Consider the following 57,671-nt stretch of genomic DNA (forward strand, 5'->3'; position numbering starts at 1 on the left):
GGTGAGAATGTGACCATTACTGTAGAGCTGATTGCTCCGATTGCGATGGAAGAAGGTTTGCGTTTTGCGATTCGTGAAGGCGGCCGTACAGTTGGTGCAGGCGTAGTGTCTTCTATCATTGCTTAATAGTTTTAGAGGCCAGTAGCTCAATTGGTAGAGTATCGGTCTCCAAAACCGAGGGTTGGGGGTTCGAGACCCTCCTGGCCTGCCAAATAAAAATTAACCGGCCCAAGTGCCGGTTAATTTTTTATCATTTACAGCTACAGCTCCCATATTCCGGCCGTATATTTGGAAATTTAATACGGAGTTTATAAGTCAAAAAGCTTTCAAGAACAGTTCATGCTTATGTTTAATATTGGATAAATGATGGCGGAAGATACAAAAAAACGCACTGGTCAAGCAGAAGATAGTTTACCTGAGCGTAAAAATAACCCTGCTTTAAAAAGTGCAGATTGGTTCAAGCTGCTCATTGCAATATCGTTGGTTGTTTGTGGAATGTGGCTTTTTTATAATATGCCACAACTCTCTGTTTATATAAGATTGTTATTTCCATTTGCCGGTGTAGTCTTGGCATTATTGATAGTGTTTTATTGGTGTGATTTTGGTAAGCGACTTGTTATTTATATTCGTGAGTCTGTAACAGAGTTTAAGAAAGTTGTTTGGCCGCCAAGAAAAGATGCTACCAAAATGACTATTTTTGTTATTATCTTTGTGGCTGTGTTGTCTCTATTTATTTATGCGGTAGATAGTTTGATTTCATGGTTGTTTTTTGATTTATTATTGAAGAGGGGATAAAAATGTCAAAACGTTGGTATGTGGTGCAGGCTTATTCCGGCTTTGAAAAAAATGTGCAAAAAACCTTGAAAGAACGGATTTCTCGAGAGGGGATGGATGGTCATTTTGGAAAAATCCTGGTGCCTGTTGAAGAGGTTGTTGATATTAAAAACGGGCGTAAAACAATCAGTGAACGTAAATTTTTTCCTGGATATGTGTTGATTGAAATGGAAATGACCGATGATTCTTGGCATTTGGTAAAAAGCACGCCGAGAGTCTCAGGTTTTATTGGTGGTACCGCTAATAAACCTATGCCTATTTCACAAAAAGAAGTTGATGCTATTTTGCAACAAGTTCAGTCCGGGGTGGAAAAACCTAAGCCGAAAGTTGAATTTGAAGTTGGTCAACAGGTGCGAGTGAATGAAGGCCCATTTGCAGACTTCAATGGAGTTGTTGAAGAAGTTAATTATGAGAGAAATAAGTTAAGAGTAACTGTACAGATTTTTGGTCGTGAAACTCCGGTTGAGCTTGAATTTAACCAAGTAGAGAAGCTCTTATAAATTGATTTAATTCCAACTTAAGTAACTTAGATATAAAGATTTAGTTGAAGTTTTGTATCGGTTAAATTATAATAATCGCTCTCTTTTTTGGGGAGCGATTATTTATTTTCGCGTTATACCCGTTTTGTTAGGAGTAATTATAAGTGGCAAAAAAAATTGTAGGCTACATTAAGCTGCAGATTCCTGCAGGTAAAGCCAACCCTTCTCCTCCTGTTGGTCCTGCGTTGGGTCAGCGTGGTTTGAATATTATGGAGTTTTGTAAAGCATTTAATGCTGCGACGCAATCTATGGAGCCTGGTCTGCCGATTCCTGTTGTGATTACAGCGTTTGCTGATAAATCATTCACTTTTGTGATGAAAACTCCTCCTGCTTCTATCCTTTTGAAAAAAGCTGCTGGTTTGCAGAAGGGTAGTTCGAATCCGTTAACCAATAAAGTGGGTAAAATTACTCGAGCTCAATTGGAAGAGATCGCAAAAACAAAAGAACCTGATTTGACTGCAGCTGATTTAGATGCGGCTGTGCGCACTATTGCTGGTTCTGCCCGTTCTATGGGCTTGGATGTGGAGGGTGCGTAAAATGGCTAAAATTTCTAAGCGTTTAAAAGAGCTGCGTTCTTCTGTAGAAGCGAACAAGCTGTACTCTATTGATGATGCTATTGCGTTAGTAAAGAAAGCAGCTACTGCTAAATTTGATGAGTCAGTAGATGTTTCATTTAACCTTGGTGTAGATCCTCGTAAATCGGATCAGGTGATTCGCGGTTCAGTTGTATTGCCTAAAGGTACAGGTAAAACAACCCGCGTTGCTGTATTTACGCAAGGTGCGAATGCTGAAGCCGCTAAAGCTGCAGGTGCAGATGTTGTTGGCTTTGAAGATTTGGCAGATGAAGTGAAAAAAGGCAACTTGAATTTTGATGTTGTAATCGCTTCTCCTGATGCAATGCGAATCGTTGGCCAGTTGGGTACTATTTTGGGTCCCCGCGGTTTAATGCCTAACCCAAAAGTAGGTACAGTTACTCCAAATGTTGCTGAAGCTGTTAAGAATGCCAAGGCAGGCCAAGTTCAATACCGTACAGATAAAGCTGGTATTGTGCATGCCACTATTGGTAGAGCTTCATTTGCAGAGGCTGATTTACGTGAAAACTTCAATGCGCTGTTGGATGCAATTGTTAAAGCTAAACCTGCTGCAGCTAAGGGTCAATACCTTAAAAAAGTAGCTGTATCAAGCACTATGGGTTTAGGCGTGCGTGTTGATACTTCAAGCGTGAATTAATATTTAAGCAAAATTTTTGGATGACCATACGTACTTTATTTTCATAGATAAGTATGGCCATCTGAATTTGGGCTACTTAATTTTAAGTAGATGTCCAAGACCGTAGGGATCGCAAGATTTAATCGTAACTGCCCTACGCAGACGGTAGTCCTGAATCGAATAATCATAACCAACTTGTCTATTGATTAATATCTTTTTAGGTTGCCGAACTGGTGAAATACATATGTATTTCTTTGTTTAACAGTGGGAGGTAGACCTTGAGTCTCAATATTGAAACCAAGAAAGCAACAGTAGAAGAAATTAGTAATGCCATTGCTAATGCTCAGACTATGGTAGTTGCTGAATATCGCGGAATCAGTGTTGCCAGCATGACTGAACTTCGTGCCAATGCTCGTAAAGAAGGCGTTTATCTGCGTGTTCTAAAAAACACATTAGCTCGTCGGGCTGTAGAAGGAACTTCATTTGCTGCACTGGCCGATCAAATGGTTGGTCCGTTGGTATATGCTGCATCTGAAGATCCTGTTGCTGCTGCAAAAGTACTGCATCAATTCGCGAAAAAAGATGACAAAATTGTTGTTAAAGCAGGTTCTTACAATGGTAATGTTTTAGATGTGGCTCAAGTAGGCGAGCTTGCTTCTATTCCGAGCCGTGAAGAATTGCTGTCTAAATTGCTCTTTATCATGCAAGCGCCTGTTTCTGGCTTTGCCCGAGCATTGGCAGCATTGGCTGAAAAAAATGCAACTGAAGAAGCTGCGTAATAATTTTGTTTCTATTAATTTTTTAATACAATATTTGGAGTTTAAATAGCATGGCTATTACTAAAGAAGATATCTTAGAAGCAGTTGGTTCTTTAACCGTTATGGAATTGAATGACTTGGTTAAAGCATTTGAAGAAAAATTCGGCGTTTCTGCTGCTGCTGTTGCAGTTGCAGGTCCTGCTGCAGGTGGTGCCGCAGCTGCTGAAGAGAAAACTGAATTTGATGTGATCTTGGCTTCTGCCGGTGATCAAAAAGTAGGCGTGATTAAAGTTGTTCGCGCTATTACTGGTTTGGGCTTGAAAGAAGCTAAAGATATGGTTGATGGTGCGCCTAAAACTGTTAAAGAAGGTGTTTCTAAAGCTGAAGCCGAAGATATCCAAAAACAATTGGAAGAAGCCGGCGCTAAAGTCGAAATCAAATAATTCTCTCTTTAAAAGAAGGCTGGCAGATATCTGCCAGCCTTGTTTTGCTTGAATGGCAGCAAATTTCGAATATTTACCTATATTTTCAATTTATTTATAGCTTATTGTTAATAAATGTAAATATTCTAATTTATTTTCGTAGTGTTCTTAAGCGTATTTTATTTTTTAATGCATTTTTTATTTAATGCATCAATTTCAAAATTTTTGTTTCACATAATCTCCCTACTTTGGAGTTTCTTTTTATGAGTTATTCTTTTACCGAGAAAAAACGTATCCGTAAGAGTTTTGCTAAGCGGGCAAATGTATTAGATGTGCCTTTTTTGCTGGCAACTCAGCTGGATTCTTATTCGAAATTTTTACAGTTGGGTAAGCCTTTTGATCAGCGTAGTGATGATGGTTTGCAAGCTGCTTTTAACTCTATTTTTCCAATCGTTAGCCATAATGGTTATGCGCGTTTAGAGTTTGTGCATTATGTTTTGGGTGAGCCTTTGTTTGATATTCCCGAGTGTCAATTAAGGGGTATTACTTATGCATCTCCCCTTCGTGCGCGTATTCGTTTGGTTATTTTGGATAAAGAATCTTCTAAGCCGACTATAAAAGAAGTGCGTGAAAATGAAGTCTATATGGGTGAGATTCCTCTGATGACGCCCAGCGGTTCTTTTGTCATTAACGGCACAGAACGTGTGATTGTGTCTCAGCTGCATCGTTCTCCGGGTGTGTTTTTTGAGCATGACCGCGGAAAAACACATTCATCAGGTAAGTTGTTATTTTCTGCCCGTATTATCCCTTATCGCGGTTCTTGGTTGGATTTTGAGTTCGATCCTAAAGACTTGTTGTATTTCCGTATCGACCGCCGTCGCAAAATGCCGGTATCCATCTTGTTGAAAGCTTTGGGTTACAACAACGAACAAATTTTAGATACCTTTTATGACAAAGAAACGTTTTACTTGTCGAAAGACGGTGTTCAAACGGATTTGATCGCAAGCCGTCTGAAAGGTGAAACTGCAAAGCTTGATATAGTGGATAAAGAAGGCAATGTATTGGTTGCCAAGGGCAAACGTATTACTGCCAAGAATATCCGCGATATCAGTAATGCAGGCTTGAAACGTTTGGATGTTGATCCCGAAAGTTTGTTGGCCAAAGTGTTGGCAACAGATTTGATCGTGCCCGATACCGGTGAAGTTTTGGCTACGGCAAACGAGGAAATTACAGAAGAATTGCTGGCTAAGCTGGATATCCACGGCGTTGAAAAAGTGGAAACGCTATACATCAATGAACTGGATCAAGGCGGTTATATTTCCAATACGCTGCGTACCGATGAAACTGCAGATCAGCAAGCTGCTCGTGTAGCGATTTATCGCATGATGCGCCCCGGCGAACCACCTACCGAAGAAGCGGTAGAGTTGTTATTTAACCGCCTGTTTTTCAATGAAGACAGCTATGATTTATCTCGTGTGGGTCGTATGAAATTCAATACCCGCACTTATGAACAGAAGCTTAGCGATGCTCAGGCAGATTCATGGTATGGCCGGTTGTTGAACCAAACTTTTGCCGGTGCAGCTGAAAAAGGTGGTTTTGTATTAAGCGTGGAAGACATCGTTGCTTCTATTGCCACTTTGGTTGAGTTGCGTAACGGTCATGGAGAAGTGGACGATATTGACCACTTGGGTAACCGTCGTGTGCGTTCTGTAGGCGAGTTGGTAGAAAACCAGTTCCGCAGCGGCTTGGCTCGTGTTGAGCGGGCGGTGAAAGAGCGTTTGAATCAGGCTGAATCTGAAAACCTGATGCCGCATGATTTGATTAATGCCAAACCGGTTTCCGCTGCGATCAAAGAATTTTTCGGTTCCAGCCAGCTGAGCCAATTTATGGATCAAACCAACCCGCTGTCGGAAATTACCCACAAACGCCGTGTGTCTGCGCTTGGTCCGGGTGGTTTGACGCGCGAACGTGCGGGCTTTGAGGTGCGCGACGTGCATCCGACTCACTATGGCCGTGTCTGCCCGATTGAAACGCCTGAGGGTCCGAACATCGGTTTGATTAACTCATTGTCTGTTTACGCACGAACCAACGAATACGGTTTCTTGGAAACCCCATACCGTCGCGTAGTAGATGGAAAAGTAACCGATGAAATCGATTATTTGTCTGCCATCGAAGAAGGCCGTTATGTGATTGCACAGGCTAATGCCGAATTGGATTCAGACGGCCGCTTGACCGGTGATTTAATTACTTGTCGTGAAAAAGGTGAAACCATTATGGCTACTGCCGACCGCGTTCAGTATATGGACGTGGCGACCGGTCAAGTGGTTTCTGTGGCTGCTTCTTTGATTCCTTTCTTAGAGCATGACGATGCGAACCGTGCCTTGATGGGTGCCAACATGCAACGTCAGGCCGTACCATGCTTGCGCCCGGAAAAACCGATGGTAGGTACCGGCATTGAGCGCTCGGTAGCTGTAGACTCCGCTACTGCAATTGTTGCCCGTCGTGGTGGTGTTGTGGAATATGTCGATGCCAACCGTATCGTTGTTCGCGTGCACGATGATGAAGCGACTGCGGGTGAAGTGGGTGTGGATATTTATAACTTGGTGAAATTTACCCGCTCAAACCAATCGACCAACATTAACCAACGTCCCGTCGTGAAAGCCGGTGATGTACTGCAACGCGGCGACGTGGTCGCCGATGGCGCTTCTACCGATTTAGGCGAATTGGCATTGGGTCAAAACATGACCATCGCTTTCATGCCGTGGAACGGTTACAACTACGAAGACTCAATTCTGATTTCTGAAAAAGTGGCAGCTGATGACCGCTACACTTCTATCCATATCGAAGAATTAAACGTTGTGGCACGTGATACCAAGCTGGGTGCAGAAGACATTACCCGCGATATTCCGAACTTATCCGAGCGCATGCAAAACCGTTTGGACGAATCAGGTATCGTTTATATCGGTGCGGAAGTTGAAGCAGGCGATGTACTGGTAGGTAAAGTAACGCCTAAAGGCGAAACCCAGCTGACGCCAGAAGAAAAACTGCTGCGTGCCATTTTCGGTGAAAAAGCATCAGACGTAAAAGATACGTCATTGCGTATGCCTACCGGTATGAGCGGCACGGTTATCGACGTGCAGGTATTTACCCGCGAAGGCATCCAACGCGACAAACGTGCCCAGTCGATTATTGATTCGGAACTGAAACGTTACCGCCAAGATTTGAGCGACCAACTGCGTATTTTCGATAACGATGCCTTCAGCCGTATCGAGCGCATGATTGTCGGCCAGAAAGCCAACGGAGGCCCGCTGAAACTGGCCAAAGGCAGCGACATCACTTCAGAATATCTGGCATCGTTGCCGAGCAAGCACGATTGGTTCGATATCCGTTTGGCCGACGAATCTTTGGCTAAGCAGCTGGAGTTGATCAAAGTCAGCCTGCAACAAAAACGCGAAGAAGCCGATGCCTTGTATGAAGTGAAAAAGAAAAAGCTGACACAGGGCGACGAATTGCAACCCGGCGTACAAAAAATGGTAAAAGTATTCATCGCCATCAAACGCCGCCTGCAAGCCGGTGACAAAATGGCCGGCCGCCACGGTAACAAAGGTGTGGTATCGCGCATTCTGCCGGTGGAAGACATGCCTTATATGGCAGACGGCCGCCCCGTCGATATCGTTCTGAACCCGCTGGGTGTACCGTCCCGTATGAATATCGGACAGATTCTTGAGGTTCACTTGGGCTGGGCAGCAAAAGGTATTGGTGAGCGCATAGACCGCATGTTGGCCGAGCAGCGTAAAGTAGGCGAAATCCGCGAGTTCCTGAATAAACTCTATAACAACAGCGGTAAGCAGGAAAATCTGGACGAGCTGAGCGATGAAGAAATTTTAGCTTTGGCTGAGAATCTGAAACGCGGAGCCACATTTGCCTCGCCGGTATTCGACGGTGCTAAAGAAAACGAAATCTACGAGATGCTCGACTTGGCTTATCCGAGCGACGATCCTGAAGTAGAAAAACTCGGCTTCAACAACAGCAAAACCCAAATCACCCTTTACGACGGCCGTTCAGGTGAACCGTTTGACCGCAAAGTAACCGTCGGCGTAATGCATTACTTGAAACTGCACCACTTGGTTGACGAGAAAATGCACGCCCGTTCTACCGGTCCGTACAGCCTTGTTACCCAACAGCCGCTGGGCGGTAAAGCCCAATTCGGTGGCCAGCGTTTCGGTGAGATGGAGGTGTGGGCACTGGAAGCTTACGGTGCCGCCTACACGCTGCAAGAGATGTTGACCGTGAAATCGGATGACGTTGCTGGCCGTACCAAAATGTATGAAAACATTGTTAAAGGCGAGCACAAAATCGATGCCGGTATGCCCGAATCCTTCAACGTATTGGTTAAAGAGATTCGCTCGTTGGGCTTGGATATCGATCTGGAACGTTACTAATATCGGAACCGGTTTTCAGACGGCCTCCAAAACATTGGGGCCGTCTGAAAAAAGATTTTCAAATGAACAGGCTTTCTTAATGAGGCCGTCTGAAAACTACCGTTCCACAAGGAGCAAAAATGAATTTGTTAAACTTATTTAATCCGTTGCAGTCTGCCGGCATAGAAGAAGAATTTGATGCGATCAAAATCGGCATTGCTTCACCTGAAACCATCCGTTCATGGTCTTACGGCGAAGTGAAAAAACCCGAAACCATCAACTACCGTACCTTCAAACCCGAGCGCGACGGTTTGTTCTGCGCCAAAATTTTCGGCCCGGTAAAAGACTACGAATGTTTGTGCGGTAAATACAAACGCCTGAAATTCAAAGGCGTAACCTGTGAAAAATGCGGTGTGGAAGTTACTTTGTCTAAAGTGCGCCGCGAGCGCATGGGTCATATCGAGTTGGCCGCACCCGTCGCCCATATCTGGTTCTTAAAATCATTGCCTTCACGTTTGGGTATGGTTTTAGACATGACCCTGCGCGATATTGAACGCGTGTTGTATTTCGAAGCTTATGTGGTTACCGACCCGGGCATGACACCCCTGCAACGCCGCCAATTGCTGACTGAAGACGATTACTACACCAAGCTGGAAGAATACGGCGACGACTTCGATGCCAAAATGGGTGCCGAAGGTATCCGCGAATTATTGCGCAGCTTAGACATTGCTTCAGAAGTAGAAGTATTGCGTCAAGAGCTCGAATCCACCGGCTCGGACACCAAAATCAAAAAAATCGCCAAGCGTTTGAAAGTATTGGAAGCCTTCCAGCGTTCGGGTATGAAACTCGAATGGATGATTATGGATGTGCTGCCGGTGTTGCCGCCTGATTTACGTCCGTTGGTACCGCTGGACGGCGGCCGTTTCGCTACTTCCGATCTGAATGATTTGTACCGCCGCGTGATCAACCGTAACAACCGTTTGAAACGCCTGCTGGAATTGCATGCTCCGGATATTATCGTACGCAACGAAAAACGTATGCTGCAAGAAGCGGTAGATTCGCTGCTGGATAACGGCCGTCGCGGTAAAGCCATGACCGGTGCCAACAAACGTCCGCTGAAATCATTGGCGGATATGATTAAAGGTAAAGGCGGCCGCTTCCGTCAAAATCTGTTGGGTAAACGTGTGGACTATTCAGGCCGTTCCGTGATTACCGTGGGTCCTTACCTGCGTCTGCATCAGTGCGGTTTGCCGAAGAAAATGGCTTTGGAATTGTTCAAACCGTTTATTTTCCACAAATTGGAAAAACAAGGTTTGGCTTCAACCGTAAAAGCAGCTAAAAAGCTGGTAGAGCAGGAAGTGCCGGAAGTTTGGGATATCTTGGAAGAAGTGATCCGCGAACACCCGATCATGCTGAACCGTGCGCCGACGCTGCACCGTTTAGGTATTCAAGCGTTCGAGCCGATTCTGATTGAAGGTAAAGCCATTCAGCTGCATCCGCTGGTTTGTGCCGCGTTCAACGCCGACTTCGACGGTGACCAAATGGCCGTACACGTTCCGTTGAGCTTGGAAGCGCAAATGGAAGCACGCACTTTGATGCTGGCCTCCAACAACGTACTGTCTCCCGCCAACGGCGAACCGATTATCGTGCCGTCGCAAGATATCGTATTGGGCTTGTACTACATGACCCGCGACCGCATTAATGCCAAAGGCGAAGGCAGCTTGTTCTCCGATGTAAAAGAAGTGCATCGTGCCTACCACACCAAACAAGTGGAGTTGGGTACGAAAATTACCGTGCGTTTGCGCGAATGGGAGAAAAATGCCCAAGGCGAGTTGGAGCCGGTGGTAAAACGTTACGAAACCACAGTAGGCCGTGCTTTGCTCAGCGAGATTCTGCCTAAAGGCCTGCCGTTTGAATACATTAATAAAGCGCTGAAAAAGAAAGAAATTTCCAAGCTGATTAATGCATCATTCCGTTTGTGCGGCCTGCGCGATACCGTTATTTTTGCCGACCACTTGATGTATACCGGTTTCGCATTCGCAGCCAAAGGCGGTATCTCGATTTGTGTCGACGATATGGAAATCCCCAAAGAAAAAGCCGCCTTGTTGGCTGAAGCGCAAACAGAAGTTAAAGAAATCGAAGACCAATACCGCCAAGGTTTGGTAACGAACGGCGAGCGTTACAACAAAGTGGTGGATATTTGGGGTCGTGCCGGCGATAAAATCGCTAAAGCGATGATGGACAATCTTTCCAAACAGAAAGTCATTGACCGCGAAGGTAACGAAGTAGACCAAGAATCGTTCAACTCTATTTACATGATGGCCGATTCGGGTGCCCGTGGTTCGGCAGCGCAGATTAAACAGCTTTCCGGTATGCGTGGTTTGATGGCCAAGCCGGACGGCTCGATTATCGAAACGCCGATTACCTCAAACTTCCGCGAAGGTTTGACGGTATTGCAATACTTTATTGCGACACACGGTGCGCGTAAAGGTTTGGCGGATACCGCCTTGAAAACGGCAAACTCAGGTTACTTGACCCGCCGTTTGGTAGACGTTACCCAAGATTTGGTTGTGGTAGAAGACGATTGCGGCACAACTGACGGTTTTGTAATGAAAGCTGTGGTGCAGGGCGGTGATGTGATCGAACCGTTGCGCGATCGTATTTTAGGCCGCGTAACTGCCGGCGACGTGGTTGATCCTTCAAGCGGCGAAACACTTGTTGAAGCCGGTACGTTGCTGAATGAGCAACTGGTTGATCTGATTGACCAATCTGGTGTCGATGAGGTTAAAGTCCGCACCCCGATTACCTGTAAAACCCGCTACGGTTTGTGTGCCCACTGTTATGGCCGCGACTTGGCGCGAGGCAAGTTGGTTAATACCGGCGAAGCTGTCGGCGTGATTGCCGCCCAGTCTATCGGTGAGCCGGGTACACAGTTGACGATGCGTACCTTCCACATCGGTGGTGCCGCATCCCGTGCCGCCGCCGCCAGCCAAGTGGAAGCCAAATCAAACGGTACCGCACGTTTCAGCAGCCAAATGCGTTATGTTGCCAACAACAAAGGCGAGTTGGTCGTGATCGGCCGTTCGTGCGAGGTGGTGATTCACGATGAAATCGGCCGTGAGCGTGAGCGCCATAAAGTGCCTTACGGTGCGATTCTGTTGGTACAAGACGGTGCGGCGGTAAAAGCCGGTCAAACCTTGGCGACATGGGATCCGCATACCCGTCCGATGATTACCGAGCATGCCGGTCAGGTGCGTTTTGAAAACGTGGAAGAAGGCGTGACTGTTGCCAAACAAACCGACGATGTAACCGGCTTGTCTACCTTGGTAGTGATCGACGGCAAGCGCCGTTCGGCATCTACTTCCAAACTGTTGCGCCCGACCGTGAAACTGTTGGATGAAAACGGCGAAGAAGTATGCATGCCCGGCACGACCACTGCTGTGTCGATGGCGTTCCCGGTAGGTGCGGTAATTACCATCCGTGAAGGTCAGGAAGTCGGCAAGGGCGACGTATTGGCGCGTATTCCGCAAGCATCTTCCAAAACCCGCGATATTACCGGTGGTCTGCCGCGCGTGGCCGAGCTGTTTGAAGCACGCGTGCCCAAAGATGCCGGCATGTTGGCCGAAGTAACCGGTACCGTGTCTTTCGGTAAAGAAACCAAAGGCAAACAACGCCTGATTATTACCGATGTGGACGGTGTGGCTTATGAAACCCTGATTTCCAAAGAGAAACAGATTCTTGTCCACGACGGCCAAGTGGTGAACCGCGGTGAAACCATTGTCGACGGCGCGGTTGACCCGCACGATATTCTGCGTTTGCAAGGTATCGAAGCGTTGGCCCGCTACATCGTACAAGAGGTGCAAGAGGTTTACCGCTTGCAAGGTGTGAAGATTTCCGACAAACACATCGAGGTGATCATCCGCCAAATGCTGCGTCGAGTGAACATTGCCGACGCAGGCGAAACAGGTTTCATTACCGGCGAACAAGTGGAGCGCGGCGATGTTACATTGGCTAACGAGAAGGCTCTGGCCGAGGATAAAGAACCGGCACGTTACGAAAACGTATTGCTGGGTATTACCAAAGCTTCGTTGTCTACCGACAGCTTCATCTCAGCCGCATCGTTCCAAGAGACCACGCGCGTATTGACTGAAGCTGCAATTATGGGCAAACAAGACGAGTTGCGCGGTCTGAAAGAAAACGTGATTGTCGGCCGTCTGATTCCGGCAGGTACGGGTTTGACTTACCACCGTACCCGTCGTCAGGTATGGCAGGCACATCATGAAGCAGAAGTGGCCGAACAGGTTGACGAAGCCGAATAAAATGGAATGACGTAAATATTAAGCCAAACGCCGATTGTGTCAGCAATCGGCGTTTTTTTCAGACGGCCTGAGACGTAGGAAATATCATATCATATATAGTCAATCGACTTCATTTTTTAATATAAGGCAGCAACCCCGTAGTAGAAATTAAGTTGATTGACTTTAAAGCGGCAACAGAATCGGTTCCGTATGACTACCTGTACAGTTTGCAGCTTGCTGCCTTATATTAAAAATGTGTTGATTGATTTAGGTTGAGTGCTTTGTCCCCCCTAGATGTGAATACAGTTCAAGGCGCAGCAGCATGGTGAGTGCAGACATTATAGAATAGACGGGGCAGGCGAGCGAGCAGCGTATAACGCAGAAATGCGCTGCCGATGGGGAAAAGGTCTCAGGCTGATTTTGAAATATGGATACGGTTGAATGCCGTCTGACGTTTTGCCAAAAACAAGAAAGGCCGCAATTGCTTGCGGCCTTTCTTGTTGATTTATCTGGTGGGTCGTGAAGGATTCGAACCTTCGACCAACGGATTAAAAGTCCGCTGCTCTACCAGCTGAGCTAACGACCCGATAAGCTGTGAATTTTAAATATTGGAGGGGGTTCTGTCAATAGATGCATTTTATTTTTTCTGCATCTTTATGTTAAAGAAGAAAATTTATTTATTTTATCTGCACGGCGACTATGTTATGATTTTAAGCGTATCAATGAAAGTATTCATTGGTCATCGAATAAATATTGAAAAGGATAAACACAGATGAAAAAAATTCTGATGGCTCTTACTGCTGTTGCTGCTTTGGCAGCTTGTTCTCAAGAAACCAAACAAGAAACTAAAGAAGCTGCCCAAGCTATTGCTTCTGAAGTGAAAACCGATGTGCAAGATGCCAAAGAAAAAGCGGCTTCTGCGGTAAGCGGTGCGGTTGAAGCTGCAAAAGAAACCGGTGCTAAAGTGGAAAACGCGGCTTCTAATGCTGCTGTTGCCGGTAAGGAAGCGATGAGTGATGCCGCTCAAGCAACCAAAGAAGCTGCTGCTGATGCGAAGAATGCTGCTCAAGATGCGGTTGCCAAGGCTAAGGCTGCTACAAAAGAAGCTGCCGCCGATGTGAAGAATGCTGCTCAAGAAGCTGATGCCAAAGCGAAAGACGCTGCTAAATAATTTGTTTCTTCATCGAGATTTGCCGTTGAGTGTGTAAGTATTTTATGCGGTAAAAGTTCGATTTAGGATGGAAATGCTGTCAAGCGGGATATCTGCTTTGACAGCATTTTTGTTGAGCAGGTGCCGGAATGGGTAATCGGAAAAGATCTTTGACTATAAACCGAACCGAGACTTACCGCTTTCATAGCAAATCAACTTTAATTTCTGCTGCGGCTTGCGGCCTTGTGTCAAAAATAAGTTTATTTGTGATAACAGGGGCATAGTTCAAGTATGTTGTTTTTAATTCGTGTTTTGGTAAGCCGGATTTTGTTTTTCAGACGGCCTGTTCTGTTTCTTTCTCTAGAGAGAGTTTGAATCCTGTACAATTCATTATTTTATTGATTTTTCTGCCGCCTCTGTCTTATGCGCACTCCTGCCGTTAATCCTAAAGTTATTGCCACATTGCCGGTTTTTTTCAGCGTGTTAATTGTGACGGCGCTGATTTGGTATTTCAATGTGCCCCAGCTGACTACGCCTTTGGTGTTAGGGATTATTGCCGGCGGTTTGGTGGATTTGGATAACGGTTTGACAGGCCGTCTGAAAAATATTGTGATTACGCTGGTGTTGTTTTCGGTTTCTTCGCTTGCGGCTCAGTTTACGCACGGTTCGGGCTTGCCGTTTATTCTGGTGATGACGCTGATGACCTTCGTTTTTACGCTTTTGGGTGCGGTGGGGTTGCGTTATCGAACGCTGGCGTTCGGTACTTTGGCGGTGGCAACCTATACAACGCTTGCTTATACGCCGAGTATGCCGTGGTTTGTGAATCCTGTGCTGATTTTGTGCGGCACGCTGCTGTATAGCACACTTACGTTGTTGCTGCATATGATTTTTCCGCACCGTCCGGTTCAGGAGAGTATGGCTTCGGCTTATGCTGCTTTGGGCGGTTATTTGGATGCCAAAGCTGCTTTTTTTGATCCGGACGAAGCGGATTGGTTGGAGAACAGGCAGATTGATTTGGCGATGAAAAACACCGAAATCATCGGGGCGTTCAACCAATGCCGTAATGCTTTGTTTTATCGTATGCGCGGGCAGCACCGTCATCCGCGCACCATGCGCATGTTGCGTTATTACTTTACCGCGCAGGATATTCACGAGCGCATCAGTTCGGCACATGTTGATTACCGCGAGCTGGCAGACCGTTTAAAAAATACCGATTTGATTTTTCGGATTAACCGTTTGCTTGAACTTCAAGGGCAGGCTTGTCGGGATGTGGCGGAAAGTTTGCGCAGCGGCCGGCCTTATCAATACGGTAAGCGTTTGGAGCGTGCGATTCAGGGGTGCCGCCAGTCGCTGAAGCTCTATGCGGAAAGCCACAACGGCAGCGAAGTACATACTTTGCAGCGGCTGCTGGAAAACCTGTTCAGCGTCGATTACCAACTCAGCCATATCGAAAGCGGCGATCAGGCTGCCGATGAAGGTGCTTCAGACAAAACCCGTATTGCCGCGTCGGAAAACGGCGGTTTGCGTAATATATGGCCGTCGGTGCGCAGCCAGCTCAATCTTGAATCGGTGGTGTTCCGCCATGCCGTGCGCTTGTCGATTGTGGTGTTTGTTGCGTGCAGTGTGGTGGAAATTTTCCATGTGAATATGGGCTATTGGATATTGCTGACGGCTTTGTTTGTATGCCAGCCCAACTATTCGGCTACCAAAAAGCGCATTAACCAGCGTATTGCGGGAACATTGCTGGGGGTGGTGGTCGGCTCGCTCATGCCTTATTTCACACCCTCGATGGAAACCAAATTGTGGATTGTGTTGGCGGCAACCACGCTGTTTTTCTTTTTTCGCACCAATAAATACAGTTTTTCTACCTTTTTTATTACCGTTCAAGCACTTGCTGCTATGTCGTTGGCGGGGGAAGATGTGTTGTCTCTAACGTGGACGCGCGTAACCGATACTTTGGCGGGGGCGGCAATCGCATGGGCGGCAGTCAGCTATTTGTGGCCGGATTGGCGTTATCTCACCCTCAGCCGCACGGCAGGTAAGGCGGTTAACCGCAACGGATTGTATTTGCGCCACATTCTCGGCCAGTTGAGAACGGGCGGTTCCGACGATGTGGCTTATCGAGTTGTGCGCCGCCAAGCGCACGAAGCTGCTGCGGCATTAAGCAGCACGCTTTCCGATATGAGCGGAGAGCCTGAAAAATACGGTCGCAAACTGCAAGACGGTTTTAATCTGCTCAAACTCAGTTATGCCTTGATCGGTTATATTTCCGCACTCGGGGCATACCGCAGCCATATGGCCAACGGCTGCGAACCTGAATTTACAGAAGGTTTTTTCCGTACCGCCAACCGCATAGCGGATATATTGGAAAGCATTTCCTTTTCAAGCCCCGAAGCGTTTCAGACGGCCTTAAACGAAGTGAGGCAGGGTTTGCAGCAATTGCACGGTTTGATTGGCGAAGACCGCCAAAGCAGCATTTTATGGCAGCAGTTAAGCTTGATCGGCCGCCAGCTTGAGCCTTGTTATACAGCCCTTCACGGCAGCGGCGAAGAAATGCCCGCTGTTTCTGCCCCGGCCGCATAAGCCAATAAATTTGATTTTTGCTGTAGCTTTGCGGCCTTGTATCAAAAATAAGTTTATTTGCCGTAACGGTTACGCCTGATTCTGACAACCGTCAAAATAAACCGTGTTCGACATTGACCCTTGTTGAAAAAGGGTTTTAAATCAATGGGGAACGCTGTCGTTCATTTTTGAGGAGAGAAACATGCGTAATTCCAAAGTGGCTGTATGGTTATTCTCATTATTTTTGGCTTACCCCGCCGCATCTTCCGGGCTGACTAAAACCTTGCCGGGCGATATCACGCTGGGGCAGGCGCAGGCGGTGGTGCAGGCGGCATTGAAGAAAGCCGAAACCATGAAAGTGCCGATGAATATTGCCGTTGTAGATGCAGGCGGCAATCTGAAAGCGTTTGCGCGCATGGATGATGCGTTTCTAGGCAGCATCGACATCGCCGAACGCAAAGCGCGTACCGCACGTTATTTCAATATGTCCACCCGCGATTTGGGTAAAGCCGCGCAGCCGGGGCAGCCGTTGTTCGGTATCGAATCGACCAACGGCGGGTTGGTGATTTTCGGCGGCGGCGAACTGCTCACCGATAGAAAAGGCACGATTATCGGCAGTATCGGCGTGAGCGGGGGCACGGTGGAAGAAGATGAAAGCGTGGCCAAAGCCGGTGCCAAAGCGTTACTTGGCCGTTGGTAAATGGCGATAACGGTAGAGGCCGTCTGAAAAGTTTTTTTTCAGACGGCCTCTTGTTTGATGCTTACTGTAAGCGAAGATTAAGATTCGGCGGTTATGGCTGTGAAAATGAAGTTTTTATACAAGGCGGCGAGCCGCAGACAGTACAGATAGTACGGAATTGATTTTGTTGCCGCTTCAGCGGCTTACAAAATCGTTCTCTTTGAGCTAAGGCGAGCCAACGCAGTATAAAAGATTCAGTTTCACAGCTATACGATTTCTCCGCGCAGAGAGAAAGTGTAAGCCTCGGTAATCTTCAAATCCACCATTTCATTAATCAGGCGCGGATTGCCGGTGAAGTTGACCACACGGTTGTTGGCGGTGCGCGCTTGCAGTTGGTCGGGGTCTTTTTTGGAAATGCCTTCTACCAAACAGCGTTGCACCGTGCCGAGCATGCTTTGGTTGATGCGGGCGGTTTCGGCTTCGATTACTTCGTTCAAAGCCTCCAAACGGCGCACTTTTTCTTCATGCGGCGTGTCGTCGGGCAGGTTGGCGGCCGGTGTGCCGGGGCGCGGGCTGTAAATGAAGACAAAGCTCAAATCGAAGGCAACATCTTTTACCAGTTTCAGCGTTTGCTCGAATTCGCGTTCGGTCTCGCCGGGAAAGCCGACAATAAAGTCGGAGCTTAAGCACAAATCGAGGCGGATGGCGCGCAGTTTGCGGATGATGGATTTATATTCCAGTGCGGTATAGCCGCGTTTCATCGCGCTCAACACGCGGTCGGAACCGCTTTGCACCGGCAGGTGCAGATGCGATACCAGCTTGGGCAGGTCGCGGTAGCATTCGATAATCGCATCGGAAAACTCGCGCGGGTGGCTGGTGGTGAAACGCATACGCTCGATACCGGGGATTTCATGCACGATACGCAGCAGGGTGGCGAAGTCGCAAATACCGCCATCGTCCATCGCGCCGCGGTAGGCATTCACGTTTTGCCCCAGCAGGTTGATTTCTTTCACGCCTTGCTGGGCGAGGTTGGCGATTTCGGTGAGCACGTCGTTCAACGGGCGCGAAAACTCTTCGCCGCGGGTGTAGGGCACCACGCAGAAGCTGCAATATTTCGAGCAGCCTTCCATAATCGATACGAACGCGCTGCCGCCTTCCACGCGGGCAGGGGGCAGATGGTCGAATTTTTCGATTTCGGGGAAGGAAATATCCACTTGCGAGAGGCCGGTGGTTTCTTTATCCACAATCATCTGCGGCAGGCGGTGCAGGGTTTGCGGGCCGAACACCACGTCTACATAAGGCGCGCGTTTCACAATCGCTTCGCCTTCCTGAGAGGCAACGCAGCCGCCCACCCCTATGATTAAATTAGGGTTTTTGGCTTTTAAAGGTTTGATGCGGCCTAAGTCGGAAAACACTTTTTCCTGCGCTTTTTCGCGCACGGAGCAGGTGTTGAACAGAATAATGTCGGCTTCTTCGGCCTCGCTGACTTGCACCAGCTCGTCGCCTTCGGCAAGCACCGACAGCATTTTTTCGCTGTCGTACTCATTCATTTGGCAGCCGAAGGTGCGGATAAATACTTTTTTCATGTTTGTTGCGGATGAGAGAATGATTAGGGTTGGAGGGTGGCGGCGCGTTGCTCGAATGCTTTCTGCTCGGCATCGGTCAGCACCCAGATTTCGGTGATATTGCCCGCATCGTTACGGCGCACGGCTACGGTTTTTCCGAGATGCAACATCAGTTTGCCGCGAACGATAAAACGGTTGCGCTCGTCTTTGATGCGCAGGTCGTGGGTGGTATTGAAGGCAGAAACATTATTATCGAGCCAGCCCAGCGTGAGGATTTTCAACCACGGAAAACCGCCGTTGCTCAACACAACCTGAGGATAATTCACCTGCTTCAATACGGCCACGTCCATTTCGGTAGGAACGGTGCGTTGCGCCCAAGTAAGCGAGGAGCACAATAAAATCAAAACGGTAAAGACATTACGCATGTTCATTTTTGTTTTTTTCTTGAGTGAGTAAGACAGCCGCGCATTATAACACAGCACGCTTTTCAATATGGGCGGTTTATTGTTTTTAATAGGTTTTTTATATCTGCACATGTGGTTGAGGCCGCCTGAAAAGGCTTTTTCAGACGGCCTCTTTGCCGAAGAGGAGAATTTAGAAACTGTATTCCGTTTTGAATACAAATTCGTTGCGCTTATAGCGGTTTACCCAAGATGAGCTACGGTTATCGGTATGTTTGAAACTGAATATCGGTGTAAAACCGCGCAGAGAAGGGCGGTTGAATTTGACGTCCAGCTGGTAAATCCGCTCGCGGTCTTTGCGGCGTGTTTCCAACCAGGCATGGTAGTCCTGATAAGCCGTTCTGCGCCAAATGGTATGCAAAGTAGTGTCGATACCTGAGCCGAAATGTTTGTTGATGCCGAAACGCACACCGTGGCGGCGGTATGAATCGACGGCCTCACGGCTGTTTTTGCGCAGATAATCATAGTCGCCGAATATTGTCCAGTTATTCGGCAGGGCGTAAACGCCGTTGGCAAACAGCAAGGTTTGTGGGCCGTTGAAATGGCGCAAGTTTTGTCCGCGGTAGCGGTCGTATTTATGCTCTGCCTGTATGCCGAGAAAAGCATTGGGCGATACTTCGCGGTTGAAAGAAGTGCTGATGCCCATGTTACTGCTTTGCAAGTGGCCTCCTTCCCAATTGTGCTGCCACAAAGGGCCTATGGTGAATGTATTGTTTTTATTGGTAAAACTATATGTCGGATTTAGTCCTGTGTTGTGTTCGCTATATGCTGCGTGGTTCGGATAAAGACGGCCGAGAGCAAAGGCATTGAGTTGGATACCGTGATGGCCTTTTAGTGAAATCCGTTTGTTTGCCGCTGTTTCATATATCCAAACCTTACCATCGACCGCATCGGGAGAATAAGCGGGCAGCTTTTCGGTGCGGCAGGATAATTCGCCGTTGCTGTCTAAAATCGGCTGGCCGTCCGAACCGAAACCGCAGAGTGTCTGTTCTCTCCAAACAGTGCTTTCCGAAGAACGGTTGAGATTGGTTTCATAGCCCGCTCCAAGCGAAACCGAGCCGTGCCATGCCTCGCGGTTTGCCAACGCATCTTTGAAAACCGTAATTTTACGGTTGATTTCGGGAACTTCAGGCACGGAGATATCTGAAAACAAAGCCGCGGCTTCACGGTTTTGCTTATCTATAAACAGTAAACGCGCCAAATCAAGCTTGCCACGCACAAATCCGGGATTGCGCTCATAAACTTGCCGGTACAGTGCAACAGCCTCTTTCATATCATTGCGGAAAACGGCCTGATTGGCCTTAACGAATATCACCATATCGGGGTCATAGTCGGGCTGCTGTTGGTAAACCGCAAGCAACCTTGCCGTTTCCGCTTCATCTTGTGCGTTAACCGCTTGCATTAAGGACATAAAAATATCTTCGCCTTCACTACTTGCGCTTCCATAAGCAATATTTTCGCTACCTACGATATTGTGTTCCTGCTGCTGTTTGCGGGATTCTACGCTTTGATTGAGCTGTATGCGGCGGTCTTCACGGTCTGCAAAGGAATAAAAGGGCAGGGTAAAAAGGCAAATACCGAGGCAGGCTCGGCTTAAATAGAAAGAAAATCGGAACAAGGCGGAAGTGGGTTTCATAAATCGGTCGGCAAACAAAAAGGCGGTGTTGACTGCTTTTTTATAGGTTGGGTCGGTATCGGGTTCGTGCGCGGGCAGAGCTTACGGGCTGCTGCCCGCTGTTCGAGTCGTTCATTGTGTGTGACTATTTTTTCGTGCCGCCGAATGCGGTGTTAAATTTGTGGTTTTTACCGAAATCCGCTACGCCTGCCAATGCTGCAGCCTGATTGCCGAAGAAGTGGCCTTTGGTCTCGCCCACTACACTATTGTTGGCTTTAGCCGTACCTTTGCCGCCAAATGAAGCCTGTGCCGTATTGATGGTAGCGTTATTGATAGCTATGCTCAAATCTTTGCGGGCGATGGTGCCGTTAAGCTTTTTAGTACCGAAATCGGCTGTCAGGTTGCCGGTCAATACCGCAGTACCTTGTTTCACATGGTTATTGATGCCTTTAACCGCATAAGTGGCTTTACCGCTGGTAGGCATTTTGGCGGTTTTACCCGTGCCGCTATAGAACACAGTGTAGTTGGTTCCTGCGGTATCGGCTTTTGCACCGGAAGGCACATTGGCCCAATCGCCGAAATACACATCATGGTTGCCCGCTTTGGCGTAAGAGAGGCGGCCTAAGTGGGAATGGTCGGGCATTTTGGGGATAAGCTGCCACGCGCCCGTGTTTGATGCCGTCTGAAAAGCAGTTTCAGACAAACGGTATAAACAGATGCTTTAAAGGTATTTTGATTATACTTATCTAAATAATATTTGCAAATAAAAAGTAATATTATTTATATGATTTATAATGAATAATTGCCATACAGATATTTTTCTGCGCGATAACGCCGTTTCGGGCGGATTTCCTTGTATGTATTCGATGATGTTTTTTCAGACGGCCTGAGACCTTTGCAAAACCCCCATCTGCGGCGCATTTCTGCGTTGTGCGCTGCTCGCTCGTTTGCCTATCTATATGATATGTCTGCACTCGCTGTGCTGCTACGCCTTGAACTGCATCCACATCTGGGAGTTTTGCAAAGGTCTCGGCCTTTTCTCAATAGTGGAAAAAGGCGGGCAAAAATGCCCGCCCTGCGGTTTTCAGACGGCCTCAAAGGCAAAGGCGGTTAGAATTTGCCGCTGATGCCGATTCTGATGCCCCTGCCGGGTGCGGGCAGGTAGGATCGGCTGAGCGGGTCGAGATAATAGCGGTCGGTCAGGTTGGTACCTACCAACTCGGCAGTCAGGTTTTTGCCGATTTTATAGCGCAGGTAGGCATCCCATACCGCAACGGGCTGCCAGCGCATATCGTCGGCTGCGGGGCTGAGATTGGGGTTTTCATGCCCATCTTCTATCAGTAATCTATTACGCCCGTGGAAATACGGCCACCAAGCATCTTTCCGACTTTGGTAGATGCGGCTGTGGTAATGCAGGCGCAAGCCCGCTTCCAGCCTGTTTTGCAGGAAACGCCCGCCCAAATCGGCATCAATCGACCAGCGCGGCTGAAGCGCGCTTGCCAGATAGCCTGAATCGCTCAACCCGCCGTGATTGCAATTGGGTGCACCCAAAAATTTACCCGTTTTGATGTAGTTAGAGATGTAATCATTTTCTGAAATGATGCTGAAAGAGTTGTCGCACATTTCATTTTTAAGATTGCGCAACACCCCCAAGCCGCCGAAAAAACGCCCCGTATCGAAACGCGCCTGAAGCTCTATGCCGCTGCGGGTGAGTTTGTCGAACTGCTCGAATTCGAGGTTTTGGTCGCGGTCAATCACGTTTTCGGTTTTGTTGCGGAAATAGTTGATGCGGAAATCGGCATGGCGCATTTTGGGCAGCAGCCCGGTCAGGTCGTGGATATAGCCCACTTCCCAGTTTTTGGCGTGTTCGGGTTTCCAGCCGTAGCCCGCGCGGGCAAAGGTGCCGGCGGCGGTTGAAAAACCGTAGGTGCCTTCAAAGATGCTGGGATAGCGCAGGGCTTCGGTATAGCGCAGGTAGGCGCGGGCTTTGTCGGTAAAGTTTACGGTGGCGGAAAATGCGGGAACCCAGCCGCTACCGCCCTGTTTTTGCGCCCGCCGCCGTTCGGCATCGGTCATTTCGGTTTTATATTCGGAACCGCCGGCGGTATATTTCTGAACCAAACGCGGGCTGCTTGGGTCGGCGGGGTTGTAGGCGGCATTGGGAACCCATGCGTACAGGTCGGGAATGCTGCCGTTTAAGAGCGGGTTGTTTTTGATATTCAGGCGGCCGGAAGCATCTTTCAGCCAATAATATTGGTTTTCTTTCCATAAAGCTTCTGCTTCGCGGTTGCCGCCCTGTTTCTGGCGGCCGATTTCGTTGTAATCCAACAAGGCTACGCCGTTATCTACTTTAACCCTGTTGTATATATCTTGTGCTTTGAAATATTCATCTTCATTGGATAAGTCGTCTGCCAAACCCGCTTCAAGAATTTTTTCGGCATTCAGATGGTCTTGGTATTCTTTTGCAGTAGCTACACGATGAAAACTATATAACACCCCCCTGTTCATCAGCAGCGGATGCCCGTATTTATCCCGCCCTGTTTCAAGCTGTTTGCTGTGATCCTGTATCGAAAAGTTGGTATAGCGTGCACCTGCGGTCAGGCTCAGCCAGTGGAAGGGGTCGTATTTGAAGTTGAAGCCCAGATTGTATTCGCGGCGTTTGCCGTTGCGCGGTACGCCGAATTGGTTCAGCTCGTAATTCGGACGAAGGATATCGTTGTCGAGTTCATTCCGGTATTTTCTGCCGCCGTCGGCTAATTCTGCTGAAAAATTGTCGCGGGAATTGAGTTTTTCGTTTTGAAAATCGCCTAATACCGTGAGTGAAAGTTTGTTGTTCAATTTCATACGGTTGGAAAAATGAAAGCCGGTGCGCTTGTTGTTTGAATAATAAGCTTGGCCTTCTACGGTATTGAAGCGGCCGTTGATGTTGGGGGTGGTGATGGCCGGGGGTTTGGGTGGTTCGACTCCTGCATTGAGCAGCTCTTGCCGCTCGGCAGGTGTGTATGACTGCCAGCTGAGGTATTCATCGCGGGCGCGTTGGAAAACACGGTCTTCATAGAGAGTATCGCCCGGCGAGCCGCCGGCGGTGTTGGTTTTCGATTTGGTGCGCGTTGTCCATAGTGTGGCATCAAAATCTATCCAGCGGTTGCCTTCGGGCTTCCATGAATAATCGATGTTGTAGGATTTCTGTTTTACTTTGGCGTCGGGCCATTCGGCGATTTTGTTGAGCACTTTGGCATCCCAGGAAATCGGCCCGATAATGCGCGAGGGCATTACTTCGCCGAATACGGTATCGGTGTGGCGCAGGCCGAGTTTGAGGGTTTGGCGGTTAGGCAGGCGGAAAGTGGTTTTGCCCACCCATGATTTGGTTTGGAGCGAGGTATTGCTCACTTCTCCGCCGGGGTGGTAAAACAGGCCGATGTTGGCGATATCGGGTGCGCCCAGCATATTTTCACTACCCCAGAATTTTTCGCCCCGTTCCGCTGCTTCTTCTTGGCGGCGTTTGAGTTCGTCTAAAGTTTCTTGTGTCCACGGCCCGATGTAGCCGTAGCGTTGCGCGCCTTTTTTGCCGGAAAAATAATTGCCTTTATTGCGGTAGGCATAGGCGATCATGGCGTCGAAGTTTTCCTGCTTGGTGGCGGCGGCGATGCGGTAGGCTTTGTCTTCAAAGAATTTGTTGCGGCCGCCGAAACGCTGGTCAACGCGGTCGCTGTCGTCAAACATGACGCGCCAGATGCCGCCGGTGGCGACTTCGGGATAAGGCAGGGTGCGGTAATCTACCGATTTTTCGTAGGCGTTTTGGCGCGGTTTGATGGAGTTGGTGGAGGTTTCGGCTTTAAACTCAAAACCGTATTTTTGGCCTTCGGGCACAATGTCGTCGGCATCGATGGTTTTTAAGGCAACGGTACCGCCGATGCCGCTTTTGGCATCGCGGCTGAATGAAGGGCCTTTTTCAATATAAACGCTGCTGATGATATTGGGGTCGACATAATTGCGGTTGTTGGTACCGGCATAGCCGCGCCATACGGTAATGGCCTGCTCGGTGCCGTCTATGGTTACCGGCACCCGCCCCTGCCCCTGTACGCCGCGGATGTTGGGGTCGAGTGCGCCGCTGTTGCGGGCATCGCCGCTGTATACGCCGACCAAACCGCTGAATAGGTCGGATACGGTGTTGCCTTTGAAGGTTTCTACTTCTTGTTTGCCTTTGTAGAGGTTGACCACTTCGCGGGCATATACGCGGTTGCGCCCTTTTTCGTCTTTAGTAGTGCGCGATCCTTTTACTTCTACCGTGCCTAAAGTGGCTTCGTTTGCTGTTTGGGGGCTTTCTCCCGCCGCCCGCAAATAGGGGCTGCTCCATGCGATACTCAGGCAGACGACAATGGTTTTTAAGGGGTATGTTTTCATGATCACTCCTGTTGGTGCTTCCCATTTGCTTCGGTGCAGCTATCTGTAAAATCCCGATCCGGTTTGAAGGTAGGAAGAGGTTAAGCTATAAATAAAACTTATTTCTATTATCGTTTATAGAGTATTTTTTATCTTTTTTGTTTCCCGAACGGGGATTTTTTACAAACGAAAGGATAGGTTACGACCGCCAAGCCGATGTGGCAGAGATGTAGATAGGGAATCCGCTTCAATTGTGCTTGATGCTTGCCGCATTGCTTTGAGGCCGTCTGAATATGCCCGTTGTGATTGTTTGAGAATGAAGTTCGGCGTATGCTTCTGCAAACATCAAGATAAGGATAAAACCATGCCGCACACACTTCCTTTAAACCCGCCCGCATTTGCCCGATTGCCGGAAGCGTTTTACAGCCGCGTCCGCACCGAACCGTTGGGCGAACCGTATTGGGTGGCGCAAAATCATGTTTTGGCGGAAGAAATGGGTTTGAGGCCGTCTGAAATTTTTGATAACGCCGACAACCTGCTTTATCTGGCGGGCAGTGCCAAACAATACGACCCCGCGCCTATTGCCACGGTGTACAGCGGCCACCAGTTCGGCGTGTATGTGCGCCAGTTGGGAGACGGTCGCGCGGTGTTAATCGGCGGCTCGGCAGGTTCAGACGGCCTTTCGTGGGAATGGCAGCTTAAAGGCGCAGGCAAAACGCCTTATTCGCGTTTTGCCGACGGCCGCGCCGTGTTGCGCTCCAGCATCCGCGAATATCTGTGCTCGGAAGCCATGCACGGCTTGGGCATTCCTACTACGCGCGCGCTGGCGATTACGGGCAGCAACGATGCCGTTTACCGCGAAGAAGCCGAAACGGCGGCGGTGGTTACGCGCATTGCGCCGAGTTTTATCCGTTTCGGCCATTTTGAATACATGTATCACACCGGCCAACATCACAACCTGCCCGTGTTGGCCGATTTTCTGATTGACCGCCACTTCCCCGAATGCCGCGAAGCAGACCAGCCTTATTTGGCCTTGTTTGAAACCGTTTCCCGCCGCACCGCCGAGCTGGTGGCCGCATGGCAGAGCGTCGGCTTTTGCCACGGCGTGTTGAACACCGACAATATGTCGGCTTTGGGGCTGACCATCGACTACGGCCCGTTCGGTTTTCTCGATGCTTACGACCGCCGCCATGTGTGCAACCATTCCGACACCGGCGGCCGCTATGCCTACAACGAGCAGCCGTATGTGGTGCATTGGAACTTGTCGCGCTTTGCCTCGTGTCTGCTGCCGCTGGTGCCGCAAGACGATTTGGTGGCAGAGTTGGAACGCTTTCCCGATATGTTTCAGACGGCCTATCTGAACAAAATGCGAGCGAAACTCGGTTTGCAAACGGAAGAAAAAGGCGACGACGAGCTGGTGGCCGATATGTTTACCGCCCTGCAAAGCCGCAAAGTCGATTTCACACTGTTTTTCCGATACTTGAGCGAAGTGGGCAATGTCCACGGCGAACCGCTGCCCGAAAAACTATTGGCACTGTTCCACGGCCCCACCGAAGCGTTTACCGCGTGGATAGGCCGTTACCGCGGCAGGCTGCGGGCGGAAAACAGCAACCCCGCCGAACGCGCCGAACGGATGAATGCCGTCAACCCGCTGTATGTGTTGCGAAACTATCTGCTGGAGCAGGCGATACAGTTGGCAAAAAGCGGTGACTTCCGCGAAATCGAGCGCCTGCACCGCTGTATGCAGAATCCGTTTGTCGAGCGCAAAGAGTTTGCCGATTTTGCCGAACTGCCGCCGCAATGGGCGGAAAGCATTTGCGTGAGCTGTTCGAGTTAGAGGGCTTTTACACAAGCATCAGGCCGTCTGAAAACAGATTTTCAGACGGCCTGATGCTTTTTTGATATTTATTTGGGTCGGCGGAACACATCGTGGCAGGATTTGCAGTTGGCGCCCACTTCGCCGTAAGCCGCTTTGATTTCTTCCAAATTGCCGCCTTGGGCTTTGTCATTCAGATTGGCAACGGCCGCGAAAAATTTTTCTTCCGCCGCTTTGAATTCATCCGGTTTCTCCCACGTTACCGGCAAGGTGTCGCCGTCGCCCTGTTCGTCTTTTTGGAAATGTTCAAACGGCTTCTTGCTTTCTTCTACAAAAGTTGCCGCCGCCGCTTTGAATTTTTCCACTTCATAAGGCTCATCGCCCTTAACCATTTTGCCCATGCTGCTGAAGTTAGGCATCATGGATTTGAAAGCGGTGGTGCGTGCCTCGGAAATCGGCCCTTTGGCCACTTCCGGTTCGGGTGCGCCGCAGGCGGCAAGGCTCAATAGTGCTGCGGCCGCCAAAGCCGCATAAGTGATTCGGGTATTCATGATAATGTGTTCCTTTCGGTGTGGTAATATTGTTGGGATTATTCAGTATCATACCCGAATCAATAAAGAGTGATAAGCAAGGAGAATAACCATGGCCATTTTGATTACCGGCGCATCGGCCGGATTCGGCGAGGCAATGTGCCGTTCGTTTGTGGCGGCGGGCTACCATGTGGTGGGTGCCGCACGCCGCATAGAAAAACTGCAAGCCCTGCATGCGGAGTTCGGAGAGCGTTTTCTGCCGCTTGAAATGGATATGACGCGCCCCGATTCGATTGATTCGGCTTTGCAAAATCTGCCCGAACCGTTTGCGTCGGTCGACTGCCTGATCAACAATGCCGGCCTTGCTTTGGGTTTGGATGCGGCGCACAAGGCCGATTTTTCCGATTGGCAAACCATGATTCAAACCAATATCGTCGGCCTCTCTTATCTTACCCGCAAAGTGCTGCCGTTTATGGTGGAGCGCAAAAACGGCTATATCATCAACATCGGTTCGATTGCCGGCACTTATCCTTATCCCGGCGGCAATGTCTATGGCGCAACCAAAGCGTATGTGCGCCAATTCAGCCTGAATCTGCGTGCCGATTTGGCCGGCACCGGCGTGCGTGTGAGCAACATCGAACCGGGCTTGTGCGGCGATACCGAGTTTTCCAACATACGCTTCAAAGGCGATAACGAACGGGCGGCGCAACTGTATGAAAACGTGCAGTTTATCCGCCCGCAAGATATTGCCGACACCGCTTTGTGGCTTTACCAACGCCCCGCACACATGAATGTAAACAGTATCGAAATCATGCCTGTGGCGCAAAGTTTCGGTGCTTTGCCCGTACACCGCGAAGCGCCTCCGATTGCGGCAGCGGTGGAAAACGGCTTCGATAAGCAAAGCATGTCGTTGTTTCAAAAAATCAAATCTTGGTTTAAATAGAGGCTGATTTATGCAGGCCGTCTGAAAAGGTTTCAGCCCGTTTCAGACGGCCTGAATGTATGGCAGCTTTGTCTTCTTTGCCTGTTCTGGCTGCGGCGGGCTTGTATCAACAATCGGTTTATTTGCTATACAATAATCAGGTTTTTATCAATGATGCCGTCTGAACATATGGATAAACGTTATACAGCAAACAAACCGATTGTTGATGCAAGGCAACAAGCCGCAGGCAGTACCGACAGTACGCAAAGGCGCGGCAACGCCGTATCCCAATTTAAGTTTATTCGCGATACCCGCCGTGTCGTGTTGGTTGCGGCCGTGTCATTGGTGCTGGCTGCATGTGCAAGCGATAAAGCTCCGGGGCGGCCTGCCAAGCCGGTTGGCCAAGCCAAACCGAAAGCCGTGGTAGGGTTGGCTTTGGGCGGCGGAGCGTCAAAAGGCTTTGCGCACATCGGCGTGCTTAAAGTTTTGAGAGCCAACAATATTCCCGTTAAAGTGGTTACGGGCACCAGCGCAGGTTCGATTGTGGGCAGCCTGTACGCGAGCGGGATGTCGCCCGACAGATTGGAACTGGAGGCCGAGATTTTGGGTAAAACCGATTTGGTGGATTTAACGCTTTCCACCACCGGCTTTATCAAGGGCCAAAAGCTGCAAGACTACATCAACCGTAAGGTCGGCAACCGCCCGCTGCAAAACCTGCCGGTTAAGTTTGCGGCAGTGGCTACCGATTTGGAATCCGGCAAAATGGTTACGTTTAACCGCGGCAATACCGGGCAGGCGGTAAGGGCTTCGGTGAGCATTCCCAATGTATTCCAGCCTGCGGTTATCGGCGGCCGCCATTATGTAGACGGCGGTTTATCGGCTCCCGTACCGGTAACGGCGGCGAAAAATATGGGGGCAAACTTTGTGATAGCGGTGGATATTTCGGCCAAACCGGCCAAGCTTTCGGATGCCGGCTTTTTCGCTTATCTTGATCAGAGCCTGAACATCATGAGCGCGGCCGCTTTGCAGAACGAATTGGGTAAAGCCGATGTGGTGATTAAGCCCAACGTGCAACATCTCGGTTCGGTGGGCGGTTTCGATCAAAAAACACAGGCCATCAAGTTGGGCGAACAGGCTGCCTTGGCCGCTTTGCCCGAAATCAAACGCAAGCTGGCTGTTTACGGCCGTTAACGGCAGAAGAATCGGTTGCGTACCATTTTTAAACGGATTCACGATAACAATCCGCCCCTATATCCGATATAGGGGCGGATTGTTTGTTTTGCCGGTTTCAGACGGCATTGTTGGTTGCTTCTTTGGTTGCTTAAGTAGTTTGGCTACATATTCAAGCTTCTTCGATTTTTTCGCACAGAAAATCCAGCGCGAATTGTACGGCTTGGGCGCGGATGCTGTCTCTGTCGCCGTCGAACAAGGCGGTTTTCGCCCAAATGCGCTGTTTGGCTGCCAATCCGAACCAAACCGTGCCGACGGGTTTTTCTTCGCTGCCGCCGGTAGGGCCGGCGATGCCGGAAATGCTGAGGGCAAAATCGGCTTTGGCGGCAATCAATGCGCCCAAGGCCATTTCGCGCACGGTTTCTTCGCTCACCGCACCGTAAAAAGCCAAGGTATTGTCTTTCACGCCTAAAAGCTGTTGTTTGGCTTCGTTGCTGTATGTAACGAAGCCGGCATGAAACCATGCGGAGCTGCCCGGCAGTTTGGTGAGTTCGGCAGAAAGTAAGCCGCCTGTGCACGATTCGGCGCAGGTAACGGTTTGCCCGCATTCGTTGAGACGGGCGGTAACTTTGGCAAGGGTGTTATTCATATGATTGCCTTTATACCTTTATATATATATATGTATGGATTGACGTTTGTGTGGCTGAGACCTGTGCAAAACACCCTGCGGCGGTTGTGTTGCAATATTATTCCGTTTGGGTATTTTAGGCTGCGCATTATACTCCTGTTTAAATTATCTTGTTTGTGATGATTTTCAAAGGTTATTATTTGTGAACAAACGGTTGGTTGTATCTGTAACCGGATTAATAGAAAACCGCCGCAAGATATACCCGTTTGGCGGGGTTTTCAACCGCTGGTGTCTAAGTTTTATACCGTTAAGGGTTGTGTTTGGTAAGCTTGCGCCATCATACGGCTTGTTTGGGCGATTTTTACACACATTTTTGTTTGTTGCCTTTTTTGCACACCGCTTTGCGGTAAAGTGTTACGCAAATAATAACCATGCCGTATGCGCGGGAATCATCAACAAACCCTTTCTGAATAATGCATGAGTAAAAAACGTATTATGTTGCTTTATGTGCCTGCGGTGTTGGCTGTGATTTGGCTGGTGCTGCTGATGTGGGTGCATGTGTCGGCTTTGTCTTTCCGTTATATTACCTTAGATGAAATCCAACCGGCCGATGCCGCCTTGGTGTTGGGCAATTCTGTTTATAAAAACGGCAAGCCCAACCCCTGCCTGCGTTCGCGCGTGGCGGCGGGGGCGGAGCTTTACCATAAGGGTAAAGTAACCAAACTGGTGGTTAGCGGCGGCACAGACAGCGACGGCAGCAACGAAGCCCGGCACATGAAAGCGATTGCGGTAGAGTTGGGCGTGCCCGAATCGCATATCCTAACGGAAACCAAATCCGAGAACACTTATGAAAACATTCTGTTCAGCTCGATTGCGCTGTCGAACAATTCGAGCGTGGTGCTGGTCAGTGCCGACTACCATCTCAAACGTGCGTCATGGCTGGCGCGCCGCCAATGGCAGGATACCAAAACGATTCAGGCTTATTCGGGAAAAGCCGAATGTGATGAAGAAAGCAGCGGCTATCTGCGTAAAATCGTGCGCGAAAGCTTGGCTTGGATTAAAGCGTATTTCATGACGCCGGAGTGATGCGGCTTATATTCGGTGCGGCGCGGGAAATCGGGTAGAATATGCGCCACCGAACTGGAATCAATAACAGACTATAAGTTAATCCCCTTAACTTTTACTACGGCGTTGCGGTGCTTAAGCTCAAAGAGAACGATGATGTAAGCCGCAGAAGCGGCAACAGAATCGGTTCCGTATTACCTGTGCTGTTGGCTTGCTGCCTTGTATTAAAGTAAGTGGATTAACTATATTGGAAAGGCCGTCTGAAATGTTTCAGACGGCCTGTTATTTTGTTTACACAATCCCATAGTAAAACGCTTACTTAATAACCTATCCGCTCCCGCGAAAGCTGCTGACAGAGTAGGGCGGGTTGTTGCGCGGGTGAGATGGTTTCTTCACTTCATTTGACGGCTAAAAATATGAATGCTTCCGACCGTTGGCAGATACACCGTTATCTTGCCCGAAATACCGATGAACGCTTGCAGTTGGTGCGCGACGTGCCGCAGCAGATTATTTTGGTGGGTGCCGATGCAGATGAAAGCCGCAGCCTGCTTGCCGCCCGTTATCCCAAAGCCGCTTTTACGGAATACGACCCGCGCCCTGATTTTTTGGAAGCGGCAGCCAAAGCCCGTAAATCGGGTTTGTGGCAGAAGCTGACGGGCAAACAGGTGGTGCAGCACTGCCAGCCTGTCGGCCAGCTTTTGCCCGAAGCTTCGGCGGATATGTTGTGGGCGAATTTGGCCTTGATCACGGCGAAAGAGCCTGTGCCGGTGTTTGAAAACTGGGCGCGTGCTTTGAAAACCAACGGTTTGCTGTTTTTTACCCATTTCGGTATTGATACTTTGGGCGGGTTGGCAGGCCGTCTGAAAGCGCAAGGTATTGCAGTGGAAACGCCGATGTTGTTCGATATGCACGATTTGGGCGATATGCTGTTTCATCACGGTTTTTACGATCCGGTAATGGATACGGCCAAGCTGGAGTTGCATTACCGCTGGGCAGAGACGTTTTGGCAGGATATGGATACTTTGGGGTTGTGGGCATCGCTGGTGTTTGGCGATGAAGCTGCGGCGCGGGCAGCGGTGGAAGCAGTATTTGCCCAAGAAGGCGAATTAACGATTACGCTGGAAACGGTGTTCGGCCATGCCGTGAAAAAACTGATGTTGCCGCAAGGGGAAAGCCCGGTGCAGTTTTATCCGAAAAAGGCATAATAGAAGCACATATAAAAAACACCTGTCTCAGGTTTGGCCTGCGGCAGGTGTTTTTTATGCGAATCAGCGGAGTAAAGCGGGCTTAACGTTCGATATGCTCGTAGATTTTATACGGCTCTTGGTCTTCGCTGTCGGGAATATCGGCGGTTTTTTCATCGTTTATATCGTCGCTATTGCCCTTAAATGCCTTAATTATGTCCATCAGGCCGATGGTTTTGGTTTTGTCGGGATTAAAGGTAAACACCGGTTTGCCGAAGCGGTTCATGTAGAGAACCGAATCGATATTGAGTGCCTGTAATTCGCCGTTGATTTGCACATAATGGCGCATACCGACCAAGCGTCCCTTTTTATCGAGATACCAATCGGATGAAATGGGCATGCCTACGATGCCGTTTAAGCGGACGGTGTCGTTAAGGCTGTCAAATACGCCGAGAAGCAGCTTTTTGGTTTGTTCGTACTTCTCTTTGCTGACCGCTGTTTCGGGTTTTTCTTTCTGCAAGCGGTTGAATTCTTGTGAAAAATGTTTTTTCATGGCCTGCGTTAAGCGTTTCTCGAATTCATTGTCCATCAGGTAGTGGATGCGGTATGTGCCGCCGGCCTGCTTGGTGTATTCGTCGGGCGGCAGGCTGCGGTAATACTGCGGCGGAATATCGGCATAAGCGCGGTAAGCGGCGATGAACATGGCTTTGGTCGCCGTTTTCAGCGGATAGTTTTTCGGTGAATCCTGTATTTCTTTACTGCTGTCGCTGATTAATTCGTCTACATCAGACAGCTTCAGGTAAATCGGTTCGTGAATCAAACGCTCGCGTAAAGCAGGGGGCGCAATCAGATTGAGAGCCGCGGGGATGGAGGCGGGCAGATCGACAATGATGCTCATCTCTTCGCCGTCGAGCAGCATGGGCATGCTGATGCGGGTGCTTTCATTGCGGTTAACCAGTGACAATTCGGGCGTGAGTTCGAGCTTTTTGCGTCTTAAATCCAACGCACCGGAATATTTGATACGGGCATTTTCAAGGTAACGCGTTATGGCCGGGCGTTCGTAGAGGTAGTCTGCCGCTTTTCTGCCGATATTATTGCTGCTTGAGGGCATGGCAGTCAGCAGCGACGGCGTTATGGTGTTCATCACGAAAGCGGCGGCGCGGTAATCGTCGCCGTTGTTTTCGCTATCGGTGCCGTCTGAATATTCGCTGCCGGCTGCTTCTTCAGGTTCGGTATAGTCTGCGGCAAACTCTGCTGCGTTTACTGCGGATGCGGCGTTTGTTTCGGCTTCCGCTTCAAATTCTGCTTCAGCCTCTGCCTCTGATGCGGCTTCTGATGCGGCTTCTGATGCGGCTTCTGATGCGGCTTCAAGGCCGGTGGCCAGATCGGCAGCGGCTTTTTCTTTTGCGGCCGGTTCGGGTGCGTAGCCCTTATCGAACGGGGTAAAGGCAACTTTGATTTCGCCTTGGAAGTTGTAGCTGTAATCTTTGGTCAGGCTGCGTTCTACCGAATGGCTGACCATTTCGTGAGGGTTTTTGCCATCTAAAGTGCTGCATGCGCTCAGGCCGATTACGGCTAAGGCTGTGGTTAGTGAGCTGAGTTTCATTATTTTCCTTTGGTATCGGACGGTTTTGGATAGTGGTTACATAGTCAATCAACCTGTTTTTAATACAAAGCAGCAAACCGCAGACCGTACAGACAGACGCCAAGGCGCGGCAACGCTGTGGTAAAAGTTAAGTTGATGGGCTATAAATGGTGGACGGCAGTAAACGGACGGGGTGCCTGTTTTGCCGTTGGTAAGGCAGATTGAGACCTTTGCAAAACCGCCGTCTGCGGTACATTTCTGCGTTGTGTGCCGCCCGCTTGTTTGCTTATCTAGATGATATGTTTGCACCCGCAGTGCTGCTACGCCTTGAACTGCATCCACATCCGCAGGTTTTGAAAAGGGTGTCAAATTATCGGAAAGCGGAAATTATTTGTCCAGCATGTTTTGACGTGCGGTAGCAGGGCTTGTTTAAAGCCGAGGCCGTCTGAACAACCGGAGCGGTTTTTCAGACGGCCTGTTTGTATGTTAATCACACGCTCTAAGCATGGCCGGTGCAGCGGCGGTAAAAACCGATCAGCCCGTTGGTTGAAGAATCGTGTTGCAATTGGCGTGCCTGTGCCAATTCGGGTTCGATGTTTTTGGCCAAGACTTTGCCGTATTCCACGCCCCATTGGTCGAACGGGTTGATGTTCCAAATCACGCCCTGCACGAAGATTTTGTGTTCGTACATGGCCATCAACATGCCGAGATTGAAGGGGGTAAGCTCGTCGATCAGAATGCTGTTGCTGGGGCGGTTGCCGGGAAATTCTTTGTGGGGGGCGAGTTGTTCGCGTTCCGCTTCGGGCAGGTGTGCCAGTTCGGAGTGGGCTTGGTCTGATGTTTTGCCCAGCATTAATGCTTCGGCCTGTGCGAAAGCGTTGGCTACGGTAAAGCGGTGCTGGCGGCCGATTTGATAAGGGGTGCGCATGGGAACGATAAAATCGACGGGAATCAGGCGCGTGCCTTGATGCAGCAGTTGGAAGAAGGCATGTTGGCAGTTCACGCCCTCTTCGCCGAACACGATGCCGCCGGTGTGCCAGCTCACGGTTTCGCCTTGAAGGGTGCGGCGTTTGCCGTTGCTTTCCATATCGAGCTGTTTCAAATAGCCGGGGAAGCGGCGCAGGTTATGGCTGTAGGGCACGACGGCGTGGCCCGAGGCGTTGCAGAAGTTTCCGTACCACACGCCGAGCAGGGCAAGCAAAACGGGAATATTGTGGCGGAAGCCGGTATGGAAAAAATGTTCGTCCATCGCATGTGCGCCGCTGAGGAATTTGCGGAACTGCGTGCCGCCGACGGCCACCATAACGGGCAGGCCGATGGCCGACCACACCGAATAACGTCCGCCCACAAAATCGAACATGGCAAAGACGTTGTCGGCAGCGATGCCGAAATTCTGAGCGGCGGCCACATCGCTGGAGATGGCGGTGAAATGGCGGGCGATATCGGCTTCGCGCAGGCCGCTTTCTCTAAACCAAGTGCGGGCGGCATGGGCGTTGAGCAGGGTTTCGGGGGTGCCGAACGATTTGCTGGCTACGCAGAATACGGTGGTTTCGGCGTTTAAGCCGGCCAAAACTTGGGCGATATTGGCATCGTCGGAATTCGACACGAAATGGACGCGTATGTTTTTACGGTAAGGTTGCAGGGCTTGAACGGCAAGTTGCGGGCCTAAGTCGGAACCGCCGATGCCGATGTGGACGAAATCGGTAATGCGTTTGCCGGTGGCGCCGGTATGTGTGCCGCTGAGCAGGTTTTCGGCAAATGCGATGGCGCGTTCCAGTTCGCGGTGGATATCGGGCAGCACGTTTTTGCCGTCTACGTTTAAGGCGGGGGCATCGGCCGGAAGGCGCAAGGCGGTGTGCAGCACGGCGCGGTTTTCGCTGAGATTGATTTTATCGCCGCGCCGCATGGCTTCGGCCTGCTGTTTCACGCCGGCGGCATCGGCCAAGCGGCACAACAGGCCGAGGGTTTCTTCGCTGATGCGGTTTTTGCTGTAATCGAACAAGAGGCCGTGAAGGGTTTCGTGCATGTTCTCGAAACGGGCAGGGTCGGCCTGAAACCAGTCGCGCATGTGCAGCGACGAAGTATTGATCTGATGGGCTTGAAGGTCTTGCCAAATGGCGGTCAGAAGCTCTTTGTTCATAGGCGTGCGGGCAATCGGTAATCTAATGGTTAAGGCAAGTTGGTGAAAGGTTGCAGGCCGTCTGAAAAAACGGCGGGTGCCGGTTGGTTATGTAGTGTTGTGTAGTATATAACAACCGGCAGGCTTTTTTGATATGAAGTCGATCAACTTAATTTTTACTGCGGCTTGCTGCCTTGTATTAAAAATGGGTTGATGGCTATAAACGCTTATTAGACCGCAAAGTTTATAAAGATAGGGCAGATTAGTGCAAAAATAGATTGATATTGCTCAAATGAGCCGATAAAAAAACGGTGCGGCGCCAACGCACCTGCTGCGGCACGGTGGATATGCTTTAAACGCATTCAGACGGCCTTGATGTATCAATGCGTTTTAATTGAAATAAAATACCAATATTTTAATTAAATAGAAATTTAAATTCCCATAAAAGACAAATCCATAGATTTACACAATAAAATAGCTAAAAATAAACTTTCAGCCTTGCCATAGGCCGTCTGAACCGTTAACCTTAGCAGCCTGATTCATTGCATAGAAAAGAACAATCATGACACCACGCCACCAAACAGACGATGTCAAAATCAGAGAAGTAAAAGAACTGCTCCCCCCGATTGCCCACCTTTACGAACTCCCCATCAGCGATCACGCCGCCGATCTCGTGCACCAAACCCGCGGCGAAGTGGCCAAACTCGTTCACGGCGAAGACAACCGCCTGCTGGTGATTATCGGCCCGTGTTCCATCCACGACCCCAAAGCCGCGCTCGAATACGCCGAGCGTTTGCTGCCGTTGCGTAAAAAATACGAAAAAGAGCTGCTGATCGTGATGCGCGTTTACTTTGAAAAACCGCGCACCACCGTCGGCTGGAAAGGGCTGATTAACGACCCGCATCTCGACGGCACGTTCGACATCAACTTCGGTTTGCGCCAAGCCCGCAAGCTGTTGCTCACACTCAACAATATGGGTATGCCCGCATCAACCGAGTTTCTCGACATGATTACCCCGCAATACTATGCCGACCTGATTTCGTGGGGCGCTATCGGTGCGCGCACCACCGAAAGCCAAGTGCACCGCGAGCTGGCCAGCGGCTTGTCTTGCCCGGTAGGTTTCAAAAACGGCACCGACGGCAACCTGAAAATCGCCATCGATGCCATCGGCGCGGCCAACCATCCGCACCATTTCCTGTCGGTTACCAAAGCGGGCCATTCCGCGATTGTCCACACCGCAGGCAACCCCGACTGCCATGTGATTTTGCGCGGCGGCAAAGAGCCGAATTACAGCAGCGAGCATGTGAAAGCGGCCGCCGAACAGCTTACCCAAGCCGGCGTTACCCCCAAACTGATGGTTGATTTCAGCCACGCCAATAGCCGTAAAGACTACAAACGCCAAATGGAAGTGGCTCAAGATGTCGCCCAGCAAATCCGCGACGGCGAAAACAACATCATGGGCGTGATGGTGGAAAGCCACTTGGTAGAAGGCCGCCAAGACAAACCCGTATGCTACGGCCAAAGCATCACCGACGCCTGCATCGGCTGGGAACAAACCGAAGAGCTGCTGGCCTTGCTGGCAGATGCCAACCGCAGCCGCGTGTAGTGTGCATCCTCCGTCAAACCGTTCGAGGCCGTCTGAAATCTTTTCAGACGGCCTCGGTTATAATACCCGCATGAACTACCATCACGTCGCGCTCAACATCCCCATTTCAGACGGCCTCTTAACCTACGGCCACCCGGCGGCCTTGCCCAAAGGCTGTCGGGTGGTGGTGCCGTTTCGCGGCAAGCCCGTTGTCGGCGTGGTGTGGGCGAACGGCGTAACGCCGGAGATTGACGCGACGAAAATCCTGCCGGTTCAGACGGCCTTTACCGACGAACTGCTGTTTCCCGAAAGCTGGTGCAAGCTGCTGGCGTTCACTTCGCGCTATTACCATTATCCGCTCGGGCAGGCCGTGTTTACCGCGCTACCGTTGGGTTTGAAAGAAGCCAAGCCTGTTGAAACCCCGCAGCCGCCGCAGTTTTATGCTTTGAACGACGCAGGCAAAGCGCAAACTCCGCCGCCGGAGCGTTTCCACAAAAAACACGCCTTGTGGCAGGCTTTGTTTTCAGACGGCCTCAGCATGGCGGCCTTGAAACACATCCACAACCAAGCGCCGAAATTGTTGCAAGAATGGACGGAAAACGGCTGGATAAGCACCGCCCAAGCTGCCGCGCCCGTGTTGAGGCCGTCTGAACACCGATTAAACACCGAGCAGCAAGCCGCCGCGCAAGCCGTTCAGGCGGCCTCCGATACCTTCAAACCTTTCCTGCTCTACGGTATCACCGGCAGCGGCAAAACCGAAGTCTATTTCGACGTGATGGCCAAAGTGTTGGCGGCGGGCAGGCAAGTGCTGTTTCTGCTGCCCGAAATCAACCTTACGCCGCAACTGCTCAAGCGCGTGGAAGCCCGTTTTGCCGATGTGCCGACCGCCGTGCTGCACAGCCAAACCGCGGCAGGCAAACGCACGCAAGACTATCTGCGCGCCATGCTCGGGCAGGCCAAACTGATTATCGGCACGCGGCTGGCCGTGTTCACCCCGCTGCCCGATTTGGGCTTGGTGGTGGTGGATGAAGAACACGATTCCTCGTTCAAACAAGACAACGAACTGCGCTACCACGCCCGCGATTTGGCCGTTTGGCGCGCACGGCAAAGCAGTTGCCCCATCGTGCTCGGCAGCGCCACCCCCAGTTTGGAAAGCTGGCACAAAGCGCAAACCGGCGCATACCAACTGCTCGAACTGACCGAACGCGCCCATTCCGCCGCCCAACTGCCGCAAGTCGACATCTTAGACGTACGCCGCCTGCCGCTCGACAACGGCTTCTCGCCGCAAGCCCTGAAACTGCTCAAAACCAACCACGAACAAGTCGGCATGTCGCTGGTGTATCTCAACCGCCGCGGCTTCGCACCCGCCCTGTTTTGCGGCGACTGCGGCCACACCTTCGGCTGCCCGCGCTGCTCCGCCAAAATGGTGCTGCACCAACGCGCCCGCCAACTGCGCTGCCACCATTGCGATTTCAGACGGCCCGTACCCTACAAATGCCCCGAATGCGGTAACCAAGACCTCACCGCCGTCGGCCACGGCACCCAACGCGTCGAAGAAACCCTGCGCAACTTCATCCCGCAAGCCAAAGTCGCCCGCGTCGACCGCGACAGCACCGCCCACAAAAACGACTGGGCCGATTTATACCGACGCATCGCCGCCAACGACATCGACATCCTCGTCGGCACCCAAATGCTCGCCAAAGGCCACGACTTCGCACGGCTGAATCTCGTGATCGTATTAAACGCCGACGGCAGCCTCTATAGCGCCGACTTCCGCGCCCCCGAAAGACTGTTTGCCGAACTGATGCAGGTTTCCGGCCGGGCAGGGCGCGCCGAAGCCGCCGGCAAAGTGCTGATCCAAACCCAACTGCCCGAACACCCCGTATTCGCCGCCGTAAAGGCACAAAATTACCGCATCTTCGCCGAAAACGAGCTGAACGAACGGCAAACATTCAATATGCCGCCCTTCGGTTTTCAGACGGCCATCCGCGCCGATGCCGTAAAAATCGAAGAAGCCGTGCAGTTTCTCAATGACATCCAAGCCGTTACCCAACCGCTGCTGCCCGAAACCGTATCCGCCTTCGGCCCTGTGCCCATGCTGATGGCGCGGCTGGCCGAACGCGAACGCGCACAAGTGTTTTTAGAATCCGCCTCCCGCAAAGACCTACACCACGCCGTGAGCCTGTGGGTGCAGGTGTTGCAGCAGTACCGCGACGGCAAGGTAAGATGGTCGGTGGATATCGACCCGCAAGAGATGTGAAGAGGCCGTCTGAAAAAGTTTTCAGACGGCCTTTAAGGTTATGAATGGTTAGCTTTCGGCAGAAGATTCGGGAAAAGCCTCTTTAAACCATGCTTGGAATTCGGGGGTGTTGCGGATGTTGTTGAAAACTTCACCCTCTTTAATGTTAGCTATTTCAGGCAAATCATTTTCCTGTCGTGCTAAGCGTAATTGGGCGATTGCTTCAGACGTATTGCCTTCTAGCGCATATAAGCAGGCATTTATATATGCTAATTCATTTTCAAATTGTGGATAATCATTTAAGAATTTGTCTATTAAGTAACGTGCTTGTTGCAATTCGTCAGTTTTTAGATGTAGATGTTTATAGAGCAAAAGTATCAACCAGTTTTTTACCGTTAAATAACTTTTATGATTTACAGCTAGTGCATATTGATAATATTTTTCAGCTTGCTCCCATTGTTTCTTTGCTTCATCTATTTTCTTTTCTTGTAATAAGGTGGAGGCTTCTTTATGGAAAAGAGTTCCCATATTCTCTGCACTCTCATCGCTAGCCGGGTTAACTTGTAGAACTTTTTTGTAATGTTCGTCACTTTCTTTAAACCAGTAGGCTTGTTGGTCGCGGTTACTTTTGTCGTACAGAAAGCACGCTTGAAGGCCGGCGTTGAAGTTAGCGTGTCCATCTTGATTATCTTGTTGTAGTACAGCCTGCCAAGCATAAAATGCTTGCAAATAGTCTTGATAAATTTTGCTTTGATCAGCTTTGTCAGATAGCAGGATAGCTTGGGCGCGTAGTTGTTCGATGAGGGGAATATCGTTGTGTTCCGCTAAATCTTTGGCTGCTTCGATGCTCTCTTTCTGTTGTTTGCTTTCTTTATCTTGTGCTTGAGAGCTATATTTTTTCATTTGCTCAGACAGTTTGGCGATTTCGTTTGTACTTTCTTTTGCTTGAGAGTGGAAACTCTGAATTTCATCTAAATGTGCCTGTGCATTTGAGGCGCTTTCTTTAGCTTGGGCGGCTAAGGTTTGTGCTTTCTCTGAGTGTTCTTTGGCTTGGTTAAGTATGGCCGTGGATTCGGCAAGCATTTTTTCTTTTTCTCGTCGAGATACCATATAAGGAATTGCGATGCCTACTATAGCTGCGAATATAGCAATAAAGGACAGCCACCAGTTGATCGTTTCCTGCTGGTTTTCCACCACTTTTTGGTCAGTAGCCAGTATTTTTTCTTGCAGCTTTAATTCGAGTTCTTTTAAATCGTTTTTTCCGATTATGTCAGATGTTTTGATTGATTCTGCTGGTGTTTCAATAGCTGGATTGTTCGCAGCCGTATGATTGGACTGAACCGATGTATTTGCTGCTGCCGAAAAGGAAAACATCAAGCCAAATATCAGGCAGGTGAGAGATGAAATAAGAATACGTTTGTTCATAAGGCTATCCCATTCAAGATGCGCGTAATTATAACGGCTAAACTGCAAAAAGTATGTTGTGAATGAAGCGGATAGAGATTGAACAGTATGAGGCCGTCTGAAAATGATTTTTCAGACGGCCTCATGTTTCTAACCTGAATCAAGACACGGATTAGATGCGCATCGGCATCACGATGTATTTGAAATTGGGGTTGTTCGGAATGGTGAACAGGGTGGAGCGGTTGGCGTCGCCGAAGGCAAGCTGCATGTCGTCGGCGTGTACGTTGCGCAATACGTCCATCAGGTAGCCGATGTTGAAGCCGACTTCGAGTTCGTCGCCCTGATAGGCGATTTCCAATTCTTCTCGGGCTTCTTCCTGCTCGTTGTTGCTACACACAACGCTCAACAGGCCGGGGCGCAGCAGCAGTCGGGCACCGCGGAATTTTTCGTTGGCGAGAATGGCGGCGCGTTCGAGAGCGCCGAGCAGCTGGGTGCGGTTAACCAAAAAGATTTTGTCGTTGTCGAGCGGAATCACGCGGTTGAAGTCGGGGAATTTGCCGTCCACCACTTTGCTGACGATCACGGTGTCGTTGCAGCGGAAGCGTACTTGGTTGTTGAGCAGCTCTACGGTAATCGGTTCGGCGGGGTGGTTGAGCAGTTTGAAGAGTTCGAGCACGGTTTTGCGCGGCAGAATCACTTCGGCTTTGGGCAGGTCGGCGTCGATGGTGGTGCAGGAATAGGCGAGGCGGTGGCCGTCGGTGGCGACCAGGCGCAGTTGGTCGCCTTCTACCTGCATCAACAGGCCGTTGAGGTAGTAGCGGATGTCTTGCACGGCCATGCTGTACTGCACTTGGGAAAGCATGTTTTTAAAGGCTTCCTGCGGCAGTGAAAAGGCGGCGCTCACGTTTTCGCCTACGCTCATCAGGGGGAAATCTTCTGCGGGCAGGGTTTGCAGGTTAAAGCGTGATTTGCCTGCTTTGAGGGTAAGGCGGTTTTGCGCCCAGTCGAGTGCGACGAGCGAGCCGTCGGGCAGGGCGCGCAAAATATCTTGCAGCTTTTTGGCATTGGTGGTGATGCGGAAGTCTTCGGCTTCGCTGTGGGGGCCGGAGGTGTTGATTTGGATTTCCAAATCGGTAGCCAGAATATTGGTTTGCCCGTGAAGGTTTTCGAGCAATACGTTCGACAGAATCGGCAGCGTGTGGCGGCGTTCGACGATGCCGGTAACGGCTTGCAGGGGTTTGAGCAGGGCATCGCGTTCGGCTTGTAAAATCAACATGGTCATCCCTTCGGGCTAATCAGTTTTGGATAATAATTAACAGTTTTTCGTAATCCTGCGCCAATTCGGGGTCTTCTTCGCGCAGTTTGGCTATGGCTTTTACGCCGTGCATCACGGTGGTGTGGTCGCGGCCGCCGAAGGCGTCGCCTATGCTGGGCAGGCTCAGATTGGTCAGCTCTTTGGTGAGGCTCATGGCAATCTGGCGCGGGCGGGCGATATTCCGTGTGCGTTTTTTGCCTACTATATCACTCATCTTGATGCGGTAGTATTTTGCGGTGGCATCGATAATCAGGTCGGCGGTAATCACTTTATACGAGCTGGCTACGATGTCTTGCAGGGCGTTTCGTGCCAAATCGATGTCGATCGGTTTGTTTAAAAAGCGGCTGCTGGCACTCACGCGGTTGAATGCGCCTTCGAGTTCGCGCACGTTGGAGCGGATGAGGTTGGCAATGAAAAAGGCGGCGTCTTCGTTTAAATCGACACCGGCGGTTTCGGCTTTTTTCTGCAAAATGGCCACGCGCATTTCCAGTTCGGGCGGCTCCAGTTCGAGTGTCAGCCCCCATGAAAAGCGTGATTTCAGGCGCGCGTCCATGTCTTCGATTTTGGTGGGCAATACGTCGCAGGTAAGAATGAGTTGTTTTTTCTTGTTGTGGAAATGGTTGTACAAATAGAAAAACTCTTCCATTGTACGGTCTTTGCCCTTGATAAACTGGATGTCGTCGATGATTAAGAGGTCGTATTGTTTGTATTGTTGTTTGAATACGTCATAACTGTTGGTGCGCACGGCATTCATAAAGCTGCGCACGTAATCATCGGAGTGCATGTAGCGCACTTTGGCATCGGGTTTGTTTTTCAGCAGCTCGTTGCCGATGGCCTGAACCAAATGGGTTTTGCCCAAACCGGTACTGCCGTAAAGGAAGAAAGGGTTGTAGCCCTGCCCGGGGTTTTCGGCAATAGATTGTGCGGCAGCTGCGGCGATTCGGTTGCCTTTACCTTCTACTAAAGTTTCAAAAGTGTAGTCGGATGAAAGGTTGGTTTGCGCGTAGAGGTCTTCTTTGGGACGCGCAGGTTCGCTTTTGGGTTTGGCTGCGGGTTTGTTTTCTACAACGGTTTTTTTGCTGCGGCTGCCTTCGGCGGGCAAATGCTTCATGCGCTCGGCCAAAATATCTTGGGCGCTTTTGGCTGAAGCGGGTTTGCTGGCTGTTGCCGCTTTGTTTTCAGACGGCATCGTAGGTGCTTCGGTATGGCTGTCGAGGCCGTCTGAAACCTTTGCCGCCGTTGCGTTAACTTGTTTATCTGCTTGCGGGGCGATGGCATAGCTTTGCCCGTTTCCGGCTTTAAACAGCAGGGCGGGCATGTCGGGCGCCAACTCTGCGCGCGTGGCTTCGATGGCGGCAGAAAAGCTGTTTTTGAGCATGTTTACGGTAAATTGGTTTTTACAGTAAACCACCCAAGTGCCGTTTTCTTCGCCAACGGTCAACGGTGCAATCCAGGTTTGGAACTGTTGCATCGGAAGGGTGTCGTGAAGTCGGCGGAGGCATTGCGGCCAAAATTCTGCAAGCGTCATATTGTGGATTGCCTGATGTGCGGTTGTGTATAACGACAGGGAGTCTGTGAAAAAGTTTTGTTAAACAATAAATTATTGATTTTTTCAGACGGCCTGTTGCATAGGTGGACAGATTCGGCGGATTATACCGAAAATTATCCACAACCGCCATTTTCGCAACACCGGCGCCAAGCCTGAAACTTTTGTAAATTCGTGTCTGAGACACTTTTCTGAGTTGTGCGCCGCGCCTTTGCTTGCGTATCTATAATGATACGTTTGCACTCGCCTTGCCGCCGTTTCTTGGGCTGCTTCTGCGTTTAAGGGTTTTGCACAGGTCTCAAGCTGCTTTTTTAATTGACAAAAGCGGATATTTAAGGTGTAATTCGCGGTTTAATTTTCTGAAAAACTTAGGAAACAGACATGAAACGCACTTATCAACCTTCCGTTACCCGCCGCAAACGCACCCACGGTTTCTTGGTACGCTCTAAAACCCGTGGCGGCCGCGCCGTTTTGGCTGCGCGTCGTGCCAAAGGCCGCAAACGTTTGGCAGTGTAACTTGAGCCAAGGCTTTGCCAAGCGTTACCGCTTATTGAAAACGGATGACTTTTCATCCGTTTTTGCGTTTAAAAAACAACGGAGCGCACCGATGCTGCAAGTGTTTTTCCTGCCGGAAAACGGTTTGCCGCATGCCCGTTTGGGCTTGGTGGTCAGTAAAAAAAACGCCAAACGCGCACATGAGCGCAATTATATGAAGCGGGTAATACGCGAATGGTTCCGTTGCCACAAAACAACTTTGCCACCGTATGATTTTGTGGTTCGCGTCCGCCAGCGGTTCGACCGCAGCAATGCCGATGAAGCCCGGCGGCAATTGGCCGGGCTGATGCGGAAATGCTGAAGCTCAAAAACATACCTGCCAAATTGTTGTTGGCGTTGATCCGTTTTTACCAGTATGCCGTCAGCCCGCTGATTCCGCCGCGTTGCCGCTATACGCCGACCTGTTCGCAGTATGCGGTAGAAGCGGTAAAAAAATACGGGGCATTCAAAGGCGGCTGGCTGGCATTAAAGCGCATTGCCCGTTGCCATCCGTGGGGCGGCTGCGGGCATGATCCCGTACCTTGATGTGCAGTAGGAATATTGTTCGGCCGGCCGTTATCGGTTTTTTATATAATGCCGTCTGAAACAAACGGTGCTTGTTTGGCTTGGGGCTCAAAGTTTGACCCGAACCACTTTGAAACAGGCGGCGGCTTGCGGGTCGCACACTCACAGTACCATTAGGATATTCTATGGAAACTAAAAGACTTGTCATATTTTTCGCCATTGCAGCGGCGATTTTGTTTGGGTGGGAGCAGATGTTCCCGACGCCCAAACCTAATCTTGCCCGGCAACAGGCCGTACAAAACCAAGCGGCGCCAAACCAAGCAGTTCCGGCTGCAGCCGCATTAACGCCGTCCGTGCCGGTTACCGTAACAACCGATACGGTTAAAGCGGTGATTGATGAAAAAACCGGCGATCTGCGCGGCCTGACCTTGTTGAAATACAATGCCAGCAGCGATGAAAGCAAAGATTTCGTGCTGTTTAACGACAGCAAAGCCTACACTTATGTGGCTCAGTCCGAATTGTTAAATTCAGACGGCCAAAACGTGTTGAAAGATATTGCATTTACTGTACCGCAAAAACAATACAGCCTCAACGGCGACAAAGTGGAAGTGCGTTTAAGCGCGCCCGAAACCGCCGGCTTGAACATCAATAAAATCTACACCTTCACAAAAGGCAGCTATCTGATCGACGTGCGTTACGACGTAACCAACAATAGCGGCGCGCCGGTGAAATTGGATGCCGTGTACCGTTTGCTGAGAGACAACAGCAAACCGGAAGGCGAAGGTTATTTCAACCAAACCTACGCAGGCCCTGTGGTCTATACCCCGTCGGGCGAGTTTGAAAAAGTACCTTTCGATGATTTGGACGACGATTACCAATCCGGCAAAGATCAAGCCGAATATGTGCGCAAAACCGACAGCGGCTGGCTGGGCATGATTCAGCACTATTTCATGTCTACTTGGATTCTGCAGCCGAAAGACGGCCAAAGCGTTTGTGCCGCAGGTGCCTGCCAAATCGATTTGAAACGACGCAGCGACAATTTATATTCGGCTTCTGTGCGTGTGCCGATGCCCGCCATTCAAAACGGTTCCAAACTCGATTTCCCCGTAGGTTTGTATGCCGGCCCGCAAACCACCAGCGTGATCAGTAAAGTGGCAGACAATCTGCAACTGGCTAAGGATTACGGCAAAGTGCATATTTTCGCTTCACCGTTGTTCTGGCTGCTTGACAAGCTGCACGGTTTTGTAGGCAACTGGGGTTGGGCGATTGTTTTGCTTACCATTATTGTGAAAGCGATTTTGTATCCGCTCACCAATGCTTCTTACCGTTCGATGGCCAAAATGCGTGCCGTCGCCCCGCGTTTGCAGGCTTTGAAAGAGAAATACGGCGACGACCGTATGGCGATGCAGCAGGCCATGATGCAGATGTATAAAGACGAGAAAATCAACCCGCTCGGCGGCTGTTTGCCTATGCTGCTGCAAATTCCGGTGTTCATCGGTTTGTATTGGGCGATTTTCTCTTCGGTAGAGTTGCGCCAAGCTCCGTGGATCGGTTGGATTACCGATTTGAGCCGTCCCGACCCGTGGTTTATTCTGCCGATTATTATGGCGGCTACCATGTTCATTCAAACGTATTTAAACCCGCCGCCCACCGATCCGATGCAGGCGAAAATGATGAAAATCATGCCGGTTATTTTCTCGGTAATGTTCTTCTTCTTCCCCGCAGGTTTGGTGCTTTACTGGGTGGTGAATAATATTCTGACTATTTTCCAGCAGTGGTATATCAATAAAAGTATTGAAAAACAACGTGCGGCAGGCGAAGTGGTTTCATAACGCAGGCATGTTGGGAACATAACGGAGGCCGTCTGAAAAAGTTTTTTCAGACGGCCTTTTTGTTTTTATGCCGTTTGGCCTGCAAACGATTTCCAAACTATGCAAAAACGCTTAAAAACGCTGAAAATACATGGGAATTCGGGTATAATCCGCAAGTTATTCTTCCGCTCGGCAACACTTTTCGCCCCGCGGTTTTTCAAGCAACACAGCCAGTTTACATCAGCAAGAAAAGAATCGATTATGACCCAGCAGCAACAAGAATACGGTGCCGAGAGCATACAGGTGCTCGAAGGTTTGGATGCGGTACGCAAACGTCCGGGTATGTATATCGGCGACACGCAAGACGGCTCCGGCCTGCACCATATGGTGTTTGAAGTGCTGGACAACGCCATCGACGAAGCACTGGCCGGCCATTGCGACAAAATCACCGTGGCCGTCAATGCCGACAATTCCATCACCATCGAAGACAACGGCCGCGGTATTCCTACCGGCATCCATCCCAAAGAAGGGCGTTCTGCCGCCGAAGTGATTATGACCGTTTTGCATGCGGGCGGAAAATTCGATAACAACAGCTATAAAATTTCAGGCGGCCTGCACGGTGTGGGCGTATCGGTGGTAAACGCACTGTCCGATTGGTTGCGTTTGACCATCTATCGGGAAGGCAAAGAGCATTTTGTCGAATTCCGCCGCGGCGTGGCTGTCGAGCCGCTTAAAGTGGTGGGCGATGCGCCCGAAGGCCATACCGGCACCAAAGTGCAGTTTCTTGCCAGCGAAGAAACCTTCGGCGAAGTGGAATACCATTTTGATATTTTGGCCAAGCGTATCCGCGAGTTATCGTTTTTGAACAACGGTGTGGGCATCAAACTTACCGATATGCGCGACGGCAAAGAGGAAGACTTCGCATTCTCCGGCGGTGTGGCCGGTTTCGTTCAATACATGAACCGCAAAAAAACGCCGCTGCACGAAAAAATCTTCTATGCCTCCGGCGAAAAAGACGGCATGGGCGTTGAAGTGGCCATGCAATGGAACGACAGCTATCAAGAATCCGTGCAGTGCTTCACCAACAACATTCCCCAGCGCGACGGCGGCACCCATTTAACCGCGTTGCGCCAAGTGATGACCCGCACCATCAACAGCTATATCGAAGCCAACGAAATTGCCAAAAAAGCCAAAGTCGATACCAGCGGCGACGATATGCGCGAAGGTTTGACTTGCGTGCTGTCGGTTAAATTGCCCGACCCGAAATTTTCTTCGCAAACCAAAGACAAACTCGTTTCCAGCGAAATCGGCCCCGTGGTTAACGAAGTCATCAGCCAAGCTTTAACCGACTTTCTCGAAGAAAACCCCAACGAAGCCAAAACCATTTGCAGCAAAATCGTTGATGCCGCGCGTGCCCGCGAAGCCGCCCGCAAAGCCCGCGAAATTACCCGCAGAAAAGGCGTGATGGACGGCTTGGGTTTGCCGGGCAAGTTGGCAGACTGTCAGGAAAAAGACCCCGCTTTATCCGAGTTGTATCTGGTCGAGGGGGATTCGGCCGGCGGCTCTGCAAAACAAGGCCGCGACCGTAAATTCCAAGCCATTCTGCCGCTGAAAGGCAAGATTCTCAACGTAGAAAAAGCCCGCTTTGAAAAAATGCTGGCCAGCCAAGAGGTTGCCACTCTGATTACCGCTTTGGGTGCGGGCATCGGCAAAGAAGAGTTCAATCCCGAAAAACTGCGTTACCACCGTATTATCATCATGACCGATGCCGATGTGGACGGCGCGCACATCCGCACCTTGCTGCTCACTTTCTTCTACCGTCAGATGCCGGAGTTGGTCGAGCGCGGCTACATCTATATCGCCCAGCCGCCGCTGTATAAAGCCAAGCACGGCAAGCAGGAACGTTATTTGAAAGACGAATTTGAGAAAGACCAATGGCTGCTCGGTTTGGCATTGGATAAAGCCAAAATCGTTTCAGACGGCCGCACCATTGAAGGTGAAGAATTGGCAAAAGTGGCCAAGCAGTTTTTATTGGCCAGAAACGTGGTGGAGCAAGAAAGCCGCGTTATTGATGATTTGGTGCTCAAAGCCATGCTGCATGCCGAGCCTGTGGATTTGTCGTCGGCAGAAAGTACCGATGCGGCCATCGCTTCATTAGGTTCGCTGCTGAATGAAAAAGAAGTGGCTTTGGAGCGGGTGGACGGTCACGAAGGCGGACACTTCATTAAAATTACCCGCAAGCTGCACGGCAATGTGATGGTCAGCTATATCGAACCGAAGTTTGCAGGCAGCAAGGCTTATCAAACCTTGTCGCAAACCGCCGCCATGCTCAAAGGCTTGGTGGGGGAAAACGCCAAATTGTATAAAGGTGAAAACGAATACGATATTGCTGATTTTGAAGACGCTTTGAATATTTTGATGACAAACGCTCAAAAAGGTATGACTATCCAGCGTTACAAAGGTTTGGGCGAGATGAACCCCGAGCAGTTGTGGGAAACCACGATGGATCCCGCCGTGCGCCGTTTGCTCAAAGTACGCATTGAAGACGCAATTGCCGCCGATGAAGTGTTTGTTACCTTGATGGGCGACGAAGTCGAGCCACGCCGTGCGTTTATCGAAAACAATGCGTTGGTGGCCCAAAACATTGATGCTTGATGAAGGCTGCCTTCCTGTAACCGTAAAAATGTAAAAGTGCTGCAACCGGTTGTTGCAAAGCTTTTAACCTGAGAGACAACAGGCATCAATCAAACGTAAGGCCGTCTGAAAAAACCATTCAGACGGCCTCACTTTATGGATAGGCAGTGTCGTAAAAGCAAGTTGATTGACTGTACACAACCCGCCTGAGCTTTTCGGCATGTTTTATTCTTGAGAGCTGTTGTTTTCAGCGGCCTGTTGCTCGCGCCAGATTTTCTGCTGTTCGTCGTATTTGGCCTTTTCATTCCAATAAATCGTTTGAATGCAGGCATCGCCGCAATCGCTGCCGCAGCATTCCCATGCTTCGGGCCGGATGGGTTCGGGGAGCAAATCTTCCGCTTTAAGTTTCGGGGTCGTATCCATCTAATATCTCCAACACCGCGCCGTCGAACTCAATGACATCGCCACCGCGTATCTTGGCTGTTTTACGGGTTTCCGTTTCGCCGTTGCGCAATACTTCGCCTGCGGCAATGGCTGCTTTGGCTTGCCCGCCGCTGTCGGTCAGGCCGGCCAATTTCAACAGGTCGCACAAAGCGATGTATTCGTTATCTTCTAAATAAACGGTTGCTTGCATGATTTTTTGTGTTATGGTGGTGTGATAACCCGTATTTTACGTCAAAATAAAAAGGTCCGATAATGTTAAAATAAACTATTGGTATTCAATTTGTGATTTAAAATAACTAAATTAAATCGAAGTCATAGTTTTAATAGCGAAAATCTTGCTGTATAGTTCGATCCATAGATTAAAGCAAATGAAATAAAGGGCTTCTGCCATCGTTTTAGATAACATTTGCTGTTGTACGCTGAACAAACACACACACATTTTTTTAAACTATCGACATTTTTTAAGGAGCACAAACCATGTCCAAATGTCCTGTAACCCACTTAACCATGAACAACGGCGCGCCCGTTGCCGATAACCAAAACAGCCTGTCTGCCGGTCCGCGCGGCCCGCTGTTGACTCAAGATATATGGCTTCATGAAAAACTGGCCAACTTCGTGCGCGAAGTGATTCCCGAGCGTCGTATGCACGCTAAAGGTTCCGGTGCTTTCGGTACGTTCACCGTTACCCACGACATCACTCAATACACCAAAGCCAAAATTTTCAGCCAAGTAGGCAAAAAAACCGAAATGTTCGCCCGCTTTACCACAGTAGCCGGTGAGCGCGGTGCGGCCGATGCCGAGCGCGACATCCGCGGTTTCGCCTTGAAGTTCTACACTGAAGAAGGCAACTGGGATATGGTGGGTAACAACACGCCCGTATTCTTCATGCGTGACCCGCGTAAATTCCCCGACTTGAACAAAGCGGTAAAACGCGATCCGCGTACCAATATGCGTTCCGCCACCAACAACTGGGACTTCTGGACCCTTCTGCCCGAAGCCTTCCACCAAGTAACCGTTGTGATGAGCGACCGCGGTATTCCTGCTTCTTACCGTCACATGCACGGTTTCGGCAGCCATACTTACAGCTTCATTAATGCACAAAACGAGCGTTTCTGGGTGAAATTCCATTTCCGTACTCAACAAGGCATTAAAAACCTGACTAACGAAGAAGCTGCCGCAATCATTGCCGATGACCGCGAAAGCCATCAGCGCGACCTGTATGAGTCTATCGAGAAAGGCGATTTCCCGAAATGGACCATGTATATCCAAGTGATGCCTGAAGCCGATGCAGAAAAAGTGCCTTACCATCCGTTTGACTTGACCAAAGTATGGCCCAAAGGCGATTACCCGCTGATCGAAGTAGGTGAGTTCGAACTGAACCGCAACCCTGAAAACTTCTTTGCCGATGTTGAGCAATCTGCCTTTGCACCGAGCAATCTGGTTCCCGGTATCAGCGTGTCTCCCGACCGCATGTTGCAAGCCCGCTTGTTTAACTATGCCGACGCACAGCGTTACCGCTTGGGTGTGAACCACCATCAAATTCCGGTGAACGCACCGCGCTGCCCCGTACACAGCAATGCCCGCGACGGTCAAGGCCGTGTTGATGGCAACTACGGCAGCACCCTGCATTACGAGCCGAACAGCTTCGGCCAATGGCAAGACCAAGCCCAATACGCCGAGCCGCCTTTGAAAATCAACGGTGATGCGGCACATTGGAACTACCGTGAAGACGACTCAGACTACTTCAGCCAACCGCGTGCGCTGTTCAACCTGATGAGCTGCGAACAAAAAGAAACCTTGTTCAAAAACACTGCCGCGGGTATGGGCGATGCGCTGGACTTCATCAAATACCGCCACATCCGCAACTGCTATGCTTGCGATCCGGCTTATGGTGAAGGTGTTGCCAAAGCTCTGGGTATGACTGTTGCCGACGCAATGGCTGCCTACAAAACCGACCCCGCTATGGGACAACCCGGTTTGTTGGACTTCAGCGATTACAAAGCATAAATCGTTGTTGAGTTTGAAACCTTATTGAATTAAGGTAATTGTAAAGGCCGTCTGAAACGCTCGTTGTTTCAGACGGCCTTTTATTTAAAAAGCTATACATTTTATACAGTAATACTTAATATGCATGAAAAACGTAAAAGGATTTTTATGCAAACCCAATCCTACCGTCTCACCTTCTCCCGCTTCAGCCCGTCCCTCTCCGTCGTCTCCTTCACCGCCACCGAAGCACTCAACACAGCCTACCGCCTCGACATCGAACTGACTTCCGCCGATGCCGACCTACCGCTGTCGTCCTACATCAACCAAGCGGCTAAGTTTACGGTAACGCCGGTAAGCTCTGATGCGTTGGGGTTGATTGAGGGAATGATCGCGCCCCAAGCGTTGAAGGAATGGAGCGGCATCATCACTTCCTGCGAGAAGCTGTCGGTATCGGCGGACGAGACCCGTTACCGCATGGTATTGGAACCCCGCATCGCCGCATTGAAGCATCACCGCACTTCGCGTCTGTTTCAAAACCAAAACGTGCCCGACATTATTGCTTCATTACTGAAACACCACGGCTTCTCCGGCGTCGATTTCCGCTTTAACACTTCCCGCGAATACGGTGTACGCGAATATGTGACCCAGTATCAGGAAAGCGACTTTGCCTTTATCAACCGGCTGTGCGAAGAAGAAGGCATCTGGTACGCCTTCGAGCAGAACGCCCAATATGGCGATGTGGCGGTATTCGGCGACGATGCCGCCCATTATTTTCGCGACAACCGTCATCCGTATCCCTACCGCCCCCATGGTGGGTTGGAGAGCGTCGGTGAAGAAGCGGTGTTCGCCTTACAGGTGAAGCACAATCCCATTCTCGAATCCATCCGCGTCGGCGACTACAACTACCGCGATGCCGATACCGATTTGTCGTCCCAAGTAACGGCTAAGGGTACGGAGACCGACAGCAGCGTTTTACTCGGCAGCGACAGCCATTGGGGTTTGCACCAAAAGACCCCCGCAGAAGCCCAACTTCAGACGGCCTTACTGCAACAGCTCGACCACAGCCGCCGTATCGTCGCATCCGGCAGCGGCAACATCACCGCCCTCAGCCCCGGCCAAGTGTTTCAGACCGCCCCGGCCTTCAGCGAAGCGCCCAACGGCTGGTTGGTGGTATCACTCACCCACAGCGGCAGCCGCGACCAAGCGTACAGCCATAGCTTTAGCGCCATTCCCGCCGACAGCATCTTCCGCCCCGAACGCATCACCCCGTTACCCAAGATCCAGGGCAGCCTACCCGCACGAGTCACCAGCCCCGGCAACTACACCTACGCCTATATCGACAACATGGGGCGCTACCGCGTCAAACTGCCGTTCGACCTCGACGAATGGAGCCCGGGCGGAGAAAGCCGTCCCATCCGCCTGGCCAAACCCTATGCCGGCCCCGACTACGGCCAACACTTCCCCTTACACGAAGGCACCGAAGTGATGCTGTCGTTCGTACAGGGTAATCCCGACAGACCCTATATCAGCGGAGTAATGCACGACAGTTCCCACCCCGACCACGTCCCTGCCGATTGGAACACCCGCAACGTCATCCGTACTTGGGCGAACAACAAACTGCGGATGGAAGACAAACAGGGGCAGGAACACATCAAACTGGCGACCGAATACGGCAAAACCCAACTCAACCTCGGCCATATCGTCGACAGCCAACGCCAAAAACGCGGCGACAACGGCGAAGGCTTCGAGCTGCGTACCGACAGCTGGGGTGCGTTGCGGGCGGGTAAGGGTTTGTTTATCTCTTCAGACGGCCAAAGCGGAGCACAGGGAACGGTATTAAACCGTGACCAAGCCATCGCCAATTTGGAACAGGCATTGTCATTAGCGAAGAGCCTGAATAAAGCCGCCAACACAGCCAAAGCAGAAGGAACCTTAACCGAAGAGCAGGAAGGCCGTCTGAAAAACTGTATCAAAGACTTATACCGACAAGTGATTTTACTGTCCGCCCCCGACGGCATCGCCAGCGCTACCCCGCAAAGCCAACTGCACACCGCCGGCCAACACATCCACCACATCAGCGGCGGCGACACCGACATCAGCGCCGGCAGCAACTTCACCGCCCATGCGGTCGGAAGCGTCAACCTGTTTGCCCAAAGCAGCGGCGCGAAGTTACAGGCCAATCAGGGCAAAGTGGAGATTCAGGCACAGAACGACGAGATGCAGATCAATGCGCTCAAGGATGCCACCATCACCAGCAGTGCGGGAAAAGTAACCGTGGCGGCAAAAGACGAAATCCTGCTCACCAGCGGCGGAGCGTACATTAAGATTAAAGACGGCAATATCGAACTGGGCTGCCCGAAGATGGTGTGGGTGAAGTGTGCGGGGTTTCAGGTGATGGGGCCGAGTTCTGCGGGGGTGAATATGCAAGGCATACCTGCCGTTGAAAAGTATGATGAGCAGTTCGTTTTACTTTCTCCTTCAGGTAAACCTAAGAAAAAAGCCCAATATGTAATTATCGATAAAAAGGGTAATGAATTTTTCGGCATTGCCGACGAGAAAGGCAGAACCGCCCGAATTCATACTGAAAATCAGGAAGAGCTAGAAATATTTGAAATCTTTGGAACTTATACTGAGGAAGACCATAGTGAACAGGATTAATAATTATGTCGGAATGTTATAAAACAAATGCAACTTCACAGTCACAGATGAAATTATGTTTGGAGTGCCAAAACTCATGGACCGAGGCACAGTTTGAAGCACTCAACCGTATGAAAAGCGCAGAAAGAGAAACTTATCTGGTTTGGTTTTCTCCTCAAGGAATCGTGCAGCGCAAAGGGCGCTTTAAAATCAAGAGCCATTATGCACAACGTGCTTACGATATTGCTGCTGTATATGCCAAGATGTATTTGGGCGCAGGGGAGTTTCAACAGTTTCCGTTTCTGAAAAAACATCCCGGCCTGTTTTATTGGATGGGGCTTGCCGCCTTTGCCAGTAAAACAGTAGGTTGCTCTTTAGAAAATCCGTGGGTGAAAGATCCCGGAAAACAAGTGAAGCGGCATATAGACACGCTGAAACATAAATCCAAAGTTCCATTACCTACTTCTGTAAATATGGTTACTTTACCCGTTCCGACTTTGGTTGAAGTATTCTCCTCAATGGACAAGATGCTGGGCAAAGGCAATATTTGGCTGTTTTTAGACGTGATGCCTTGGCATTATGTTTATGCCCAAGATAAAGAAACCTTCAAACTGTGCAGGGCGGAAAGGGCATATGCGAAGTTGCCGGAGGTGATGCGGGAAGATTTGGAAAGGGTGGACGGTTTTAAGGAAACCGTCGGCAATAAATCAATGGATTTTTCAGACTCGGGAAAGCAGTATATTTTAGAATCATTTCAGGCTTTGGATAATGCGCTAAAGAAAAGTCGCGCTCAAGATATAGCTGCTGCAAAACTGGAACATTTAATGCTTTTAGCCTACCACGAACAGGAAATCATTTTACAAAAAATCATGTATAACAGTTTTATTTTCAAAAAATATCTGGAAGTTTCACGTTATTTGGAAAAAAATCACCCCGATCTTTACCGCGAGATGCCGCAAAATGAACTGCATTTGGTAGCAAGTTGTAAGATCAAGCGGGGACAGGAGCGTTTTTTATCCGCTGCGCCGAAAGGGATTGTGTTGGAGAATTTGAATCAACGCATGAAATGGATCGGCAATGCAGCGGAGAAATACCATCGTTTGATGGGGGATGACCTAACCAAAACTTTTTTAGAAGAACAATTGCGTATTTTAGCGAACGGTAAAAAAGCCGATGGAAAAGATCATGCTTAAATATGTTGTTTATCCAGTTTTATCCATGATGGCTGTTATTTTTTTATTAGGAGCGTGCCAACCTATGCAGCAAGAACCTGCAAAAGATACCCTGCCTGAAACCGTGTCGATAACCCTCCCCGAATCTGCCCAACATTTTGCCAACCGTTTTGTGGGTTATATAGATGACGAATCGCCGGGAGAGCCCTATTCATTAACCAGTTATTCCGCTACCTTTCAGTCTGAAAAAACGGTTCTGTTTGAAAATGGTCAGTATTCATTCAAGTTGCCTTATGTGGGCTCGATTACCGCTTACGAGTTTGATAGAAAACCCTTTTTAGGTATTTCAGATTATGTGATTTATACCAATTTAGGAAAAGCCAGCAACGTCAGCGATGAAGAAGCCAGACAAAACTTTTACCGTTTGGTCAAGCAGATGCATCTGGCGGGGTGGAGAGATTTGATTTCTCCCGTGGATTCAAGAATTCAGATGAACCGTAAAAATGCCGCTGCTTTTTTCGGGATGGAAGACGGTTATTTTAGGGTAAAACCAATTACCGGTATTCCAACTACGATTGAGCTTACTCCGGACGAGTGGAAACAATTGTCTCATTTGTCGAATATCGGCACTCTATATGCAGACGGTGTGGTGGTGAGTTTTCGATTGGGTAAAGATAATGACGAGCAATACCGCGATAAATACGGAAACGGTCAATACGCACTCGTGGTAACGATTGAAGCTTATTGGAACCAAGTCCGTATGGATGCACAGGAAGAATTCGGTAAGCCTGCTTTTAATGATGCCGTAAAAAAGAAATACCAAACCTACGCAACGATTAGGAAATTAGAAGAAGATAAAGCCCGTGCGCAAGGGTTTGAAATCGACGAAAGTTATCAAGACCCACCGATTCCGCCGTTGATTGAGCTGCCGCGCGACGGATCGCGTTAAATACAGTAAGGCCGTCTGAAAAAAGATTCAACAGTTTCAGACGGCCTCTTGTTAAATCTTATCTGTTTCCTTGCTTTCAAATATCAGCCGGCAGATAAATGCCAATGCACACGACCATGTTTAAAAAGATATTGATTTATTTGTTAACGATGACGGTAGGTTTGCTGGGAGCGTGCAAACCCATGCAGCAAGAACCGCAAAAAGATACCCTGCCTGAAACCGTGTCAATAACCTTGCCGGAATCCGCACAACATTTTTCTCAAAGATTCATTGAAAATTATCAAGGGCCACCTGCAGATGCTGAGTTTTTTAATGTCAATGTTCATCCGGTATATTTTAATAGCGAAAAAACCGTTCTTTTTGAACATGGCAAACATACTTTCAAGCTACCTTATGTAGGAATGATCAATGCTTATGAAGACAGTGGGCATAAACCATTTTTAGGTATTTCGGATTATGTGATTTATGCCGATCTAGGCAAAGCCAGCAACATTAGCGATGAAGAAGCCAGACAAAACTTTTACCGTTTGATCAGGCAGATGCATCAGGCGGGGTGGAGGGATTTGATTTACCGCAGTGAGCCTAGAATTAAGCGCAACCGTAAAAATGCGGCTGCTTTTTTTGAAATTGAAGACGGCTGGCTAAATGAAAAATGGACTTCCGGTATTCCGACTACTATTGAATTGACAGCGGAAGAATGGAAAAAGCTTCCGCACCGTGCCAGATTGGGAGACTTATATGCGGATGGCGTGATAGTAAGCTTTTCTTTGGGTAAAGATGATTCCGAGCAATACCGTGATAAATACGGGAACGGTCAGTATGCACTTGTAGTAACGATTGAGGCATATTGGAATCAAGTCCGTTTGAATGCACAGGAACAGTTCGGTAAGCCTACATACAATGATGCTTTAAATAAACAATTCAAAAGCCATGCCATATACCGAAAAATGGAAGAAGATAAAGCTCGGGCGCAAG

43 protein-coding genes, 2 tRNA genes and 1 pseudogene (1 of these 46 running past the window's edge) are annotated in these 57,671 nt (G+C 49.8%); 31 read left to right on the forward strand and 15 right to left on the reverse strand.

Translation table 11 applies throughout. The features are described from left to right. The 10 genes and pseudogenes from AKG43_RS12725 to rpoC all read left to right on the forward strand — a co-directional run. Window positions 1-126: pseudogene (locus AKG43_RS12725) on the forward strand (elongation factor Tu); the annotation flags it as partial. 9 nt (window positions 127-135) lie between these two features. Further along, window positions 136-211, forward strand: a tRNA-Trp gene (locus AKG43_RS04765). A 152-nt stretch (window positions 212-363) separates the two neighbouring features. Continuing rightward, window positions 364-795 carry a preprotein translocase subunit SecE gene (gene secE / locus AKG43_RS04770; protein WP_231718110.1) on the forward strand — a complete coding sequence of 144 codons (432 nt, stop codon included), beginning with the start codon at window positions 364-366 and terminating at the stop codon, window positions 793-795. A gap of 2 nt (window positions 796-797) precedes the next feature. After that, complete coding sequence (gene nusG / locus AKG43_RS04775; RefSeq protein WP_054599426.1) at window positions 798-1,334, forward strand: transcription termination/antitermination protein NusG; 537 nt, start codon at window positions 798-800, stop codon at window positions 1,332-1,334. Window positions 1,335-1,477: 143 nt separating this feature from the next. Then, on the forward strand, window positions 1,478-1,909 hold the full coding sequence (gene rplK, locus AKG43_RS04780; protein WP_054599427.1) for a 50S ribosomal protein L11: 432 nt from the start codon (window positions 1,478-1,480) through the stop codon (window positions 1,907-1,909). 1 nt (window position 1,910) lies between these two features. Continuing rightward, the gene (gene rplA, locus AKG43_RS04785) at window positions 1,911-2,603 is read left to right on the forward strand and encodes a 50S ribosomal protein L1 (RefSeq protein ID WP_054599428.1); all 693 of its coding nucleotides are present in this window, start codon (window positions 1,911-1,913) and stop codon (window positions 2,601-2,603) included. 257 nt (window positions 2,604-2,860) lie between these two features. Beyond that, window positions 2,861-3,361: a 50S ribosomal protein L10 gene (rplJ, locus tag AKG43_RS04790; protein WP_054599429.1), complete on the forward strand. Its 501-nt coding sequence runs from the start codon at window positions 2,861-2,863 to the stop codon at window positions 3,359-3,361. Between the two features lie 50 nt (window positions 3,362-3,411). Further along, on the forward strand, window positions 3,412-3,783 hold the full coding sequence (gene rplL, locus AKG43_RS04795; protein ID WP_054599430.1) for a 50S ribosomal protein L7/L12: 372 nt from the start codon (window positions 3,412-3,414) through the stop codon (window positions 3,781-3,783). 242 nt (window positions 3,784-4,025) lie between these two features. Then, window positions 4,026-8,204 (forward strand): DNA-directed RNA polymerase subunit beta, encoded by a 4,179-nt coding sequence (gene rpoB, locus AKG43_RS04800; protein WP_054599431.1) that lies wholly within the window; start codon window positions 4,026-4,028, stop codon window positions 8,202-8,204. 119 nt (window positions 8,205-8,323) lie between these two features. Beyond that, complete coding sequence (rpoC, locus tag AKG43_RS04805) at window positions 8,324-12,502, forward strand: DNA-directed RNA polymerase subunit beta' (protein WP_054599432.1); 4,179 nt, start codon at window positions 8,324-8,326, stop codon at window positions 12,500-12,502. Between the two features lie 489 nt (window positions 12,503-12,991). Here the strand turns inward: rpoC and AKG43_RS04810 are convergent. Beyond that, window positions 12,992-13,067: transfer RNA gene (locus tag AKG43_RS04810), tRNA-Lys, on the reverse strand. 186 nt (window positions 13,068-13,253) lie between these two features. On the opposite strand from AKG43_RS04810, the gene AKG43_RS04815 reads away from it, so the two are divergent. The 3 genes from AKG43_RS04815 to AKG43_RS04825 all read left to right on the forward strand — a co-directional run bounded on the left by AKG43_RS04815 (window position 13,254) and on the right by AKG43_RS04825 (window position 16,893). Then, window positions 13,254-13,652, forward strand: coding sequence for a lipoprotein (locus tag AKG43_RS04815; RefSeq protein WP_054599433.1), 399 nt, complete (start codon window positions 13,254-13,256; stop codon window positions 13,650-13,652). Between the two features lie 402 nt (window positions 13,653-14,054). Beyond that, complete coding sequence (yccS, locus tag AKG43_RS04820) at window positions 14,055-16,214, forward strand: YccS family putative transporter (RefSeq protein ID WP_054599434.1); 2,160 nt, start codon at window positions 14,055-14,057, stop codon at window positions 16,212-16,214. 181 nt (window positions 16,215-16,395) lie between these two features. Next, window positions 16,396-16,893, forward strand: a complete 498-nt coding sequence (locus AKG43_RS04825; protein WP_054599435.1) for a heme-binding protein — start codon at window positions 16,396-16,398, stop codon at window positions 16,891-16,893. Window positions 16,894-17,138: 245 nt separating this feature from the next. Here the strand turns inward: AKG43_RS04825 and miaB are convergent, their stop codons facing one another. The 4 genes from miaB to AKG43_RS04845 all read right to left on the reverse strand — a co-directional run bounded on the left by miaB (window position 17,139) and on the right by AKG43_RS04845 (window position 21,216). After that, window positions 17,139-18,458 carry a tRNA (N6-isopentenyl adenosine(37)-C2)-methylthiotransferase MiaB gene (miaB, locus tag AKG43_RS04830; RefSeq protein ID WP_054599436.1) on the reverse strand — a complete coding sequence of 440 codons (1,320 nt, stop codon included), beginning with the start codon at window positions 18,456-18,458 and terminating at the stop codon, window positions 17,139-17,141. A 23-nt stretch (window positions 18,459-18,481) separates the two neighbouring features. Continuing rightward, window positions 18,482-18,868 (reverse strand): hypothetical protein, encoded by a 387-nt coding sequence (locus tag AKG43_RS04835; RefSeq protein WP_231718111.1) that lies wholly within the window; start codon window positions 18,866-18,868, stop codon window positions 18,482-18,484. A 163-nt stretch (window positions 18,869-19,031) separates the two neighbouring features. Further along, window positions 19,032-20,534, reverse strand: coding sequence for a porin family protein (locus tag AKG43_RS04840; RefSeq protein WP_082402977.1), 1,503 nt, complete (start codon window positions 20,532-20,534; stop codon window positions 19,032-19,034). A 124-nt stretch (window positions 20,535-20,658) separates the two neighbouring features. Then, the gene (locus tag AKG43_RS04845) at window positions 20,659-21,216 is read right to left on the reverse strand and encodes a Slam-dependent surface lipoprotein (RefSeq protein ID WP_369799567.1); all 558 of its coding nucleotides are present in this window, start codon (window positions 21,214-21,216) and stop codon (window positions 20,659-20,661) included. A 144-nt stretch (window positions 21,217-21,360) separates the two neighbouring features. Here AKG43_RS04845 and AKG43_RS13215 point away from each other — a divergent pair, with 144 nt between their 5' ends. Next, window positions 21,361-21,627 (forward strand): hypothetical protein, encoded by a 267-nt coding sequence (locus tag AKG43_RS13215; protein WP_231718114.1) that lies wholly within the window; start codon window positions 21,361-21,363, stop codon window positions 21,625-21,627. On the opposite strand, the gene AKG43_RS04850 is transcribed toward AKG43_RS13215, so the two are convergent. Continuing rightward, window positions 21,624-24,917, reverse strand: coding sequence for a TonB-dependent receptor domain-containing protein (locus AKG43_RS04850; RefSeq protein ID WP_054599438.1), 3,294 nt, complete (start codon window positions 24,915-24,917; stop codon window positions 21,624-21,626). The genes AKG43_RS13215 and AKG43_RS04850 overlap by 4 nt on opposite strands. A gap of 343 nt (window positions 24,918-25,260) precedes the next feature. On the opposite strand from AKG43_RS04850, the gene AKG43_RS04855 reads away from it, so the two are divergent. After that, window positions 25,261-26,733, forward strand: coding sequence for a YdiU family protein (locus AKG43_RS04855; protein WP_054599439.1), 1,473 nt, complete (start codon window positions 25,261-25,263; stop codon window positions 26,731-26,733). A 68-nt stretch (window positions 26,734-26,801) separates the two neighbouring features. Here AKG43_RS04855 and AKG43_RS04860 read toward each other — a convergent pair whose 3' ends face one another. Next, window positions 26,802-27,263, reverse strand: a complete 462-nt coding sequence (locus AKG43_RS04860; protein ID WP_054599440.1) for a cytochrome c — start codon at window positions 27,261-27,263, stop codon at window positions 26,802-26,804. Between the two features lie 91 nt (window positions 27,264-27,354). On the opposite strand from AKG43_RS04860, the gene AKG43_RS04865 reads away from it, so the two are divergent. Both AKG43_RS04865 and AKG43_RS04870 read left to right on the forward strand, forming a co-directional pair. Next, window positions 27,355-28,185, forward strand: a complete 831-nt coding sequence (locus AKG43_RS04865) for an SDR family oxidoreductase (protein WP_054599441.1) — start codon at window positions 27,355-27,357, stop codon at window positions 28,183-28,185. A gap of 168 nt (window positions 28,186-28,353) precedes the next feature. Continuing rightward, window positions 28,354-29,355: a patatin-like phospholipase family protein gene (locus AKG43_RS04870; protein WP_082402983.1), complete on the forward strand. Its 1,002-nt coding sequence runs from the start codon at window positions 28,354-28,356 to the stop codon at window positions 29,353-29,355. Between the two features lie 151 nt (window positions 29,356-29,506). On the opposite strand, the gene pncC is transcribed toward AKG43_RS04870, so the two are convergent. Next, on the reverse strand, window positions 29,507-29,983 hold the full coding sequence (gene pncC / locus AKG43_RS04875; RefSeq protein WP_054599442.1) for a nicotinamide-nucleotide amidase: 477 nt from the start codon (window positions 29,981-29,983) through the stop codon (window positions 29,507-29,509). A gap of 456 nt (window positions 29,984-30,439) precedes the next feature. Here pncC and AKG43_RS04880 point away from each other — a divergent pair, with 456 nt between their 5' ends. Continuing rightward, window positions 30,440-31,048 (forward strand): YdcF family protein, encoded by a 609-nt coding sequence (locus tag AKG43_RS04880; RefSeq protein ID WP_231718112.1) that lies wholly within the window; start codon window positions 30,440-30,442, stop codon window positions 31,046-31,048. 395 nt (window positions 31,049-31,443) lie between these two features. Continuing rightward, the gene (locus tag AKG43_RS04885) at window positions 31,444-32,232 is read left to right on the forward strand and encodes a methyltransferase domain-containing protein (RefSeq protein WP_054599443.1); all 789 of its coding nucleotides are present in this window, start codon (window positions 31,444-31,446) and stop codon (window positions 32,230-32,232) included. Between the two features lie 82 nt (window positions 32,233-32,314). On the opposite strand, the gene AKG43_RS04890 is transcribed toward AKG43_RS04885, so the two are convergent. Together AKG43_RS04890 and pgi are read right to left on the reverse strand one after the other, a co-directional pair. Continuing rightward, window positions 32,315-33,817, reverse strand: coding sequence for a hypothetical protein (locus AKG43_RS04890; protein WP_054599444.1), 1,503 nt, complete (start codon window positions 33,815-33,817; stop codon window positions 32,315-32,317). A gap of 478 nt (window positions 33,818-34,295) precedes the next feature. Further along, window positions 34,296-35,936, reverse strand: coding sequence for a glucose-6-phosphate isomerase (gene pgi, locus AKG43_RS04895; protein ID WP_054599445.1), 1,641 nt, complete (start codon window positions 35,934-35,936; stop codon window positions 34,296-34,298). 541 nt (window positions 35,937-36,477) lie between these two features. On the opposite strand from pgi, the gene aroG reads away from it, so the two are divergent. Both aroG and AKG43_RS04905 read left to right on the forward strand, forming a co-directional pair. After that, complete coding sequence (gene aroG, locus AKG43_RS04900) at window positions 36,478-37,521, forward strand: 3-deoxy-7-phosphoheptulonate synthase AroG (RefSeq protein ID WP_054599446.1); 1,044 nt, start codon at window positions 36,478-36,480, stop codon at window positions 37,519-37,521. Between the two features lie 70 nt (window positions 37,522-37,591). Next, window positions 37,592-39,760, forward strand: coding sequence for a primosomal protein N' (locus AKG43_RS04905; protein WP_054599447.1), 2,169 nt, complete (start codon window positions 37,592-37,594; stop codon window positions 39,758-39,760). A gap of 48 nt (window positions 39,761-39,808) precedes the next feature. Here AKG43_RS04905 and AKG43_RS04910 read toward each other — a convergent pair whose 3' ends face one another. The 3 genes from AKG43_RS04910 to dnaA form a co-directional block, all read right to left on the reverse strand. Further along, window positions 39,809-41,164: a hypothetical protein gene (locus tag AKG43_RS04910; RefSeq protein WP_054599448.1), complete on the reverse strand. Its 1,356-nt coding sequence runs from the start codon at window positions 41,162-41,164 to the stop codon at window positions 39,809-39,811. A 151-nt stretch (window positions 41,165-41,315) separates the two neighbouring features. Beyond that, a complete protein-coding gene (gene dnaN / locus AKG43_RS04915) occupies window positions 41,316-42,419 on the reverse strand; it encodes a DNA polymerase III subunit beta (RefSeq protein WP_054599449.1) in 1,104 nt (367 codons plus the stop codon). A 19-nt stretch (window positions 42,420-42,438) separates the two neighbouring features. After that, a complete protein-coding gene (dnaA, locus tag AKG43_RS04920) occupies window positions 42,439-43,986 on the reverse strand; it encodes a chromosomal replication initiator protein DnaA (protein WP_054599450.1) in 1,548 nt (515 codons plus the stop codon). A 399-nt stretch (window positions 43,987-44,385) separates the two neighbouring features. Between dnaA and rpmH the strand changes: the two genes are divergently transcribed. From rpmH to gyrB, 5 genes are all read left to right on the forward strand, one after another. Then, entirely contained in the window at window positions 44,386-44,520 is a 135-nt protein-coding gene (gene rpmH / locus AKG43_RS04925) for a 50S ribosomal protein L34 (RefSeq protein WP_004283944.1), read from the forward strand. A 1-nt stretch (window position 44,521) separates the two neighbouring features. Next, window positions 44,522-44,860, forward strand: coding sequence for a ribonuclease P protein component (rnpA, locus tag AKG43_RS04930; protein WP_054599451.1), 339 nt, complete (start codon window positions 44,522-44,524; stop codon window positions 44,858-44,860). Next, on the forward strand, window positions 44,854-45,084 hold the full coding sequence (gene yidD / locus AKG43_RS04935) for a membrane protein insertion efficiency factor YidD (RefSeq protein WP_054599452.1): 231 nt from the start codon (window positions 44,854-44,856) through the stop codon (window positions 45,082-45,084). Before rnpA ends, yidD begins: the two co-directional genes overlap by 7 nt. A gap of 164 nt (window positions 45,085-45,248) precedes the next feature. Beyond that, window positions 45,249-46,895, forward strand: a complete 1,647-nt coding sequence (gene yidC / locus AKG43_RS04940) for a membrane protein insertase YidC (protein WP_054599453.1) — start codon at window positions 45,249-45,251, stop codon at window positions 46,893-46,895. A gap of 240 nt (window positions 46,896-47,135) precedes the next feature. Continuing rightward, window positions 47,136-49,529, forward strand: a complete 2,394-nt coding sequence (gene gyrB / locus AKG43_RS04945; RefSeq protein WP_054599454.1) for a DNA topoisomerase (ATP-hydrolyzing) subunit B — start codon at window positions 47,136-47,138, stop codon at window positions 49,527-49,529. 204 nt (window positions 49,530-49,733) lie between these two features. On the opposite strand, the gene AKG43_RS04950 is transcribed toward gyrB, so the two are convergent. Both AKG43_RS04950 and AKG43_RS04955 read right to left on the reverse strand, forming a co-directional pair. Then, entirely contained in the window at window positions 49,734-49,931 is a 198-nt protein-coding gene (locus tag AKG43_RS04950; RefSeq protein ID WP_054599455.1) for a hypothetical protein, read from the reverse strand. Further along, window positions 49,909-50,142, reverse strand: coding sequence for an RNA-binding S4 domain-containing protein (locus AKG43_RS04955; protein WP_054599456.1), 234 nt, complete (start codon window positions 50,140-50,142; stop codon window positions 49,909-49,911). Before AKG43_RS04955 ends, AKG43_RS04950 begins: the two co-directional genes overlap by 23 nt. 287 nt (window positions 50,143-50,429) lie before the next feature. Here AKG43_RS04955 and AKG43_RS04960 point away from each other — a divergent pair, with 287 nt between their 5' ends. The 5 genes from AKG43_RS04960 to AKG43_RS04980 all read left to right on the forward strand — a co-directional run. Continuing rightward, a complete protein-coding gene (locus AKG43_RS04960) occupies window positions 50,430-51,959 on the forward strand; it encodes a catalase (RefSeq protein ID WP_054599457.1) in 1,530 nt (509 codons plus the stop codon). A 147-nt stretch (window positions 51,960-52,106) separates the two neighbouring features. Next, on the forward strand, window positions 52,107-54,596 hold the full coding sequence (locus tag AKG43_RS12205) for a type VI secretion system Vgr family protein (RefSeq protein ID WP_197273119.1): 2,490 nt from the start codon (window positions 52,107-52,109) through the stop codon (window positions 54,594-54,596). A gap of 110 nt (window positions 54,597-54,706) precedes the next feature. Further along, entirely contained in the window at window positions 54,707-55,768 is a 1,062-nt protein-coding gene (locus AKG43_RS04970) for a hypothetical protein (RefSeq protein ID WP_156300622.1), read from the forward strand. Then, on the forward strand, window positions 55,749-56,696 hold the full coding sequence (locus AKG43_RS04975) for a hypothetical protein (protein ID WP_231718113.1): 948 nt from the start codon (window positions 55,749-55,751) through the stop codon (window positions 56,694-56,696). The genes AKG43_RS04970 and AKG43_RS04975 overlap by 20 nt, the downstream gene beginning before the upstream one ends. Before the next feature lie 116 nt (window positions 56,697-56,812). After that, a protein-coding gene (locus AKG43_RS04980; RefSeq protein WP_082402980.1) for a hypothetical protein crosses the window boundary here: on the forward strand, window positions 56,813-57,671 show its 5' portion. Its footprint extends 77 nt past the window's final position; only the first 859 of its 936 coding nucleotides appear in the window; the start codon lies at window positions 56,813-56,815; its stop codon lies beyond the right edge, outside the window.

The sequence above is a fragment of the Neisseria sp. 74A18 genome (genome assembly GCF_001308005.1).
Lineage (GTDB): Bacteria > Pseudomonadota > Gammaproteobacteria > Burkholderiales > Neisseriaceae > Neisseria > Neisseria dumasiana.

Excerpts from the sequence above, each read along its gene's own strand:
- secE (WP_231718110.1), top strand. The coding sequence starts at position 364 with ATGATGGCGGAAGATACAAAAAAACGCACTGGTCAAGCAGAAGATAGT.
- nusG (WP_054599426.1), top strand. The coding sequence starts at position 798 with ATGTCAAAACGTTGGTATGTGGTGCAGGCTTATTCCGGCTTTGAAAAA.
- rplA (WP_054599428.1), top strand. The coding sequence starts at position 1,911 with ATGGCTAAAATTTCTAAGCGTTTAAAAGAGCTGCGTTCTTCTGTAGAA.
- rplL (WP_054599430.1), top strand. The coding sequence starts at position 3,412 with ATGGCTATTACTAAAGAAGATATCTTAGAAGCAGTTGGTTCTTTAACC.
- rpoB (WP_054599431.1), top strand. The coding sequence starts at position 4,026 with ATGAGTTATTCTTTTACCGAGAAAAAACGTATCCGTAAGAGTTTTGCT.
- rpoC (WP_054599432.1), top strand. The coding sequence starts at position 8,324 with ATGAATTTGTTAAACTTATTTAATCCGTTGCAGTCTGCCGGCATAGAA.
- AKG43_RS04815 (WP_054599433.1), top strand. The coding sequence starts at position 13,254 with ATGAAAAAAATTCTGATGGCTCTTACTGCTGTTGCTGCTTTGGCAGCT.
- yccS (WP_054599434.1), top strand. The coding sequence starts at position 14,055 with ATGCGCACTCCTGCCGTTAATCCTAAAGTTATTGCCACATTGCCGGTT.
- AKG43_RS04825 (WP_054599435.1), top strand. The coding sequence starts at position 16,396 with ATGCGTAATTCCAAAGTGGCTGTATGGTTATTCTCATTATTTTTGGCT.
- miaB (WP_054599436.1), bottom strand. The coding sequence starts at position 18,458 with ATGAAAAAAGTATTTATCCGCACCTTCGGCTGCCAAATGAATGAGTAC.
- AKG43_RS04835 (WP_231718111.1), bottom strand. The coding sequence starts at position 18,868 with ATGAACATGCGTAATGTCTTTACCGTTTTGATTTTATTGTGCTCCTCG.
- AKG43_RS04840 (WP_082402977.1), bottom strand. The coding sequence starts at position 20,534 with ATGAAACCCACTTCCGCCTTGTTCCGATTTTCTTTCTATTTAAGCCGA.
- AKG43_RS04850 (WP_054599438.1), bottom strand. The coding sequence starts at position 24,917 with ATGAAAACATACCCCTTAAAAACCATTGTCGTCTGCCTGAGTATCGCA.
- AKG43_RS04855 (WP_054599439.1), top strand. The coding sequence starts at position 25,261 with ATGCCGCACACACTTCCTTTAAACCCGCCCGCATTTGCCCGATTGCCG.
- AKG43_RS04860 (WP_054599440.1), bottom strand. The coding sequence starts at position 27,263 with ATGAATACCCGAATCACTTATGCGGCTTTGGCGGCCGCAGCACTATTG.
- AKG43_RS04865 (WP_054599441.1), top strand. The coding sequence starts at position 27,355 with ATGGCCATTTTGATTACCGGCGCATCGGCCGGATTCGGCGAGGCAATG.
- AKG43_RS04870 (WP_082402983.1), top strand. The coding sequence starts at position 28,354 with ATGGATAAACGTTATACAGCAAACAAACCGATTGTTGATGCAAGGCAA.
- pncC (WP_054599442.1), bottom strand. The coding sequence starts at position 29,983 with ATGAATAACACCCTTGCCAAAGTTACCGCCCGTCTCAACGAATGCGGG.
- AKG43_RS04880 (WP_231718112.1), top strand. The coding sequence starts at position 30,440 with ATGAGTAAAAAACGTATTATGTTGCTTTATGTGCCTGCGGTGTTGGCT.
- AKG43_RS04885 (WP_054599443.1), top strand. The coding sequence starts at position 31,444 with ATGAATGCTTCCGACCGTTGGCAGATACACCGTTATCTTGCCCGAAAT.
- AKG43_RS04890 (WP_054599444.1), bottom strand. The coding sequence starts at position 33,817 with ATGAAACTCAGCTCACTAACCACAGCCTTAGCCGTAATCGGCCTGAGC.
- pgi (WP_054599445.1), bottom strand. The coding sequence starts at position 35,936 with ATGAACAAAGAGCTTCTGACCGCCATTTGGCAAGACCTTCAAGCCCAT.
- aroG (WP_054599446.1), top strand. The coding sequence starts at position 36,478 with ATGACACCACGCCACCAAACAGACGATGTCAAAATCAGAGAAGTAAAA.
- AKG43_RS04905 (WP_054599447.1), top strand. The coding sequence starts at position 37,592 with ATGAACTACCATCACGTCGCGCTCAACATCCCCATTTCAGACGGCCTC.
- AKG43_RS04910 (WP_054599448.1), bottom strand. The coding sequence starts at position 41,164 with ATGAACAAACGTATTCTTATTTCATCTCTCACCTGCCTGATATTTGGC.
- dnaN (WP_054599449.1), bottom strand. The coding sequence starts at position 42,419 with ATGTTGATTTTACAAGCCGAACGCGATGCCCTGCTCAAACCCCTGCAA.
- dnaA (WP_054599450.1), bottom strand. The coding sequence starts at position 43,986 with ATGACGCTTGCAGAATTTTGGCCGCAATGCCTCCGCCGACTTCACGAC.
- rpmH (WP_004283944.1), top strand. The coding sequence starts at position 44,386 with ATGAAACGCACTTATCAACCTTCCGTTACCCGCCGCAAACGCACCCAC.
- yidD (WP_054599452.1), top strand. The coding sequence starts at position 44,854 with ATGCTGAAGCTCAAAAACATACCTGCCAAATTGTTGTTGGCGTTGATC.
- yidC (WP_054599453.1), top strand. The coding sequence starts at position 45,249 with ATGGAAACTAAAAGACTTGTCATATTTTTCGCCATTGCAGCGGCGATT.
- gyrB (WP_054599454.1), top strand. The coding sequence starts at position 47,136 with ATGACCCAGCAGCAACAAGAATACGGTGCCGAGAGCATACAGGTGCTC.
- AKG43_RS04950 (WP_054599455.1), bottom strand. The coding sequence starts at position 49,931 with ATGGATACGACCCCGAAACTTAAAGCGGAAGATTTGCTCCCCGAACCC.
- AKG43_RS04955 (WP_054599456.1), bottom strand. The coding sequence starts at position 50,142 with ATGCAAGCAACCGTTTATTTAGAAGATAACGAATACATCGCTTTGTGC.
- AKG43_RS04960 (WP_054599457.1), top strand. The coding sequence starts at position 50,430 with ATGTCCAAATGTCCTGTAACCCACTTAACCATGAACAACGGCGCGCCC.
- AKG43_RS12205 (WP_197273119.1), top strand. The coding sequence starts at position 52,107 with ATGCAAACCCAATCCTACCGTCTCACCTTCTCCCGCTTCAGCCCGTCC.
- AKG43_RS04970 (WP_156300622.1), top strand. The coding sequence starts at position 54,707 with ATGAAAAGCGCAGAAAGAGAAACTTATCTGGTTTGGTTTTCTCCTCAA.
- AKG43_RS04975 (WP_231718113.1), top strand. The coding sequence starts at position 55,749 with ATGGAAAAGATCATGCTTAAATATGTTGTTTATCCAGTTTTATCCATG.